This is a genomic window from Oceanospirillum maris DSM 6286 (assembly GCF_000422865.1).
GTDB classification, from domain to species: domain Bacteria; phylum Pseudomonadota; class Gammaproteobacteria; order Pseudomonadales; family Halomonadaceae; genus Oceanospirillum; species Oceanospirillum maris.
Map to the genome: position 1 here is coordinate 1 of NZ_KE383938.1, position 57,671 is coordinate 57,671.

A 57,671-nucleotide genomic window follows, 5' to 3' on the forward strand; every position below is an offset into this window, starting at 1 on the left:
CTCAGTACCCGTTGGTGATTAAATCGTGGCGGAGTAAATGGGAGAATCTGGCCGTTTACTTCAAGTACCCAGAGCAGGTGCGCAAAGCGATTTACACGACCAATGCGGTTGAGGCAGTACACCGCCAGTTCCGCAAACTGACCAAGACCAAGGGAGGCTTCGCCAATGAAAACGCGTTGCTCAAACTGCTGTACGCCGGTATGTTAAAAGCATCAGAAAAGTGGACGCATCCGGTGCAAAACTGGAATCTGACGCTATCGCAGCTGAGCATCCACTTCGAAGGACGGATCGACGGTTACGTAGATCTGTAAGCAATGGGTGACACAGAACTATGAACACCCTCATAGCACCACGCTGACTACGGGCAATACGCAACTGCTTGTACAAGCCATAAAGATCATGAATGGTGCTGATAAGATCAGAATGCTTCTCTTGAAAGATAGCCGCATCGGGATGATGCTCATCTTCAAGTAATGCGCCCACTTGGGTATAAGTCAGTCGAGCCTGGGATTGAATAACCGCTTCACAGAAACGGTAACGGCTGATCTCACCCTTGGCGCTAATGCTCATTTCACAAACCATCACGAGGCGATCAACATGAGGATTTAGAGAGCACAGACCGTTGGAGAGCAGTTCCGGTAGCATAGGAACCACTTGCCCAGGGAAGTACACAGAGTTACCACGACGATGGGCTTCATGATCCAACGGCGTATCCACACCAACATAGTGAGAAACATCCGCAATCGCCACAAACAGCTTCCAACTGCCCAAGCGTTTTTTCTCGCAGTAAACCGCATCATCAAAATCTTTAGCATCTTCGCCATCAATAGTAACGAAGGGCAGGTGACGCAGATCGACTCGATCCAGTTTATCGGCGTCTTGAACTTGATCCGACATATTGCGAATCTGCTCAAGCACTTCTTCTGGAAATTCATGGGGAATATTATGCTTGCGAATGGCGATATCAATTTCCATTCCCGGTGCCATCTCGTCGCCAAGCACTTCTTTAATAGCACCTTGCACATGGGCACGACGTGCAGGCTGCTGAGTGATAGCAACACTCACAATCTGACCGTCAAGTGCTCCTGCATCTTTGCCCGCGGGAATTAACACATCATGGTGCAGTTTTGGGTTATCTGGCTGTACATAGCCGATGCCATTACGCTCAATCTTGTAATGACCAACAATCTCTTTTGTGTTGTGCTGCAAGACTTCGACAACAGCGCCTTCTTTTCGTCCACGGCGGTCAACGCCCACAATTCGTGCTAAGGCATAATCACCGTGGTAAACCAATTTCATCTGGTGGTTTGATAGGAACAGATCTTCACCACCTTCATCAGGAACTAAAAAGCCGAATCCATCAGCGTGTGCATCAATGCGTCCTTTAACCAGTTGCATTTTAGAGATCAGGCCATAGGCCCCTTTACGGTTACTGAGTAACTGTCCGTCTCGTTCCATCGCTTTTAAACGACGGCGTAGTGCCTCTATATCATCATCGCTAGTTAGCCCCATACGCTCACAAAGCTGCATATGGGTCAGGGGTCGCCCGTAGTTTTCTAGCCATTCCATGATAAACTCGCGACTTGGCACGGGGTTATTATATTTGGTGGCTTCTCTGTCGGCATGGGGGTCCTGATTTACTGACCAACGTGTCATATCGTTTACCTTTTTTATCAATCTATATCTTCTTTTTTCGTCTATTTTTATGTATTCAACAAAGTAACATTGATTATACGGCATAGCGAAAGAATTTGCGTTTCAAGGCTTTTTTTGTGGCAAAATGTCTTGCGCAAACAAAATCCGCCCCTATAATATGCGCTCAGTTGTTCGGCCCAGGTGGTGGAATTGGTAGACACGCTAGCTTCAGGTGCTAGTGACCGTATGGTCGTGGAGGTTCAAGTCCTCTTCTGGGCACCAATATTTAGATCTAGTTTAGATAAAAAACGTTACAACTGATTGATATAAAGATTCAAAGCATTGAGCCCAGGTGGTGGAATTGGTAGACACGCTAGCTTCAGGTGCTAGTGGCCGTATGGTCGTGGAGGTTCAAGTCCTCTTCTGGGCACCATTTCAATGCAAATTCCTATACCCTCCCTTTTTTCACACCTTCTCCTTTTTCCATCTCCTATATCTTTTTTATATTCCATATAAAGCCCCAACCATCTTCTGCATAAATCCGTAGCATTTATTGATTAGTCGTATTTATTGATTAAACGAACGGCTAATAACGCGATGGTTTTCGTGCAACCTCCCATAGACGCCAACGCGGATCAATCTCTAAAGACTCCAGTTTAGCTTCTTCCTGATCATCCAATTCGCTAAAAAAGTTATAACCGGTAACCTCTTCTACTTTATCTACACTAACGACGAACGCATTTAAAGACTCATTGCCCTGCACCGTTTGAGGCATTAAAAAAGCCAGCATACTTTCAGCCTTGCCTTGTGTGTTAATTCCAACAAAGATCTTATAGAAGCCATCAGGAATTTCTACCCAGCTATCCAAGCGCTGAATATCTTGATCAAACACAGGGCCAGTGATAACAGCGACACGGGAAAACTGTTTGGTAAAATGATCCACCGCAGCCTCTTCTAATCGCTGCCAAATTTTACGGTTTAGATTTGGCTTTTGCGGCACGATATTGGTCATTAAAAAGGTTTCAACTTGGGCTTTTTTGCCATAAAGACGAGAGATTGCATAGTTGGGCGCCAAATGGCCTCGATCATAACCAGAACGGGTATAATCCTGATGCTTCACTCGCCAGACAGTACGCCAATCTTCACTAAACTGTCCGGGGCGCTTATAGCCTTGCTGCTTTTGTGCATCCGTTAGCTCTTGTAGCCAATAGGTTGACCACATAGGATTCAACCGCAGGTCAGAATAACCCACCATAAAACCATCATTACGCAACACACGATACCAATGTTGCCAGCCAGATTCCGTTCGCTCCGGCATCCCGCCATAGATAAAATTATTGCGACTATTTTGCTCAAGGTAATACCATGCGGTACTCCCTAAGATGGCGAGTATAAAAGCTAATACCACAGGAATTGCGCGCACACTGTATCCTTACAATAGGTGAGTTGTTATTTGGCCATGATTTTAACATGGCATCTCTAGAGTTTTGACGTAAGCAAGCAGAGTAAACATTTAATGCCACCTACACGCAAGATGCTTGAATTACCGCTAGCTTAGTGTGCCTAGAATGGTTACAGTCAATTTAAATTAATCAGCTTGCTGTTATAAAATGTCACTTATTAAATACGTCTTTAGCCTAATTTTATTGCTTTTTCTGCCTATCACTGCGCAGAACTCTTTTGGTGCCAATAGCTCTGAAGAATCTGACGATGCTTTGCAACATTTTCGTCTTTTGCTATCAGAACAGCTAGACCCTAATCGTGCGACCATTGAACGTGTATTTAACCCTATAGGCGAAGGACAATCGCTACTGGTACGTGCCTATGTTTCTGGGCCTCAGGAACTGGTTTATCGTCCACTGTTTGACGAAGCTGAAGATGGCAGCATTGTGTCAACCCACTCCGACAGCTTTATGATGCGTACACTCCCAGGAACTGAACTTAAAGAAGTGCTAATCAACTACGAAGAAGATAAAAAGCATTATGAACTTTTTTTCGGGAGATTCCATTACAGCGTGTCCCCAGATATGGATGATGTAAACCATATTTCCACCCGTGTTGAAGCCGCTCACTTTTTGACTCAAAACTTCCAAACACTCTTCATTGATCAACCCTCTGCAGCATTGGGTATTCGCTATTTATTTGACAAGCAAAGTCAACAAGGGACACCGGCTGTAATTCAGTTGAAAAAAGAATACAAGGACAGTTCAACAGGGGCGCTAATGGTGACCAGTGATGGGGAGATTCTGAATCAGTATCGATTTAAAATGTATCAATCGATTGATGTTGAGCCTGTTTACTTTATCGAACAATATCACCTAGATAAAACAGGTACCATTCGCTACTACATTCAGCCCGATGGACTGCAAAGCTACCACCTTGGTAAATCCGGTGAAGAAAAAGCTGGAGACTGGATTCCCCGTCAGCATATGCAAAAACCTCGATTGCTTCAGCCCTCAGCGACACCTTGAACCTCAATACCTAAAACTCTCGTTGTATAAGACTCATCGGCATAGACCTAGGGTTGGTATGCGACCTATGACCGCCTTTTTTTATCACCAAAAAAGAGTATTCTTAGGGCAAATATGATTTAAACCAATGTGAGATGCGATGGCTTCTGATTTGATGACCCGCATAGTTAAAAACCGTTAACAGACTTCACCCGTAAAGTCTGTTAATGACAATAGTAAAAAGCTTGATGATAAAAACCTAAGGTGAGTTTTATGAAAAAATTATTAGCTGTTGCTGGTATCGTTATGATGACTGCTTCTGGTGCGACAATGGCTGCAGGTGATGCGGCGGCAGGAAAGACAAAAGCAGCGGTATGTGCAGCATGTCATGGTGCAAATGGTATCAGCATGATTCCGATGTACCCTAATCTAGCCGGCCAAAAAGCTCAGTATATTGAAAATGCAATTAAAGCATATAAAGCAGGTCAGCGTGGCGGCCCCACTGCAATGCTTATGAATCCTCAAGCAGCAGCGTTGAGTGATCAAGATATTGCCGATTTGGCCGCATACTTTAGCTCGCTTTAAGTATTCTTAATATCTTTTAGTGTCAAAAAAGGCTCTCTTTTTCTTGAGGGTCTTTTTTTATTTTTGAGCTAATCTATCCCCTCTCCTCTTTTTATAAGCACGGCCATAACGACTATAAATACAGCCATGTCAATTATGCCAATATCATCTATTACCAATAGAAACTCTTCTATCAAAACCTACCACAACCTTTCGACTATTAAGAGCAGAAGGCATAGCTTAAAACAGCGCTATTAATTCCGACTAAATTACAGGGTCAATTTCTCACCAATACTTTATTTTTTTAAACAAAATGTAACAATTTAATCAATCAATCAATTGAACTAGCCTATTTATTCTTTGTCTTAACGTGCTAACTCAATATTAGAGAACTTCTGACCAAGCGAAAGCCGCAATAACATTGCACTGAATAGATACAGAAGCCGCCACTACTAATTATTTGCCATCTTGTATGGCTTAATTTCAGGATTGAATACGATGCTTGATTTTATTGCACTCTCACCATTTATGGAGATGACCGCACTCCTAGTGATGGCTGCATTTATTGGCTTTATAGGTCAGTTGCTACGCCAACCTCTGATCGTAAGCTTTATTACTGTAGGCTTATTAGCTGGCCCTTCAGTACTCGATATTGTTCACAACAAAGAACAGATTGAACTCCTTTCAGAACTTGGCATTGCCGTTCTGCTATTTTTGGTCGGTATAAAGCTCGATGTAAAGCTGATTCGATCTATTGGTAGCGTTTCCATTCTAACAGGCTTAGGCCAAGTTCTTTTTACCTCATTATTTGGCTATGGCATTGGTTTAGCGTTAGGTTTAAGTTCTTTAGAAAGCCTATACGTTGCCATCGCCTTAACATTTTCATCGACCATTATTATCGTCAAACTACTTTCTGATAAGCGGGAAATTGACGCGTTACATGGTCAAATAGCACTTGGCTTTCTTATCGTACAAGACTTAGTCGTTGTTTTAGCCATGATCATGTTAGCAACCATCGGCATAGGGTCTAGTTCAACAGGGGTCGGTCAAGAAGCAAGTATTATTCGTGTCGCCGCATCAGGTATTGGCTTGGTTGTTTTTGTTATTATTTTTGTACGCTACTTTGCCGATGCACTGACAGAACTACTGGCAAAAACCCCTGAATTATTGGTTATTTATGCCATTGCTCAAGCGGCATTCTTTGCAGCATTAGGCAGTTATGTTGGCTTAGGAATGGAAGTAGGCGGACTACTTGCCGGTATAGCACTAGCATCAACACCTTACAGAGAAACCATCGCGGCGCGCTTAGGCCCGCTAAGAGACTTTCTTTTACTCTTCTTCTTTATAGCCCTAGGGGCAACATTAGATCTATCACAGCTTGGCAATCATCTTACTGGAGCCTTTGTCTTCTCACTGTTTATTTTAGTCGGCAATCCATTAATCGTTTTGATTATTATGGGTATATTAGGCTACAAAAAACGCACAGGTTTTTTGGCGGGTTTAACCGTAGCCCAGATTAGTGAGTTCTCATTGATCTTTGTTGCGATGGGAATTAGCCTAGGCCATGTTGGGCAGGATGTTCTGGGACTGGTAACACTCGTAGGGATTATTACTATTGCCGCATCAACCTACATGATCACTTACTCGCATCAGCTTTATGATCTATTTGAGCCTGTTCTTGGTTTTTTCGAAAGAAAAGATACACCTCGAGAACTTAGCTACAACACAGACAGCGCCTCTGATACTTACCCTGTTATTATCTTTGGCTTAGGCCGTCTAGGCACGGCAACGGCTCAAATATTAAGAGAAAAGGGTATTGATGTTTTAGGTATTGATTTCAATCCAACAGCAGTTAAACGTTGGAAGGCTATAGAACTTAATGCCGAATACGGTGACGCAACAGATGCCGAGTTTATCAATGAGCTTCCCGTTCGATCAGCACAGTGGATTATTTCTACTATTCCCCAGCATGTCACTGGCTTAACGTCAGAAGACGCTCGAAAAACATTAGTACAGATTGCAAGAAGTACCGGCTTTACAGGCCAGATAGCGGCTATGTCACATAATGCTTATGATTCAGAAGAGCTAAAGCTAGCGGGTATTGATTTAACACTGGAACCTTATAAAGATGCCGCAGAAAGAACAACAGAAATAATAATGGAACAGCTAGCCATTAAAATGACAGCTAACAAAAAATAGGGGTAGCCTTGATATGCAACGTTTTAAAAAAATTCTGTACATCATTAGTCCAGAAATAGAGCGAACCCCTAATTCATTAATCAGGGCGCTGAATTTAGCCGAAAATAATGCCGCAAATATTACCGTTATATCTGTTTTTCAAGATATTAATGTACCAGATAAAAAAATTGCTTTAGATCAAATAAAAAAACGGATTGAAGCAAAAGTAGCCGAGATAAAAGCATCTCTAAATAATAAAACCGTAGTTGATTGTTTTGTACGTGAAGGAAAAATAACCGTTGAAGTGGTTCGTGCTGTTCTAGATCATGGCTATGACCTTGTTGTTAAAGAAGCTGAAAACCCCAGCTGGCTTGAACGTCTGCTGGGCAGTGAAGACATACATTTATTACGTAAGTGTCCCTGCCCAGTTTGGCTGTCAAAACCAGATGACAAAGGTAACTATCAAACCATTATGGCTGCGGTAGATTTTGATAGTGATGAAAACCCGAGCAGTCGAGCCTTAAACAACACGATAATGGATCTATCAAGCTCCCTATCCCTATCAGACTTTGCAAGCTTGCATCTGATTACGGTATACGACTCTCTGGAAGCTGGCGCGCTAAGTCTTTGGTCCAGCGAACCAGAGCAACTCAAACGTAACTTAGAGTTAGCTGAATATAAAAGAAAAAAACAGGCGATGGATCAACTGCTTGATGATATGAAAGCAAAGCTTGATCAAAAGAATTATGACTATATCGCTCCAATTACCCACTTGATACAGGGAGCACCTTCTCAACAGTTGCCTAAAATGGCTAAGCAGCTAAAGGCTGACTTGGTTGTAATGGGAACTCTTGGCAGAGCTGGTATTCGCGGTATCGTCATAGGCAATACGGCGGAGTCACTTTTATTAGAGTTAGACTGCTCTGTTCTGGCAATTAAGCCCGAAGGTTTTATTTCTCCTATCACTTTTTAGGTCGATAGTTTTACATTAATGAGAATCGTTAGCAAAATAGTCCTTTACCCACTAAACCAAAGTCGTACAATACAGCGTAACCCTTAAATCGGTCCAAGAGGCGACCCATGAATACGGCGATCCGCGTAAACCGACTTCCCAACAGTTGTCTGAACCATGACCATGAATACCATCAACTAGTTGTGGCTCTATCTGGCAAGGCTGAATTTGAAATAGAAGGCAATCAAGGCATCGTCACCCCGTGGCAAGGATGCCTGGTTCCTTCAGAGCACACGCACTATTACGAAGGTATTGGTGCGAATAACCACCTGATTATCGACCTTCCCCACCAGCACCCTTTATTGCAAAGTAGTGTGATTGATTTAAGCCGCCTATTTGATACTCCCGGTTATTTTAATATTGATAGCAATCTAAAACTGTTTCTTTCCTTTATGCTGAAAGAAGTCGCGCTATTCAATGATGACCCCGGCACGGCAGACTTCCTTGCCTTTGCCTTTTTACACCGACTGCACCAACGTATTTTCCAACAAGAAGCCCCATTAAAGCAGATTGATCGCGTAACGCTTAAGCTCGACTTGATTGACCGCTACATAGCTAACCATCTTGCGGAAAAAATCACCGTTTCCCAGCTAGCCGATGTTGCCTGTATGAGTGGGAGCCATTTTCATATTATGTTTCGCAATGTTGTCGGCATCACACCACATCAATACCTAATTCAAGCTAGGCTCAAGGAAGCAGCACGACTCTTACAGTGTTCTCAGTCAGCAGTTAATGATATTGCCGAACAAGTTGGATTTGCCAGTCAAAGCGCCTTAAGTAATGCATTTAAGCGGTGTTATCAACTAACGCCAGGCCAGTACAGAAATAAGCATTGATTGTTTTTTCATCTCAACTTCATAGTTTTTTGCAAAAAAACCACAGTTTTTTGCAAGAAGCCCCGCACTCATCACAATAGAGTGGCATTAGCGTGGGAATCTATACCTTCGCTTTGTGTCTTTTTTCTCATAAAACACACTGAGAAAGTACCATTTCCTAGGGTAGGAAATGGTTCAAATTAGGCAAAAATAGATGTAATCATCTACGCTCAGTAGATATTACAGACATTATGCCCTGTCATATCGAATTAAAAGACGGCTTGCCTTAATCAAATCCCGTTCTTTATCGAATGTGGCTGGTTGGGTTAAAACCTCCTGTTGAGAGGTTAGCGGAAACACCAGTCGGTGTGCCCATAAAAATAACTAGAGAGTCTGCACATAAAGGTAAACTACCATGGTAGAAACTAACGCGATTGTTGGATGGACCTTTGTGGTCTATATCGCCCTAATGCTGGGCATCGGTATCTATGCATACCGCAGAACACAGGATCTTTCTGATTACATTCTAGGTGGCCGCAGCTTAGGCCCTTGGCCTTCGGCACTATCTGCTGGTGCATCTGATATGAGTGGCTGGTTGCTACTCGGTCTGCCTGGTTATGCTCTAGCGGCAGGTTTTGAAGCCTTCTGGCTTGCTGGTGGCCTTCTTGTCGGTACATGGTTGAACTGGTTGATCGTTGCAGGTCGCCTACGCGTATACAGCCAATTGGCAAGCGATTCCTTAACGCTGCCGGAGTTCTTTGAGAAACGCTTCCGTGATAACTCTCACCTTCTGCGTATTATCTCTGCGTTCTTTATTCTTATGTTCTTCCTGTTCTATACCAGTTCTGGCCTAGTGGCAGGCGGTAAGCTCTTCGCAACCGTATTTGGTATGGACTACTTCACTGCGGTGCTGGTTGGTACTCTTGCTGTAATCACTTACACTTTCTTTGGTGGTTTCCTAGCGGTTTCTTGGACTGACTTGGTTCAAGGCTTAATGATGTGTGCGGCCTTGGTTATCGTTCCTGTCATCCTACTCGGTGAAACCGGTGGTATGTCCGGTACATTTGCTGCGATGGAAGCGAAAAACCCTGAATTCCTAACCATGTTTAGCGGCATGGATGGTGAGCCACTCACTGCAGTGGCCATTATCTCTTTGGTTGCTTGGGGTCTTGGTTACTTTGGTCAGCCTCATATCCTAGCGCGTTTCTCTGCGATCCGTAGCGAAGCTGATATCCCTGCAGCTCGTCGTATTGCAACGATCTGGACTGCAATCAGCCTGCTAGGTGCTTGCTTTGTAGGCTTTGGCGCTGTTAGCTATCTTGATGCAGGTCTGAGTGATGGCGAAACCGTATTTATGGTATTGGTTAACGCTCTATTCCACCCTGTTGTTGCCGGTATATTACTCGCAGCTATTCTAGCAGCGGTTATGTCGACTGCAGATTCTCAGCTTTTGGTGTGTTCTTCTGCACTAACGGAAGATTTCTACAAATCTCTATTCCGTAAAGATGCCTCTCAGAAAGAACTGGTTATGGTGGGTCGTATTGCTGTAGTTGCTATTGCGGCTATCGCTCTACTGCTTGCCCGTGACCCAGATTCCTCTGTATTAGGTTTGGTTTCTTACGCTTGGGCTGGTTTTGGTGCCGCATTTGGCCCAACCTTGATATTAGCGCTGTTCTGGAAGCGTATGACTCGTAACGGCGCTCTAGCGGGTATCATTGTAGGTGGTGTAACGGTTGTTATCTGGAAACAATTAACTGGTGGTATGTTCGACATCTACGAAATTGTACCGGGCTTCATTCTTGCTTGGATCGCTATCTATGCTGTCAGTTTGGTGACTCCTGAACCATCTAAAGAAATTCAGGATGAGTTTGAGCAAGTTGCGAACCGCTAGCCAGCTATTTAAGCCAATTCAAGTGCTCAAGCCGCACTTGAATGACGGTCAAACTGTTTGAAATAAGAGACCCTTTTTAGGGTCTCTTATCGTTTCAAATCTAATTAAAAAAGAGGCTTATAACCTCTGCTCTACCTCTCATTCCTCAATCTACAAACAAATACTAAAAACCCGAACCCTGAAGCACAAACCTTAAGATATCTGGGTTACAATATTGACAACCGCTTGTATTGTTTTATATCTGACAAGTCTGCACCTTGGGCTAGAACTCTGGAATTCTGCATGTCTTTAAAAGCTAACGCTCAGAAAGCATCTACAGCAAAAGGCCTTAAGCACTGGCACAAAGAGCTACTTAAAGTCTCTTTACCGGCACTTGCTAATACAGGTCAACAGCTGAAGAAACAACTTCAAAATCCTGATTGTTCTCTGCGGGATATTGAGGTTATTGTTGCAGAAGATCCGGTTCTTTCTTTCCAGTTGCTCACCCAAGCCAACCTGATTCGTACCACGCCTGAAAACGATGTGTTGTCGCTGCCCCATGCACTATCCTTGTTAGGGATGGATAAGCTTCAGCCTTTGTTGAAAAATATCAAATATATTCAATTTGATCCTAAGAAGGTTACCCATAACGCCTTCTTACAAGCACTGAATATCAGTCTGCACGCGGCGACTCAAGCATTCTATATTGCAGAGAAAAAGAACAGCGGTAGCGGTGAAGGACATTACTGGATCTCTTTACGCTTAAGCTCCGTTTTTTGGCTACTCTCTCTGGCATCACCAAAGACCTATCACGGGATTGAACAACGCGTGCTTACCGGTGAAAGTCGCCACATCGTAGAGAAAGAAATACTGGGCTGTACCACTCAAGAACTGACTCGATCAATGCTCAAGGATTGGCAGCTGAGTAAGTTTACTCAAGAGCACCTTAATAAACTGCTCAATCCGTCGCCAAAAATGCTGGCAACCCTTGCAGCATCAGCTTGGCAGGATGGTTTTGCACCCGAAATAAAGCGTGCGCAACATATTTTCCTGCAAACTCCTTGGGTTGCAGCCGTTTTTGCCCACTGGTTAGCGCTAAATACAGCAGTTAATTGGCAGACACCAAAAACAGACCGAATCGAGCGGATGATTTCAGTTTATCTGAACAGTCCTTTAAACGATGTCATCACTTTCTTACACCGAAATGCGGTGCACTGTTCCAAAGCGCATGTACTTGAAGGGGTTTGGTCGCCAGCGATAAAACTACTGCACCCCGCCTTAGAAAGGCGCTCAATTCAAGCGCCAACGGTTTTGGCAAAACCCGAGATACCATCGGCGGAGACTATCGCCAAAGCTAAACGCTATAAAGACTTGTCTAGCGATACTCGTAAACGGGCTGAATTAAGTAGTGCTAAGCATCCTGCAGCGCTAGAAAAAATAGCACTAGAAAAACCCGTGCAGAGAAAAGTAGTACAGGAAACAGTAGTACAGGAAAAAGTAGTACAGGAAAAAGAAAAAGCAGCAGAACCGATAAAGCAGGCGGCAGTCAGTACCACATTATTTAAGCTGTTTTATTTGCAAACAGTTAAACAGCAGCAGGTTTTTTCTATCCATCAAATAATGGATGGTGCAAGTCAGGTGCTTAACTTTGACCTGGGGTTAACACGCTGTATTCTCTTTATGAAATCAAAAAAAGAGGGTGCCGTGAAAGGTGTGTATGCCAAGGGATTCACTGACAATACACCCTTTGGTGAAATGGCATTATCTGCCGATAACCAACATCTCTTTGGTAAGCTATTAAGTAAGCAGGCGGCCCTTTGGGTAACCAAAGAGACACAGGCACGCTTTGTACCTCAACTGCCTAAAGGTCTGTGGTCTGCATTAGAGCAACCTGATGAATTTGTCTTATCCAGCATTCTATTGCGAGGGGATGTATCCGGTATCCTCTATGCCGACAATACAGGCAGCAATAAAAAATTAGATGCGTCTAGTTATGCCACGTTCCGTGGAATCGCCCAAGCGATCAGTCACGGTATGGGGACTCTTGCAGATTTGAAGCAAAAAGAGAAAAAGGAAAAAAAAGAGAAAGGGCGTAAATCACCGCCCATGGTTTAAGAAGGTGTACTCACTGCATGGGTTACCCCTGACGCCATAGCTACCAAAGCATCATGATCACTCATAGCCTCCCTCTTTGGCCTTTAACCAACGGATATTAATGGGTTAGTTCATCACACCTAAAAGTTCTTGTTTTAGACGAGGGTCTAATAAAACAGCACTTTGAGGCAACCACTCCTTGCGTAACATTAACTTGCGGATAAGCTCATTAGAGCTAATCGCTTGCCGCCAAGTTGGCCCTTTTACAGCATGATCCATACAAGGTTGAGCGTATTCATTGATATATTCCTGCCAAAATTCTGGTAAAAACCGACGTACCGGACGACCCGTTTCACTAGCAATATGCTCAGCCAAGGCGAAACCGCTCGCATCCAAATCACCAAAATGAATGTGCGGCACATACTGCGGCATCATTTTTATGATATGAATGGCTAAATCAGGATAATCCAAGGGTGCCCAAACCAGCATAAGATGATCAGGAATATCCATATCGGTAAACACAGATAAGTTTTCGACGGTCATAACCATATAAGGCTGCTCACCATCAACTTCCGTAAGCTCCATCACATCCCGCTCGGGAATCGCCGCATGGGACATAAGCTGCAAGATAGGCCCAAGTCGAATCGGTTTCATCATTTTACGAACAAGATGCATATCCGTTGTACCGCGAATGCGCAGTACCGCATCTTCACTAATACGGTATTTAGGCAGTAGGCTTTGTAATTCGCTTGAAATCTCAGCCTGCTCATCGCCGCCATACAAGGTATTAAAGCTTTTCTTATTAATCCACACCGGCAGATCAAAACGGGTATTAGTACGAACAAACTCAAGCCGCTTCATAAAAGCAGATCGCTCATCACCCTTAACCGACATACCGGAAAGCGCTAGTTCCTGCCATTTAGGCAACTGGTTATCTAGCATTTTAGGATACTGACTACGCCCTTTTGCCGTTAAACAATACTCTTTATCGTTACTGGTCTGCTTCAGCCATTCTCGTTCTAGCAGCCCATTTATCAGCGGCCAGGTATAAACATCACGCCGTATGCGTTCTGTTTTGAATAAAGCGATAGCGGCATCTCGTACAATCTGACTTTGCCAATCTACTGCTAATTCAGGCTGATCACTCATTGAAAACCTCTTCCTTACAGATATACGTTGAGAGGCATCATACCTAAAGGCGATTCACGGGAATAGCTCTTACCTGTGATCTAAGGTTTCCAATGGTATTTAAACGTGTTAAAGGCTAACGCTGTAACTGTTTTAACAAGTCATCGGCAATACGCTGATAGTGCCCTCTATCACCGGAAGCCCTCGCCACAAGCATCGCTCCTTGCAAGGATGCTAATAAAATTCGCGACTGAGACTGAAAGCTACCAGAAAACTGCAGCTCATCGGCGTGCTGGCCTTGCTCTAACGTCTGCCCTAGCCAGCGCTCTGTTTCACAGGTAAAGCGTTGCAGATGCTCTTTTGCAGCTTGAGGCAATGCCTCTATTTCGGCAGAGAACATAATAACAGGACAAAGCTTCTCTTTATCTTTGATAATTCGACTGTAAACCCGCGTTAGCTCTCGGATACGAGTCAAGCAACTGCTGTGCTTAGCATCTAACTGATGCAGTCGTTCAAGAAACTGATCGACGTAGCGAGCACAGAGGCTAACCGCAAGGTTCCCTTTAGAAGGAAAATGGTAGTGAATACTTGCTTTACGGATGTTCACTCGTTCAGCAATATCTTGGTAGCTAAAACCGTTATAGCCCTGCCGCTGAAGTAGATCCTGCGCAATGTCGAGGATACGCTCAGCGGTCGATGCATTATTATTTTTATTCATCTAAACCCTAATCATCTGCAAATATAAATGCTGCAGTTTATCTGTTTGTTATTAGCGGTGGGTGATCACATTACGTCGTAACGCGTCGAGCCATCTTTTTTATTGTTCATCCCTGCAACCTATTATTTTTATTAAGGGACGCAGGGTTCGCAATCTTAGCATTAATGGAATAGACGAATCATCTTACCGATAGGTATAAGTTTTCCGTGAAACAAAATAAAAACCTTCCACAGGGTAGGGTTTTACGTTTTACCACAGACCATCACACAAGTCGTATTTTCTTTTTGTCATACAATGATTATTCTGAACAACAATTACCCTGAAGTAAGGTTATCTTTACCCTGACCAGCAAAAAATGATTTATCCCGATAACGACAAAAATAAGGCTGCGGATGTTAGAAAACACTGACTACTTTAATCAAGTCATGATCATTTTGGGCGGCTCCGTGGTCTCTACGGCGCTTTTACGCCGCTTACGTCTTCCTCCTGTTCTTGGTTACCTGATGGTCGGTCTTTTAATTGGCCCTTATGCCCTGCAGCTAATACCCAAAACTAATGATCTGCATTTTTTATCAGAATTTGGCTTGGTGTTCTTACTGTTTTCTCTGGGGCTAGAATTTTCCCTGGGTAAAATGAACGCGCTGCGTAAAACGGTATTTGGATTGGGCAGTGCACAAGTTGTTTTATGCAGTCTATTTTTCTGGTCTATTTTGTATTTTCTGTTCGATTTCAGCTCTGAAACATCTTTGATCATTGCCGGTGCCTTGGGCTTGTCATCAACGGCCATTGTTACCCAAGAGCTAACCCGCTGGAACGAGCTTAATAGTAATCATGGCCATGCCGCCATTGGTATCTTGCTATTCCAAGACCTTGCCGCCGTCATTTTCCTAATTATGATTCCCGCTCTTGCGGGCACGAACGACAACAGTTTCTCTTTCGAGATCGGCCTAATTCTACTCAAAGGCCTTGTACTGTTTGCCGTCATGTTAACGGTGGGCAAGTGGCTAATGCCGTTTATTTTCCATGAGGTCAGTAAAACTCGATCAGAAGAATTATTCGTAATGACAGTGTTACTCGTCGTACTTACCGCCGCTTGGATCACCCATGCCTTTGGTTTATCAATGGCTTTAGGGGCTTTTCTTGCGGGGATGATGCTGGGCGAGAGCCATTTCAAACATCAAATTGAAGCGGATATTCGTCCGTTCAGGGATATTTTACTGGGACTTTTCTTTGTCACTGTTGGTATGGAGTTGAACTATCACATCCTAATCAGCAATATTCACTGGGTCATACTCGGTAGCCTAGGATTGGTTTTATCCAAAGCGGTGTTAATCGCTATTTTAGCGCACTTATTAGGCAAAGAACGTTCATCATCCATTCGTACCGGCTTGATACTCGCCCAGGGCGGTGAGTTTGGTTTTGCACTCTTAACGCTGGCACTAACTAATAATCTTTTGGAACCTCAAGTTGCCAGCCTAGTCGTTGCTATTATTGTTTTTTCTATTGCTACAACCCCGTTTTTGATTCGATACAACGCCCATATTTGCAAGTTGATCATGCCAAATAAGCCCCATGAAGAACCAAGCCCTCACAATTCGGATGAGCTTGCAGAGGCCACATCAGAGCTTAGTCGCCATATTATTATTTGTGGCTTTGGTCGTGTTGGGCAGACTGTCGCACGGTTTATGCGTAAAGAAAATTTACCCATTCTTGCTTTAGATAATGATTCTATTCGGATTCAAGAGGCGACTGGCGGTGGCGAAAATGCCTTCTTTGGCGACTCTTCTAGCCGAAATGTACTAGAGGCCGCAGGCCTGCACAGAGCCAGTTTAGTGGTTATTACCGTTAACGAGTACGAACAATCCCTCGGTATTCTAAGAAGCGTTAGAGCTTTAGATGACGACATTCCCGTGGTCGTTCGTACCAGTGACGATAGTCATTTAGAAGACTTGAAAAGAGAAGGTGCAACGGAAGTCATCCCAGAAGCATTAGAAGGCAGTTTAATGCTTGTGACCCATGTAATGACCCAGATGCAGATTCCATTTCGTCGAATTGCCAAAATGGTTCAAACCGCTCGGGAGCAACGTTATCAATTGCTTCATGGTTACTTCCATGGGCGACAATCACAGCTGCTAGACAAAGAGGGTAATCCACTTATACGTTTGCATCCTGTGAAAATTAGTGACGGCTGCTTTGCGGCGAATAAAACACTAAATGAGCTCAATTTTGATCATCGGCAAGTTAAGGTCCTACGGGTTAACCGTCAGGATCTCGATATTGAAAAGCCAGAGGCATCGTTCCGCTTAGAGAGCGGCGACACGCTTATTTTACAAGGTATGTCTGACCATATTGAACAAGCAGAAGCCCGCGTATACAGTGGGTAATAGCTTAAAGACTCACCAGAGTGCTAAAACTAGATGTCATCTATAGGGGTATGTCATGTTACTTCAAAATATTCAAAACTATTATGAAAAGTTAATCATTGAAGAGCTAACAGAGCGAGGCCTATTGCCTGATAACACCAAGCAAGACTACGTTGAAGATATCGCCTGTGTCGCGCTAAACAGCCTGCCGCCACAATATATTCGCTTTGAGGTTGATATGGGGTTCTTTATGGAAGATGAAGACCATTACGTGATGCATCAGCAGGTAAAAGAAGCCTTAGATGCCGCTATCGATTTTGTTAACCACCATAAAAATCATGAAGTGAAATAATTAAGAAGACCCAGTTTGATTCACCTTTAGCAAAGGAGCCAGCTTCGGTAAATGTATGCGTAGCGCGTTGGGCTGAACCTCAAACCGCAGACGACTACTGGAGACTGGCTCACCATCAATATTAAAGTTCATACTCTGCTCTGCTTCAATTTCAAGCCAAGGTACACGGCGGTGAATCATCTGCTGCTGCATCACCTCTCCCTTACCTAGCATAAAATACTGCAGGGTATTGGTGAGCGTCTGTTGATCGGTTTTTGGCAAAATATTCAGATCTAATAAACCATCATCCAATAAAGCATTAGGGCAAAGCTCGTGACCACCTCCGGCCTGTCGCCCATTACCCACACCTAGAACCATAAAGGCTCCTTGCCAATTAAAATCAGGGGCTGTCACCGAACCTTCCACCGCGCTAATACTGGTAAATTGACTCATACCTGTTAATAGATAAGCTAGGCTACCAAGGGCGCGCTTTAGTTCATCCGGTGTTGAGGTTGTAATTTGAGCACCAAAGCCACCAGAAGCCATATTCAGAAAATAGTGATGGTTCACCTTCGCGATATCGATCGGCACAGGGGCAATTTCTATTACCAGCATTAACGCTTCCAGAGGAGCCAAAGGAATGCGGCAGCTAGCTGCAAAATCATTGGCGGTGCCTAAGGGAATCACGCCAAGCGAAGGCATGGCTAATAACGGCTCTGCGGCCATTGAGCCATTCACAACATCATTGACGGTGCCGTCACCTCCCGCTGCAATAACCGTATCAACACCTAGTTGCCGAGCCTCATAGGCTAACCGACGGGCATCACCTTCCTCCCAAGTCACTCGCACATCAATTTTATAGCGATGATCTCGCAACAAACGCACCGCATCACGCAAAGCAACATTTTGTGCCTCTTTACCATGCAAAATAATACGGATGTGGTAGCGCAAATCATCTGTACTCATAATATTAGATCTCAATTTACCTTATCTAAAGGCTAGCGAATCAAGTGCTATCTGTGGAAAACATCTGCCCGAAGCTTTTTAGCATAACCCTGTGGATAAAGACTGAATAGGCTGGGGTTTTGCAGTGAGTATACTGTTATTTCCCATAAATGCATCGCACTTAACAGGTCAAGCTTCAGGTGAACAAACGTTTAGAAAAAAAGAAACACTGTATATAAAAACATAATAACAGTCTGTTTTATCTCACTTTTTCTACTATCAACGACCAAGTATCACTATTTGCGGTGACACCACAGAAATACGTAACACCTTGATACAGCTATTCACAGTAATGCGGTAAACAGCTGTGGATAATTATGGGACAACTCTTCTATCCCTAGGGTGTATCATGCTTACAAGGGACTGTTCAATTTTCAACCAATGCCGAACAAGAATAACACTCAATGAAGACCGTAGGCACTAGAGAATTATCGTCAAAAGCTTTAATCTCTCACTGCTCTAAAAGATCAGTATAAAGATCTGCATAACCAGAATATTCTTCGGCTTAGCTAAATAGGAAAACCTATGTCTGACATCACAACGCTTACCGACTTTCTCGATAAAACCGGCGCCCATCTTCGCGTTTTTGATATGGGTCGACGGGTATCTTTGGTGTCCGCTAATACGTTTTCTCGTTTTGAACAATGCGAGCTGCCTTACCCGCAACCTTATATGTATCGCGCTCGTTTAGGTCTTTTGTTTTGGTATCCTCAAGCCCCTGAGCAACACTTTATTTGGTTTCTACAGTTTCCGCTGGATGAGCAAGGTTTTATTATCCAAGCATCTCGTGATGAATTCCTAAAGCGCCTTTTAGAAACCATCGGCCAAAATGCAAAAGACCTGTCTGAACAAGAGAACGAACACGCACAAAATATCATGAAGGATAACCCTATCGCCTTCACCCCAGACCAAGAGCGTCTTGCTATCTTTAACGCTAAAGCCAAACTCGCACTCGGTCAGCCTGCGTCTCGTTTCCATGATCAAGCGGAAGAATACTTTACTGGGCAGCGTGAATTTGATGATTGGGAAGATGTCGGCTTGCAAGGCATTGCCGATTTCACCGTTCGTCTTGAAAAGCAGAACAACGCCGATGACGTAACGAAACATATCGCACAATTCCCAGATATTCCCTTTGGCGCTCTATGTCGCTGCCTTGAGAATGAGGTCATCAATCATAAATTGGCCTCGGCCATTTGTGATCGCGCCAATACGCTGACCACAGATCCAGAGGCCGACTGCTTAACCCTAGCCGCCGCTATTCGCGGTGTGAGTCATAGCCAGGCTAAGGGCCTTAGAGATAATTTAGTTGAGGCAGTGCTGAACAGCGTACACAGTGAAGATATTGAGATATTAACGGTGATTGCCGCTCGTGCATGGGAAACGTTAGAAAACCCAGCTCTGTTAAAAATCTATTTAGAGAAATTAGCGACCTGTTCCGCTGGCGAGCAAGCTTTTATCAACATTGTCCGAGACCTGATCTTTGTACCTGGGCTACGCACATTGATTATTGCTCAGTTCCGCGACCCTGAGCGCAGCGAGGCTTTAAGTAATGCTATTGGTGTTTTGATGGGCGAGCCATCTTAAAAAGTTCTATCGAGCACATAAAAAAGCCCCACTTTATTCCCTGGACATCTTACAGCGGAATTAAAGTGAGGCTTTTTTTATATCAGACTGCTAAAAAACCAATTTATAGCCATAGGCACTAAGATAAGCTTGTTCTGCCTCTAAGTCTGCCTGCGTTAGTGGATTTTCTTCCAGCCAATCTTTAGGAAAACTGAGTTTAATCTGTGAGCCATCTACTTTAATTTTGGCATTCAGATTGCCCTCATCAGGTCGACTATGATTTAAATTAACCGCCAAACGCAGCAAAATGGCCAAGTAAATCAAGGGCTGCTCCAACGCCTCTGGCTGCATACGAAACTCTGCCATAGGAAATTTCCGACGATGGCTTCGTACAAGTACCGCCAACATTGCTTGCTGCTGCTGAGAAAACCCTGAAAGATCAGAATGATTCAGTAAGTAAGCGCCATGCTTATGGAACTGGCTGTGGGAAATACCCAAGCCTATCTCATGCAATTGAGCGGCCCAACGGAGAATCTGTTTAAGCTCATCATGCTTTAAATTCCATCCAGATTTCACCTGTTCGAAGAGGTTTAAAGCCGTTTGACTCACTGCGGTCGCCTGTTGAGGATCGGCCCGATAACGCTCACTGAGGCTATTAACCGTTTGTTCTCGGATATCTTTATCAGAGAAACGGCCTAACAGATCGGACAGAATCCCTTCTCGAAGCGCCCCTTCGGTAAAAGTCATCTCTTGAATATCAAACAGCTCGAAAATAGCCTGCAAAATAGCCACTCCCGCAGGGAATACTTTAGCCCGGTCCGCCCTTAAGCCATCCAGCTGTACGCTATCTAAATCTTTAAATTTAAGCAGGGCTTTGCTCAATTTACCCAGAGCCTCTGGCGTTATCAGTCCATCGCTCCAGCCATTTTGAAGCAGAACTGCAGCGGTAGCCTTGATTGTTCCTGACGTGCCAACTGTTTGCTGCCAGCCTAAGTTCTTATACGGCTTAACAATATTAAGCAGCTCGTTCTTAGCCGCAAGCACTGCCTGTTGATAGCGTTTTGTTGTAATTTGGCCGTCAGGAAAAAAACGCTTACTGTAAACCACGCAGCCCATATGCAAACTTTCTAGCGCTTGAGGTTCAAAGCCATCACCAATAATAAACTCCGTGCTCCCCCCTCCAATATCCGCCACCAAGCGTCGGCCTTTAGCTGTTGCCAAAGAGTGGGCCGCCCCGACATAGATAAGACGGGCTTCTTCTCGACCACTAATAATCTCAAGAGGGTGTCCCAATACTTTTTGTGCTCGATTTAAAAAGCTACGGGTATTGTGGGCCGCTCTTAAGGCGTTAGTCCCCACAATACGGATATTATCTGGGTCGACCCCCGTTAAAAAAGGTGCAAAACGGCTCAGGCAATCTAGACCTCGCTGTTGTGCTTCTTCTGTAAGGTTGCTGTCTTGATCAAGACCTGCCGCAAGTTGAACTTTTTCCCCAAGCCGTTCAAGGGTTTGAATCTCACCCTGTACCGAGCGGGCCACCATCAAATGAAAGCTGTTGGAGCCAAGATCAATAGCAGCAAGCAAATTACTATCGATCTTGGAATCTGATGGGGTTGTTGCTGGCTTATCCATTTCGCTCATTATTATTAGCCTTTCCGTCACACTTAAAGTTCCCGTCATTATGGCACGATCATAAAAGTGTCACATGACGAATCCATGACAACACCTTGCTTTTATTTATTCTGAACCATTTTGCCGGACGCTCTATTAGCAATTACTGTTATTTATTAGCTTATGCTTAATTCCAACTTTTACCGTCGGGCATTCCGGTGCTATGATAGAGCTATTCATTAAAAGGTATTTAATCAGTGCTAGGTATTCCTATTTAGCCTACCCCTGACGTGAATCCTCTTATCATCTTTAATGCTCCCTGCGCCAAGCAGTTGAATTGAGCGATTATTTTTTGCCTCGGAGGCATGTAAATGAGCGAAAATATTGTAAATGTTAGCGATGCATCTTTTGACGACGATGTTCTTAAATCAGACGTGCCAGTATTGGTTGATTACTGGGCGGAATGGTGTGGTCCATGCAAAATGATTGCGCCTGTTCTTGAAGAAATTGCTCAAGAATATGCAGGTAAAATTAAGGTTTGCAAACTAAACATCGATGAAAACACTGAAGTTCCACCTAAGTTTGGTATTCGTGGTATTCCAACACTGATGCTATTCAAGAACGGCAATGTTGAAGCAACGAAAGTTGGTGCTTTGTCTAAGTCACAACTGGCAACCTTCCTTGATGGTAACCTTTAAGTGACCCATATATTGCGCAGGCGCACTTGTCTGTGCAATATATACCGGCAAATGCTGGTACATTCTCCTCATTGATGGTATGTTTCTCAACGTTGTGTGCAATCCGCATACCTTCTCCTTTTAAACGCTACCGGCAGCAACTTGCTGGTCAGTCCCAGTCTGATCGAAGCCATTCGCCAGAATTTATCCGTAAACCAAAACTCCTAACGACCCATGAATCTTACCGAATTAAAGCAAAAATCTGTCCCTGAATTGATCGACCTCGCCCAAGAAATGGGCGTTGATAACGTTGCTCGCTCACGCAAGCAAGATATTATTTTTGCCATCCTAAAACGTCACGCGAAAAGCGGTGAAGATATTTACGGTGATGGTGTTCTGGAGATTTTGCAGGATGGTTTCGGCTTCTTGCGTTCTGCAGATAGTTCTTACCTAGCTGGGCCGGATGACATTTATGTCTCCCCGAGCCAGATTCGCCGTTTCAATATGCGAAAAGGCGATCACATTGCCGGTAAGATTCGTCCACCTAAAGACGGTGAACGCTATTTTGCTTTGTTGAAAGTTAACGAAATTAACTTCGACAAACCAGAGAATTCAAAGCACAAAATCCTGTTCGAAAATTTAACACCACTGTTCCCCGATGATCGCTTGATCATGGAGATCGGTAACGGTTCGACAGAAGATCTTACCGCTCGGGTTATTGATCTCGTCGCCCCGATAGGTAAAGGCCAGCGTGGCTTGATTGTTTCGCCACCAAAAGCCGGTAAAACCTTGATGTTGCAGAACATTGCTTCTTCTATCACCCGTAACAACCCTGAATGCCACATGATCGTACTCTTGATTGATGAGCGTCCAGAGGAAGTAACCGAGATGACTCGCTCGGTTCGTGGTGAAGTTGTTGCATCAACGTTTGACGAACCACCAGCTCGTCACGTTCAAGTGGCTGAAATGGTGATCGAGCGTGCCAAGCGTCTCGTAGAGCATAAAAAAGATGTTGTTATTTTGCTGGATTCTATCACCCGTCTTGCCCGTGCTTACAACACCGTGATTCCATCCTCTGGTAAAGTACTTACCGGTGGTGTTGATGCCCACGCTCTTGAGAAGCCTAAGCGCTTTTTCGGTGCAGCTCGTAATATTGAGCACGGCGGCAGCCTGACCATTATCGCAACCGCCCTTGTGGATACCGGTTCGAAAATGGACGAAGTGATTTTCGAAGAATTTAAAGGTACCGGTAACATGGAACTGCATCTGGATCGTAAGATTGCAGAGAAACGTGTCTACCCAGCCATTAATATTCGCCGCTCTGGTACCCGTCGTGAAGATCTTCTAACCACTGAAGACGGCCTGCAACGCGTATGGATTTTGCGTAAATTACTGAATCCAATGGAAGACACAGGCGCTATCGAGTTTATGCTTGATCGCTTGAAAGACACCAAAACAAATGATGAGTTCTTTGAGGCGATGAAGCGCAAGTAACCTCAAGGCTTATCAGTACGGTACGAAATAAGGGTAAGCGATGGCTTGCCCTTTTTCACATCTAACGAAAAGCCTCAGTTACCGTATAACGCTCTCCGCTCTCTGGCGGCTTAGCACCGGTGGCTTCTTCTAATATTATTAGCCTAAGATTCATGGCATTAGGGGTGTTCTATGCGCTATAAAGACCTACGTGAATTTATTGATCAGTTAGAGGCGATGGGCGAGCTAAAGCGCATCTCTCAGCCCATTGATCCCGTGCTTGAAATGACCGAGATTTGTGACCGAACCCTGCGTCAAGAAGGCCCTGCACTGCTATTTGAAAACCCCATCGGCCATACCATGCCCGTACTGGGTAATTTATTTGGTACCCCACGCCGGGTTGCATTAGGCATGGGTGAAGATAGCGTCGAAGCCCTGCGTGATGTGGGTAAACTGCTGGCTTATCTGAAAGAACCAGAGCCGCCCAAAGGCTTTAAAGACGCCATAGAAAAACTACCCGTCTTCAGAAAAGTGCTTAACATGGGGCCAAAAAAAGTTCGCAACCCTGCCTGTCAGGAAATCGTACTTGAAGGTGATCATGTTGATCTTTACAAACTACCCATCCAAACTTGCTGGCCGGGCGATGCAGGCCCCTTAGTGACATGGCCTTTGGTCATCACTAAAGGCCCTCATAAAGAACGCCAAAACTTAGGCATCTACCGCCAACAGTTAATTGGTAAAAACAAGCTGATTATGCGCTGGCTATCCCATCGAGGTGGCGCACTGGATTTCCGTGAATGGCAACAGGCCTATCCGGGCAAACCTTTTCCTATCTCCGTTGCACTAGGTGCAGATCCCGCAACGATTTTAGGCGCAGTTACCCCCGTACCAGACACGTTATCAGAGTATGCCTTTGCTGGGCTTTTACGCGGTTCTAAAACAGAATTAGGTAAATGTATCGGTAATGACCTTCAGGTTCCAGCTAACGCTGAGATTATTTTAGAAGGCCATATCTACCCTGATGAGATGGCACCGGAAGGCCCCTTCGGCGACCATACCGGCTACTACAACGAAGTGGAAAAGTTTCCTGTTTTTACCGTTGAGCGCATCACTCATCGTAAAAATCCGATCTACCACAGCACCTATACCGGTCGACCACCGGATGAGCCTGCTGTATTGGGCGTGGCACTGAACGAAGTCTTTGTTCCCATTTTACAGAAACAATTCCCAGAAATTGTCGACTTCTATCTACCACCGGAGGGTTGTTCCTACCGGATGGCGATTGTCAGTATGAAAAAGCAATATCCGGGACATGCCAAACGGGTAATGATGGGCGTTTGGTCATTCCTTCGTCAGTTTATGTACACCAAATTTGTGATTGTCACCGATGACGATATTAATATTCGAGATTGGAAGGATGTGATTTGGGCGATCACCACGCGTATGGACCCTGCACGAGATACCACCATGATCGAAAACACCCCTATCGATTATCTTGATTTTGCCTCACCTATTCCCCGCTTAGGTTCTAAAATGGGAATGGATGCGACCAACAAGATGCCCGGTGAAACGGATCGAGAATGGGGAGAGCCAATCGAGATGGATCCAGCGGTTAAACAACGCGTGGATGATTTATGGGATGATTTAGGGATCTTCAAAGCACCTTAAATCTTAAATAAAGCACCTTAAAATAAAGTACCCTTGCTTCGGTTTCTTACCATACCAAACAAGAAACAGACAAAGGTACAGTGAACACCGCAAGGGTTTACTGAGCGAATAGACGAAACGCCGCAAGGATACTAACTCGGCATGACATCAAGAAAGCCCAGCTTCAACATTGACTGCAATCAGGGTCAGGCTCAACTGAGCATTTACCCTGAGCAGAATTTTCTAGAAGCGGCACAACAACAGGGATTTCGTCTGTTACGTGGCTGTAGAAATGGCGTCTGCGAAGTGTGTGAAACCACTTTGGTTCAAGGTGAAGTTTTTTACCGCACTTCCGTAGGCGAACAGATCGCAACGCCAGGAACCTCTTTTTTATTTTGTACTGCATATGCGCGAGAGCCAGCAGCGATAAAGCTGAACCGTGTTCTTGCGCCAGGAGACTATATTGTGAAGACATTGGCCTGTCAGATTGAATCAGTTGAGCTACTGGGTAGCTCTGATGTGTACCGCGTTGTGCTACAAGCACCTGCGGGTCAAGCATTGGATTACGCCGCCGGACAGTATTTAGAAATTATTTTACCCAACGGTGACCGTAACGCCTTTTCAATCGCTAATCGGCCTGACGGTCGACGCATTGAACTGCACATACAACACTTACCTGACCGCGACAACTCACGCTTACTGCTACAAAGTTTGCAAGAGCAAGGCACCATTCAAGTGGAGCTACCAAAAGGCGTCTGTACCCTAAAAGCAACGGGTACCGATAAAGCATTCTTTGTCGCCGCAGGCACCGGCTTCACTCAGATGAAAGCGCTGCTAGAAGAAGCCTTCGAGCAAGGCTCTACCCAACAGCTATACCTTTACTGGGGTGCGCGCCGTCTACGTGATTTGTATTTGGCAGAACTGCCGCAGCAGTGGCAGGAAGAATACGAAAACTTTCATTTTGTACCCGTCATTGGTGATCTGCTACCTGATGAGAAATGGAGTGGCCACGTCGGCATGTTGCACGACGCCATGATCAAAGACCATAGCAAGTTTGATGATGCCACAGTTTACGCCGGCGGCTCACCCAATATGGTTTACTCGGTTACCGATACGCTGATTCAATATGGCTTATCCGATGAATGTGTGTTCTCCGACGTTTTTGCCTACGCCCCAAGAAAATAAGAAGACACTTATGACAATACCTGCCACACAGACCAAGATAGCTCAACTTGCCCCAGTATTAATTACTGGCGGCGGACGACGCTTAGGTCGCCATGCGGCAGAAACACTGGCGGACTCCGGTCAGCCAGTGATTATCACCTACCGAACAGAGCGGCCTGAGCTTGACCTGCTTCGTGCAAAAGGCATCACCACGCTACAGGCCGACTTTACCGATGAAGCCCATATTCTGGATTTTATCCAGCGACTGAAAAACGCAACCTTATGCTTACGAGGCATTATTCACAATGCCTCAGACTGGCTGCCAGACCAGCAAGATTTAAAGAGTGCATCAGAAAATTTCCAACACTTATTTACCGTACACATGCTAGCGCCATTACTGATCAACCAAGCCTGTGAACCTTTGCTGCTAGCCTATCAAGGTCAGCGGGATATTATTCATATTAGCGATGCCGTTGTGCAAAAAGGCTCCAAAAAACACGGAGCCTACGTTGCAACCAAAGCCGGTTTAGAAAGCCTCACTCAATCTTTTGCCGCCCGTTTTGCCCCGAATATTAAGGTGAATGCTATCGCCCCTGCTCTTATTATGTTTCAACCCAATGACGATGCTGCTTATCGGGAAAAAGCGCTGAAGAAATCAGCCCTTCAAATCGAACCAGGGGCAGAAGTAATCACCCAAACCATCCAGTATATTATGGACAACCGCTATCTTACCGGTGTGATTTTGCCGGTAGAAGGTGGCCGATCTGTAATTTAGACCATCAAAAAACACGCTTTAGTCCTAAGGTTGCACTGGACAGATCGTCATATCTCCGTAAAATGCCTGTCACAGTTGACATAGATCAAGAAGCTCCATTCTAAAAATAAATGATTCTAATCATTAGAAAACAAGTCTCAGCGACCCATTTAATCAATCTGTGAGGATCTGAAATGTCTGATCATGACGAAAACTTCCGTGACGAAGCGGGCCTTATTTACGTAATCCCTGGTCTAGCTGTTCTGATTGGTATGAACTGCCTTCCAGCGACGATATTCTGGTCTCGTTACTTTTTCGGTTAATTTTGCTGAAAATCAGAATAAAAAAGACGGCCTGATGATTATCAGGCCGTCTTTTTATCCAACTGCGGACTATATGTTAGGGTTCACCAAAACACGGCCTTTGATCTTACCTTCCACCATATTTTGTGCATACGCAGGCAAAGCCTCAAGACCAACTTCCTCTGATACCTGATCCATAATCTCCTGCGGTAATTCTCTAGCAAGGCGCGCCCATGCCTGCACTCGACGCTCGTAAGGAATCATCACGCTGTCTACACCCAGTAGATCAACACCGCGCAGAATAAAAGGCATTACCGTTGTGTTCAGAGAAAAACTAGCGGCCAAACCCACCGTTGCAACGCGGCCATCATAGTTCATCTGAGATAGCACTTTTGCCAAGATATCACCACCAACAGTATCCACAGCACCAGCCCAGCGAGATTTATCCAATGGGCGCACTTTTTCTTCAAACTCACTACGTGGCAATACCTCTGAAGCACCCAGCTGTTTTAAATAGTCCACACTATCCGCTTTACCGCTAACGGCGACGACTTCAAAGCCGTTTTTAGCCAATAGGGCTACCACAAGACTACCAACACCACCCGTGGCACCTGTCACAAGAACAGGGCCCTGCTTAGGTTTTAGGCCACTTTCCTGCAAACGCATAACACACAGCATTGAGGTTAAACCCGCCGTGCCAATCGTCATCGCCTGCTTTGAACTTAAACCTTTATCCAGGGGCACCAACCACTTAGATTGCACTCGCATCTGCTGAGCATACCCACCCCAAAAGCGTTCACCAACGCTCCAACCGGTCAGTACAACCGCATCACCAACTTTGTAATCAGGGCTTGCCGATTCCGCTACTGTACCGGCCAGATCAATACCTGGCACCATAGGAAATTGATGCACAATTTTACCGGCGCCTGTTACCGCAAGAGCATCTTTGTAATTAAGCGAGCTGTAATCAATATTGACCAGCACATCACCTTCAGGAAGATCACTTGCCGCTAACTGGCGTACTTCTGCGATAGTTTTTTTATCTTCTTGTTCCAGAACTAGAGCTTTATTAGTGCTATTGACTTGACTCATGCTATTGACCCCTTATTTATGCGTTCTATGCGCTAGCATTAGAAATTAGAATGACATAGTAAATCCGTGCTTAATCAGACAGAGCGTGTTTAAACCGCCGCTGATACGTGTATTCTAGGGTAATAGCTAATTCTTCTATTTGTCAAACAAATAGAAGAATGATGCGTTAATCACGACACTTTGTTATTATGCTGAGTTCTATTTCAGACCCAATCTCTGAGGCTTGTTGTGAAAATCCAACCCCTGATGACTCAAAGCTTAGCCAAGCAAATTTCGGAACAACTGCACGAAGCTATTTTGTCTGGCGCGCTAAAAGCCGATGATCGTCTACCGACAGAAGATGAGCTGGCAGCCCGCTATCAAGTATCTCGGCCAACCATTCGCGAAGCATTAAAGAGGCTGGCGGCACAAAACTTGATCCGTTCACGCCGAGGGCCAACAGGGGGAACCTTTGTTAATCGCCCATCGCTGGAAGATGCCAGCAATAGCTTAACGGCTTCCGCTACATTGCTGGCAAGTATGGATCAGTTTAGCCTGTCTGAGATTGCTGATGCGCGACATGAATTAGAAAAAAGCTGTATCCGCCTAGCAGCACAGAATCCTGATAAATCTGCATTAGCTCAGCTACAGCAGGAGTTAGATCTCCAGCAAGATGATTCATTAACCGATGAAGAATTTTGCGCGTCAGATGTACGCTTTCATCGCGCCCTTGTCGACGCCTGTCAAAACGCAATGCTCCAGTTTCTAATGTACGCAGTGATAGAAGCCATGCAGCCTGTCACCAATATGGTGGTGTTTCGTTTTCGAGATCGCTTAGATGTGGTAGCTGTCCACCAGAGACTTTATCAAGCTATCGAAAAGAGTGATGTAGGCGCAGCCGAGGCCGCGTTGGATGAGTTGATGGTTTACCTTAAAGCACGGTTTCAGGCGGCTCAGGATTGGAAAGCATCACAATCCTAAAAGCCCATTCAATGCTAAAAACCGATAAAAAATAACCGTGCTACATCGGTTCTCGAACATTATCCAGTAGGCTTGGCAGTACTTTTTTCACGCGAATATCCTGCTGAAGTTCACGCATAAGATCAGGTATCCGATTAGCATCCAACTGAAAATAAGCACGATTGAGACGCTTAATTTGCACCGTTAGCGTCATATTATATTGCCGAGCAACTGCTTCGGCACTGCTATTGTCATTCAACACCAAACCTAATTCATCCAGCAGAACAGCATAGCGCTGCGTCGTTTGATTCCAAACGACGGGCCTACCTGCCACTCCCGATATCACCTGTGACTGAATACTGTAACGACCTTTTCGGCCCAGCTCCGTGCTTTGAGTGCTCTGCACGGTTCTTTGCTCACCTAGCAAATCAGTATCGTAGGCTTTAACCTGATCCAGGATTAAATAATGGCTATTTTCGATACGAATCTGCTTGCCTGTTTTCAAGCTAGCCGGTAGCTGATCCTGTTGGGATAATGGTTTTTTGCCGTTATATGCCGATGCTGTCTGCGGCATTAAAACCAACAGTCCAATAAGGATTAACTCTAATATACGCATTGTTATTCCTCTTATCCCTTTTTAATAGCTCAATGCTCTTAGTTTTTCACTTCTAACTCTTAGCGTCTAACTCTTAATTTTTAATACTTAATACCCATAAAACGTTGCGGACCAGTCATGTACAGCACCTGCGGCGTACTCATCATTATCGGTATCGTAAACGGTTAATATCCAGTCACCCGCACTATTTTCGCCATAAAAAGCTTGGCTTAACAAGGTAAATTCATAGCCTTCTATTTCACCAGAAAGTGCATTTCTAGGCGTCAGCATAACACTATCAGTACCACTTGGAGAGGTCAGTTGAACCATAAGATCTGCGGGATAAGGATGACTAATATTGAGCTTAAGCTGTACCGACTCAACCGTACTCATACCTGTAGGCGCTGAAAAATAATGCCTGAAAGGTTGCGCTATATCGTTCGGAATAGATCCAGAGGTTGTGTCAGATACTGTTTTTACTATCTGAGTCGGCAGGTTGATATGGTCAATCGCTCGATTGACGGCAGCATTTGCATTGATCCGACCAAAGCCATACCAATTATGATAGCTAAGACCTGCGCCATTGGTTTGCCAAGCAGGCTCTACGATCAAACTACCAATATTAACTGTATGGATTGATGCATCCACAATATCCGCTGTTCGTATCAAAATATCCCGAACATCTCGCCAACCTAAGCTTGGGTTAGCCTGTAAGATTAATGCGGCAACACCGGTTGCAATCGGTGTAGCTGCAGACGTACCGGTGAAATTACGGGTGTAACCTGCGTAGCCCGGAATATCCATCAACTTTGGATCGGTACTAGGCACCGCCAGATCAATATCCTTGGTCGTGACAAGACCTACACTGCCGATACTGTTGCGGCTTGCGCTACTCACATTGCTGTCGTTATTCCCATTCCCCCCCCCTGGCGCTGAAAATAAAATACTAGAGCCTGAAGAAGAATAATGGGCTCGAGCCCCGTCAGCACTGAGTGCGGCAACGACCATCATATAGGCAATATTATTATCTGGATCTAACGTGGCACTCTGGCAGGGTAAATCCGTTATATAATAATCACTATCACTGACATCACAGGCCGTATCGATAAAATAGTTACCTGCCGCTTTAAAGTAGAGCGCCCCTAAACCGCCTCGACCCAATTCAACCCCCTCCTGAGTAATACCGTTCAGGTTTACATCAAAATCAACAGGTGTACTTTTCGGTTGAAAACCAAAGCTTAGATTAAAAACATCAATGGCGGCATTGCGACTATTAGTTGCAGACAGAGAGGTTGCCCATGTTGCCGTTGTGATTTGTTCATCGGGAAGATCAAGAGTATTAAACCCTAGAATAGTACTCCCAGGAGCAACTCCAGTTATGCCTTGACCGTTATCTTTAATTGCGCCAATTAAGCCTGCCACAGCAGTTCCATGACCTCCTGTCGGCGTATCGCCAAACTGGCAAGAGTTCTGTAAATCAAGGTTCTCTTGAAGATCGGGATGGTTATAGTCGATGCTTGTATCCACTATCGCAATATTAACGCCTTGGCCGGTGATACTGCTCCATAATGATTCCGGTAGATTGATACCCTGCTTGATAGTGCTGTCAGCATTGGCTAGATGCCATTGCTGTTCACGCAAGGGGTCTGTTGAAGAATCTGTTTTTGATGCGTCTGTGTTTGAAGAGCCTGCCGTTGAAGAGTCTATTAACGAGTAGCGGACAGGGTTGCACGTCATAGCAACAGAAGTATAGCCGGATGCAGTATTATCTAGGTTCTCACCGCAGGCGACTAACAGAAGTAAGCCAGAAAAGAACAATGGCCGGTAAGAAAAGGGGGCCAATTTACGCATAATGAAAAGATTTCCTTTGGGTCACTGATCCATGAGATCTAAGCATAAGCTATTTATCACGGGGTATCATTTCATCGCGTATCAAAACTGCCCTATTGACGATTACTTTACTACTCGAACTGCCCAACAGATTGGCTCAACTCACCCATAATTCGATCCAATTGTTCAATATTGCTTTGAATCTGTCGTGTCTCATCGGTTAGCTGCAGCACTTGGCTACCAATCGTGCGAATCTCCTCCGCATAGCGAGTAAAGGTTGTTTGCTGTTGCTGTCCCATTCCTGATAACTGTACCATCTGCTGACTTAGCTGGCATGTATCCCGAATAATACCCTGAATCTGCCCTTGAGCAGCTTGGGCATGACCTTGCCCTACCTTGACCTCTTGGCTTCCCTCACGCATAGCCGCGATGGCAGACTCTGTGCCATCAACGATTAGCCGTATCTTGCTACTAATATCCTGCGTGGCATGGCGTGTGCGTTCAGCAAGGCTGCGGACTTCATCGGCGACAACAGCAAAACCTCGACCCTGCTCCCCCGCTCGGGCGGCCTCTATTGCTGCGTTCAAAGCCAATAAGTTAGTTTGCTCGGCAATGCCGTGAATCATCACCACAATAGAATCAACCTCGTTGCTACTTTGTTCTAACGCTTCTAGCCTTACAGCCGCATCGGCCATCACCTGTGTTGCATGGTTGAGTTTATCAACAGCCTCATTCATTACCGTTCCGCCTTCTGTAGCTTCTGTACCGGTTCGCTGAGCCGTTTGTGCGGCCTGTTCAGCCTCTCGTGCCTGCGAACAAACATCGGCTGCCATGGAATCTGCAGTCTCAACCATCCCATTGACCGCTTGATTCTGTTGCTGCATGGTTTGTGCAATACGTTGAGCACTGGACGTGACCTCTCGGCTAACATTTTCAGCCTGATGGATCGATGTCGTGACATGGGAAAGAATCTCTGCAATACGCTGTTCCCCTGATTCACTGGCTTGACGGGCGGTCTCTAGCTGAGCAAAACCCTGACTTTTGGCTTTATCAAAGGCCAGTGCCAACACAATAACAATTAAGCTCATTCCCATTAAAGATTTTGCTTGTTGAGTCGCAATCATCTGTTCAGGAATAGGCGATTCCGGCAGAACAATGCCCGTATTATGAATCAGCAGAAAAGTAGCCACCGTTGTTAAGCTAACCGCAGACCAGAAGTAACCGGAGCCTCGACCGGCAATAAAAATAGCCGCAAAAGGAATAGAAGCCATCCAGGGTGCGCTGCTAGACATAATTCCGCCATTAACGTAAAGCATCCAAACCACCATAGCGTACATACAGCTAATTGATGCCTCAGCCACCCAGCGCTCTTTACCGGTCAGCCGAAGCAGAACGGGGCCTATTAGCAATCCCGCACTGCCAATCAAAATCCCCCATCCCATAGCCGGATGATGATTCTTGAAATAGCTTATCGCAAAAATAGGCGCAATAACCCCTGCTAATAAGGCGACGGTAACAACCGTTCGCGCATGTATTAGTCGGTCTTGATCCTGTCTTACGCTGTCGGGAATAAACCCTTCAGTGAGTTGTGAAAGATTCATGGATACTCCGGTTTTTTATTGTTGTTTTTCTGCTCTATTTTTTTGTTTGCAGCTTTTTTCTTAGTCAATTGCAGTGTTGTTCTGTTGCCGTGTTGTTTTGTTCTCACCCTTTACTTCCCCCCCTAAAAGAGGGTCTTGCATTGTAAGGGCTATTGAATCTAAAACATACGTTTGAATGAATCAACCCTAAGACCAAGGTCGGAAAACAATCTTTATTTTGATTAATAGAAGGAATGCTGCGGGAGTGATTGATTTTAAAGACATAAAAAAGCCGGATACAGAATTGTTACTCTATTGTAATTCTCTATACCGGCTTTCATTTTTTGCGGAAGATTCAGATTCAGACAGGCATTAACTCACCCAGTATATAATCGCGTATAAACCCATAGCCGACATAACGATGGTGTAGGGCAGAGCCATAATAACCATTCGGCCATAGGAAAGACGAATAAGAGGCGCTATAGCCGACGTTAGCAGAAACAGAAAGGCCGCTTGTCCATTGGGAGTCGCTACGCTGGGCAAATTAGTACCGGTATTAACGGCTACCGCCAGCACATCAAAGTGTTCACGGGTTATTTCACCGGCATCTAGCGCCGCTTTTATTTCGGTAATATATACCGTCGCCACAAATACATTATCACTAATGGCAGATAGCAGTCCGTTAGCAATAAAGAGCATGGCAGGCTGCTGATGGGTATCAAGGCTTAGCACCATATGGATAAACGGCTGAAATAAATGCTGCTCATGAATAACCGCTACGATGGAGAAAAACACCACCAAAAGCGCGGTAAAAGGCAGCGCCTCTTCAAACGCATGGCCGATTTGATGCTCTTCTGTAATACCATTAAAAGCGGTTTGGATCACAATAATGGTTAAGCCAATTAAGCCGACTTCTGCCATATGAAAAGCCAAAGCAAAGATCAGAAAAACGGCGGTTAGCGCCTGAACTATCAGTGCAGATCGATCTCTTGCCGTTCGTTTCGCGGTTTGGTCTTTATCAAAATTCTCTAGAATCTGGCGCACAGAGTCTGGCAGTAACGCACCATAACCAAAGATTTTGCTCTTCTCTAGTAGCACGCAGGTGATAAGTCCAGTCACAAGAACCGGCATAGTGACCGGAGCCATGCGGACAAAGAACTCACCAAAGTTCCAACCAGCTACCTTAGCGATCAACAGGTTCTGCGGTTCGCCAACCAAGGTGCAAACCCCACCCAAGGCGGTTCCCACCGCCGCGTGCATCAATAAACTGCGAAGAAAGGCCCGAAACTGATCTAAGTCGCCTTGGTCTCGTACCGCCAAGCTACCGTCATTACCATAATCATGACCCTCACTTTGAAACGGTTTGCCTGAAGCAACCCGGTGGTATACCGAGTAAAAACCAACACCAATACTGATCACAACCGCAGTAACCGTTAGCGCATCCAAAAAAGCAGAGAGTAAACCGGCGGTAATACAAAACAGTAGCGCAAGCATCGGCTTAGAGCGCACACCCAGTAAGATCTTGGTGAAAGCAAACAGCAGCAACTGCTTCATAAAATAGATACCTGCCACCATAAACACCAGTAGCAAGATTACCTCCAGATTACCTTCAATTTCATGCATCACCGTTTCAGGTGACGCAAGACCTATGACAATCGCCTCAATTGCCAGCAAACCACCGGGTTGCAGTGGGTAGCATTTGAGGGCCATGGCCAAAGTGAAAATAAACTCAACGATTAAAAGCCAGCCCGTAAGAAAAGGGCCAACGCTTGGTAGAAAAAACAGGATAGGGTTAATAATTAAAAAGGCGAAAATAACTTTCTTATACCAAAGCGGTGAGCTGCCAAGGAAATTACGCAGAAAGCCTTGCGTGATGGTCTGAGCCATTTTTAATGGTCCTTTGATTGATTCAGTCGGAAAGGGTATTAACTCAAGATCAACATTATGATGTTGATATTGCTGCTGCGTCATCAGTGCTGAATAAATGAGTAGCGAGACGTTTAAACAAGCCAAAATATAGACAAGCCTAAACACAGGTGCCGTTATTATACATGGGGAAATCATACTCGGGGAAATCACAGACGGAGAATCCCCCATAGGGGAAACGCTTTAACATCCGTTAGTTAATATCGGACAACGAATATGGTCGAATGACGCTGCGGGTTCAAAAAGCGTATTATTCAGCGACCGCTAAAAAAGACGCTAGGAAAAAGAACATCATGAAGCCAAGCCATACCGGTTTTAAGCACCTGATTCACTCAACCCAATATTCTATGAAAGGGCTAAAAGCAGCCTTTGTTAATGAAGCCGCCTTTCGGCAAGAGATCGCCCTGTGCATTATTTTATTTCCAGCGGCATTTTTTCTAGGTCAAACTCTGGTTGAGCGCTTATTACTCATCGGCTGCTGCGTTCTCGTGCTGGTTGCAGAGTTAGTGAATTCCGCCATTGAAGCGGTGGTTGATCGAATTGGGCCAGAGCACCACGAATTGTCAGGTCGCGCTAAAGATATAGGCTCTGCCGCCGTGTTTGTGGCACTAGCTTTCGCCGGAGTTACTTGGGTTAGCTTTGTTGTTGCACGCTTAACAACATGATTTTCGGACAAGCATTGGCACAGACATCAATGCTTACTGCTCCAGTATTTCATTCGAACATTTGATTTCAATACCTATTACCGTTTTCACTTTGATATCGAGTCACTAAGGAAAAGCCATGACATTGCCCGTACCGCATCTACCCGCGCAATTAAAGGACACCGCAGACAAACAATGGCAGCGTTTACAGGATCGTTTAGAGCCGGATGTTTTTGTAGCGCTTCAAGCTCTGCCCCAGACGGAGAAGATTATTGTTTGCAGTGATTATGTGGTCGATAGCGCACTGCGTTTTCCACACCTACTTAGTGAGATGCTGGAAAAGGGCTGGTTCACCGAACCACTCAACGCAACGCAAATGCGCGATATCCTGCAAGAGAAACTTGCCACCTGCACAGTAGAGGCCGATCTACACCGAGCGCTACGCCAGTACCGCCGTCAGATGATGATGCGAATTATCTGGCGTGATTTTAGTTTTACGACCAATATGTGGCAGACCACAGCAGAGCTTAGTCACCTAGCAGATATCTGTGTCGATGAAGCTCTGAATTGGCTATACAACTTTTACACGCCTCAATGGGGAACCCCTTGCGATAAACAATCTCAGCCCCAGCGTATGTCGGTTATCGGCATGGGTAAACTAGGTGCCTGTGAGCTAAATTTATCCTCTGATATCGACCTAATGTTCTGCTTTCCCAAGCACGGCCAAACCCAAGGCGGTAAGCGCTCACTGGATAACCAAGATTTCTTTATTCGCCTTGGACAAAAGCTAATTGCCGCATTAGATGCCAATACCGCCGACGGTTTTGTTTTTCGGGTTGATATGCGTCTGCGCCCTTACGGACAGAGTGGTTCGTTAGCGTTAAGCCATAACGCCATGATCGAGTACTACCATGATCAAGGTCGAGAGTGGGAACGCTACGCCATGATCAAAGCCCGAATTATCGCCGGTGATATAGAGGGTGGGAACCAGCTTCTTGAGGAGCTTAGTTCCTTTGTTTATCGCAAATATGTCGACTTTAGCGTGATCGAATCCCTACGTGATATGAAAGCGATGATCAATCGAGAAGTACGCCGTAAAGGCCTGATCACCAACGTTAAACTTGGCCCTGGCGGCATCCGCGAAGTGGAGTTTATCACTCAGGTTTTTCAGTTGATTAGAGGGGGCCGCGACACGGAGTTACAAGAGCGCTCCATTCGTAAAGGCTTACCCATTATCAGCGGATTGGGCTTACTGCCACAGAAAATCACCGATGAGCTACTGGACGCTTATTTATTTCTGCGTAATGCCGAACACGCGCTACAGGGTGTTGCTGATCAACAAACCCAAACCTTACCGGACGATGATTTCCCTCGCCTGCGTATGGCGTACATCATGAATTTTGATAACTGGCAGGATTTTGAAGCTCGCTTAGAGCAAGAACGCGCCAAAGTAAGTAAGCACTTCGATAATGTGATTGCCGCCCCTGAAGATGAAGAGCATGGTGACAACCCTAAAAATACGGAGCTTGGGGCCCTTTGGAACGGAGAGTATGAAGTAGAGGCCGGTGCTCGACTACTAGAAGATCAGGGCTATGAGCGAGCGGAAGAAACTTATACTCGATTGGATCGCCTACGCACCAGCCGTATCGTTCAAGGGCTTCAGCGTGAAGGCCGCCAGCGGCTGGATGCCTTTATGCCTCAGTTGCTGCAAGCGGTGGCGGAAAATGCAGCACCTTCTCGCACATTCGAACGCACCCTAATTTTGGTTGAAGCCGTACTACGAAGAAGTGCTTACTTTGTGCTCTTACTGGAAAACCCCGCAGCGCTAAAACAACTGGTTAAGCTCTGCTCTGCCAGCCCTTGGATTGCGGAACACCTCGCCAAAACGCCAATTTTGCTGGATGAATTACTGAACCCTTCCACACTGTATACCCCTGCAGACCTTGATCTTCTGCGTGATGACCTGCGCCAGCAGATGTTACGCCTGCCAGAGGAAGACGAAGAAGCCCAGATGGAAGCTTTACGCTACTTTAAGCGTGCCCATGTGCTGCGCGTGGCGGCCTCAGATATCAATCAAACCCGTCATCTTATGAAGGTAAGTGACTACTTAACCTTTATCGCCGAAGCCGTATTGGAATATGTACTCCAGATGGCCTGGAAAACCCTAACCGAAAAATATGGCTTACCGATTAAAGAAGATGGCAGCCACTGTGATCCCTCTTTTGTAATTATCGGTTACGGCAAAATGGGTGGGATTGAACTGGGTTATGGCTCCGACTTGGATTTGGTTTTTTTGCATGACGCCGACTCCCAAGGTGTCACCGATACCAATAATATTGACGGTAAGCGCAGTATTGATAATGGTGTATTTTTTACTCGCTTAGGCCAACGAATTATTCATATTCTAAACACCCTAACCCCGTCAGGTCAGCTTTATGAAGTGGATATGCGCCTGCGGCCATCGGGTAATTCTGGCTTATTGGTTAGCTCGGTTAAAGCCTTTAAAGACTATCAGCTGAAAGAAGCCTGGACATGGGAAAAACAAGCTCTTGTGCGCGCCCGTGTTGTTGCGGGCTGCCCAGTTGTTGCGAAGAAATTTGAGCAAGTGCGCGCAGAGATCCTAACCGAGGCCCGCGATCCGCAAAAACTGCAAGAAGATGTGGTCTCCATGCGGATCAAAATGCGGGATAATTTGGGGTCTAAGCCCGATGCCACAGGTGACCGTAAAACGTTCCAGCTAAAACAAGATGCCGGTGGCATGGTCGATATTGAATTTATCGCCCAGTATTTTGTTCTAAGGTATAGCACCCAGTTTCCAGAGCTATTGCAGTGGACAGATAATATGCGCATTCTGGAAACAGTGGAGCAGGTAGGATTGCTCAGCAAAAAAGATGTAGCCCAGCTCAGCGAGGCTTACCTGATTTATCGTCAGGCCGCCCATGATGCCTCGATGCAGAAAGTTTCCAGCGAAGTGCCTGCCGATCAATTTATTGAGCAACGCACCGCCGTTAGCCATATTTGGCAAATGCTTTTAGGGCACAAGAGTCAATAGGCTCAATGACTTACAACAAGCACCGATAGGCTTTTATGGGAAGCAGTAAAACAGCCTCTTGTAAAAGCCATCATACGGGTTAACATGCCTTAACCTCATTGGAAGAAGTAACCGTCATGAAAATGCTGCTCATTGCCGACGATCAACCGGATGCACTTCTGGATCTACAGTGCGTGATTCAACGTTTGATCCGAAAACATCGAGAATGCCGCATTAGCTTAATGGCCCCTCAAGGTTTACATGCCTTGGCTCGCCGTTTAAAGGGTTTGGATGACCTTTTGATGCTGCCAGAGGCCAATGCCCCAACAAAGCTCTACTGGATTGCCGGTCGCCAACTAGAAGAATGGCAGCAAGAATTTATTCCCTTCGACCAAGCCTTAGTGTTTACTCGCCGCTGGAAACCCGCATTAATACCTTGGATGGCCGGTATACCCAGACGTAGTGGCCGCTTAGGTAACGCACGTTTTATGCTGATCAATGATGCCCGCTGGATGAACACTCGCCAGCACCCCGACCGTAAAAGCCAGTATCTTACGTTAGCGGATGATCATGGTGAAATGCCCGATGAAGTGCTTCTACCCCAGCTTTTTGCTGATCGGAATAATGGTCTTAGTCTTGTCAAACAGCACTATCTCGATAAAGAACGCCCCGCGGTGGCCTTCTGCCCAGGAGGAAAATTAACCGACCCACAACGTTGGCCCGTTGAGCGCTGGACATCATTAGCGGCACAATTGATTGATCAAGGCTGGCAAGTCTGGCTGATTGCACCAGCGACGGAACAATCTCTATGCGAAGCGATCTGCATGGGACTTGATCGAGAACGTCAAATGGAAATTGCCAATCTTTCTGGCCGCCTTGCATGGGATGATAAAATTGATCTTATGGCCCTCAGTCGGGCAGTTTTATCCCAAGAAACCCTCTACAGCCGGTTGACCAAAGCACTCAACCATCCGTTAGTGGTGATTAAAGGCGCTGGGGGATTACAGGAATATTTGCCGACCAACTTTGACCATCAAAGCCATCAGTTAAGCATTCAACCCCAAGAGAATAAGCGCCAAGCAGCTAATGCGTTAAAAAATAGAAGCTCACAAAACAGCGCACCAGCCCAGTACGTCAATAGCGACCGTCACTGCCAGCCTTGCCAATATGATACTTGCCGCCACAATACCGGCGAAGATACCGACCCTTGCATCCATGATCTAAGCGTTGAGCGGGTTCGCTCTGCTTTGCTAAGCATGGTGCCGATGCAGGCCGTTGATTAGCCTATTTACTGTTTACTAGCTCCTAGTTCTTATCGAAAAGGATGTTTGCTGTGCAGGCCGATATAACGGCGCTTATTGCGCCTCTTCTGACTGATAGTATCAGTAGTACCGAACTTCTCTTTCTGATCCTGACCAGCGCTGTCACTTCTTTTATTACAGCGGCGATGGGGATCGGTGGCGGTGTCTTGCTTCTTGCTATTATGGCAACGATTTTACCGCCATTAGCGCTTATCCCCATTCACGGTATGGTGCAGTTAGGCTCTAATGCTAACCGTATGCTAATGATGTGGTCTCATATCCACTGGCCGATGGTGCTGCACTTTTTTCTTGGGGCAATAGTTGGGGCGTTAGTAGCCTCTCAGGTGCTGGTACAGCTTCCCGTAGACTGGATCAGCCGTGCAGTGGCACTCTTTATTCTTTATATGGTTTGGGGGCCAAAACCTAAAAAGCGGGCTATAGCCGGTTATAAAACGGTTTTTGCAGGGGCAATTACCACCTTAATCACCATGTTTGTCGGTGCAACAGGGCCATTAGTCGCCGCGTTTATCCACAGAATGGATCGCGACAAACTGTCCACAGCCGCAACCTTTTCAGCCAGTATGTCCTTTCAACATTTTACAAAAGCGGTTGTTTTTGGCGCGGTAGGTTTTAGCTTCTCACCTTGGATTATTCCCATTCTATTAATGGTAATCGCAGGGTCGCTTGGTACGTGGCTGGGGTTAAAACTCTTAAATCGTATTCCGGCAACGTACTTCAAACAAAGCTTTGCCATTATTGTGACTCTACTGGCGCTTCGCCTTTTATGGCAAAGCTTCGTTTAATAGTGTTGATGTGCTTTAACGTTTTTTAATGAGGTTGGCGATGTCTGATTTAATAACGGCTCTTACTTACGCAGCCATAGCGGCGATTGCGATTCCATTAGGGGGCTTTTTAGCGCGGATTGAACGTTTCCAAAACAAGTGGTTAGAAAGCGAGCTTAAGCATTCCGTGATCGCTTACGGCGCAGGGGTATTACTGGCGGCGGTGGCACTGGTTCTGGTGCCAGAAGGTCAAAAAGCCCTATCACCACTTTGGGTTTCTTTGGCCGTATTAAGTGGCGGCCTTATGTTTATGCTGGCAGATGTCTACCTAACCCGCAGCGGAGGCTCGACAGCGCAGTTATTGGCGATGCTGTTAGACTTTACCCCCGAGGCGATGGCCCTTGGGGCAGCCTTGGCCATAGGCGGAACTAACGGCCTCTTGCTCGCGTTATTAATGGCGTTGCAGAACTTACCGGAAGGTTTCAATGCTTACCGAGAAATGGTGGCCCTTAGACCCCATCAAGGACGAAAAATTTTGCTTTTCTTCCTTCTACTTGTTCCTATCGGCCCGTTATCCGCATGGGTAGGTTTTGTTTGGCTGTCAGAGCACGAATCGATTTTAGGTTTTATTATGCTGTGGGCCACAGGGGGAATTTTATATCTCACCTTCCAAGATATTGCGCCCCAAGTACGCCTGGAAAAAGATTGGTGGCCACCAATGGCTGCAGTGGGAGGTTTTTTAACCGGCCTGCTAGGACAGCAATTACTTGTTATAGTTTAATCCAAAATCGCTTTAATTTAAGCGCCAAAATCGCTTTAATCTAAAGTATAAAGACTGTCTGGCCTAATCGATAAGATCACTCTATCCTACGTCTTACATTCACACTATCCTAAGCCCTTAATTCAGATTATAAACATCTTTAAAGGGCTTATTACTCAGAGTTTGAGGGCTGATTAATTGTTCCCCTTTGATACACCTTAAAGCTGAGTATTATAGTGCGTTAATCTCAAACCTATAATTTAAGAACTCTGTCGATAACGGCTGGGGGCATTCCCTATGCCTGAAACAGAGACTTATTAAAGATGCTCATGGATAAGCAGAGGCTCAATTGCATGAAGAAATACCTTAACCGAACGTTGGTGCTTAGCATTTTATTACCACTATCTAGTACATTATTTTTTGGTGCTGCTAGTGTTAATGCCGCTGATAAGCCTCAAGCACCCGCTATGCCGGTGGAAGCCCAAATTGTTAAAGCAGAAACCCTAGAGCGGTCGGTTGAAGTCGTTGGCTCTCTATCCGCAAACGAGTCTGTTTCTATCAGCCCTGAAGTTTCTGGCCGTATTGCCAACATTCTGTTCCGCGAAGGTCAGGTTGTTGAAGCCGGTAAACCTCTATTTAAGCTGGATGATTCTATTCAACGCGCTGAGCTAAAACAGGCCGAAGCCAGTAGCGGTCTAAGCAAAATCGAATACAAACGTGCCACCGAGCTATTAAACAGCAATGCCGGTAGCGTTAATACCCGTGATAGTGCATTGGCAAAACTACGTATCGACCAAGCCGGTGTTGCACTGGCAGAAGAGCGTTTAGCTAAGATGGGGCTTAACGCACCATTCCAAGGCCTAGTCGGTCTACGTGAAGTTAGCGTTGGTGAATACGTAACCCCAGGTCAGCCATTGGTTAGCCTGATTGCTATTGATCCGATGCGGGTTGAGTTTCGTGTGCCGGAAGTTTACCTCACCAGTTTAGCTGTCGGCCAAAGCATTGATGTCACAATGGACTCCATTCCTGGTGAGCACTTTCTAGGTACGGTTTTTGCCGTATCACCGGAAGTGGATGTCAACGGTCGTAGTGTTAAAGTTGTCGCGAGTTTACCTAATGCCGACGGCACATTGCGCCCTGGCCTATTTGCCCGTGTAAACCTAAAGCTTGAAACCATTAAAGATACAATCATGCTGCAAGAAGAAGCGATTGTACTGCAGGGTAATGCCCAGCTGGTTTATATTCTTGAGGATGGCAAAGTCAATATTAAGCCTGTTACTACCGGTATTCGTGAACGAGGCCGTGTGCAGATTATTCAAGGTGTTAAGGCTGGTGATATTGTTGTCACTGCAGGTCAGATGAAACTCCGCCCAGGGTCTGCTGCTATGCCTATTAACTTACAAGCTGCGAAACCTCAGTCTGAATAAGGCCATAAGCCCGTTTGCTAACGGCTAATTAAGGAGCATTACCGGCATGGTATTGTCAGAAATTTCGATTAAACGACCGGTATTCGCAACGGTGATGAGCCTGTTGCTATTACTGGTTGGTATTATTTCCTACGACCGCCTATCCGTGCGCGAGTACCCGAATATTGATGTCCCGACCGTTTCTGTTGTGACCACTTATTCGGGCGCTAACGCCAGTATTATTGAGTCACAGGTGACAAACGTACTGGAAGATTCCTTATCCGGTATTGAAGGCATCGACTTTATGACCTCGTCATCAAGCACTGGCGAAAGTAAGATCACCATTAACTTCAAGTTAGACCGAGACGCTGACAATGCGGCCTCAGACGTACGTGACCGTGTTGGTCGTGTACGGGGTGTTCTGCCAGATGATATGGACGAGCCTATTGTCGCTAAAGTTGAGGCTAACGCTCAGCCGATTATGTATTTGGCATTTTCCAGTCCAAATCATACACCGCTTGAAATGACCGACTTTGCAGATCGGTTAGTGAAAGATCGTCTGCAAACCGCCCCAGGGGTTGCAGAAATTCGCATCTTCGGTGAACGTCGTTACGCCATGCGTGTATGGTTAGATAAAGCTCGCATGGCTGCCTTTGGTGTTACCGCTAAAGATATTGAAAATGCGGTACGCAGCCAAAACCTTGAAGCCCCTTCTGGCACGATAAAATCCACCAATGTTGAGTTTACGCTGCTAGCCAAAACGGATTTACAAACCCCAGAAGAATTTGAACAAGTTATTCTAAGAGATAACGACGGCTACTTGGTACGTCTAAAAGATGTTGCCAAGGTTCGTATTGATGCTGAAAATGATCGCGGTACGGTTCGGTTTAACGGACAAACTGCCGTAGCGATGGGTGTTGTTAAACAATCGGTTGCAAACCCTCTGGATGTATCCGGCAGCATTCGTACCATGATCCCTGAAATCGAATCGATTCTGCCAGAAGGCATGAAAGTAAACGTTGCCTATGATTCATCGATCTTTATTGACCGCTCAATTCAGGCCGTTTTCACGACCATTATTGAAGCCGTTGCTCTCGTTATTCTAGTTATTTTCCTCTTCCTGCGTTCATTCCGTGCAACACTGATTCCATTAGTGACAATTCCCGTGTCATTAATCGGTGCTTTTGCCTTTATGTACATTTTGGACTATTCCATCAATACCCTGACCCTCTTGGCGATGGTGATGGCAATTGGTCTAGTGGTCGATGACGCTATCGTCATGTTGGAGAACATCTATCGCCATATTGAAAATGGCATGGAGCCGATTCAAGCGGCCTTTAAAGGCTCTAAAGAGATTGGCTTTGCTATTATCGCAATGACCATCACGTTAGCTGCAGTATTTGCGCCTATCGCCTTCACCGAAGGTCGTACCGGTAAGCTTTTTGCCGAGTTTGCCCTTACGTTGGCCGGTGCGGTATTGGTATCAGGGTTTGTGGCATTAACGCTATCGCCAATGATGTGTTCGCGCATTCTTAAGCATGAAAATCATGGCAAGTTTTATCTATTAGGTGAAAAACTTCTCGACGGTTTATCCAATGCTTATCGCCGATCGCTGAAATGGACCATGAAAGCTCGCCCTGTCATGTTACTTATCAGCCTTGGCTGTTTCGTTGGCCTTTATGCCACATTTACCACGCTCAATAACGAGTTATCTCCGGTAGAAGACCGAGGTACTATTATCGGTTTCGGTATCGGCCCAGAAGGCTCCACAACTGAGTTCCTAGACAAGTACAGCCGTCAAATTGAAGGTGTATTCTCTGATGTGCCTGAAATTGAACGTTACTTTGTTATCACAGGCTTATTCCCCTCTGAAAACAATGTGATCTCTTTTGCCGGTTTAAAAGACTGGGAAGAGCGTTCTCGCAGCGCACAAGAAGTTGCTGGAACCATTAGTGGGCCAATGTACGCTGGAATCACCGGTATTATGTCATTCCCAATCACACCAGCATCTTTAGGTCAAAGCCCTATAGCACGTCCTGTGGAGATGGTGGTTCAATCCAACGCCAGCTTCGATGAGCTACAAAGGCTGATTAGTGCGGTAATGGGTAAGGTTTATGCGAGTGGTAAGCTGGCCAACCCGGATGTGGATCTAAAGCTTAACAAGCCTCAGATCAACCTGCATATCAACCGAGATAAAGCCGCTTCTATTGGTGTTGCCGTATCAGATATCACCAGTACACTGGAAACCTTGCTAGGTGGCCGTACGATTAGCCGCTATAACCAAGACAATGAGCAGTATGATGTGATTGCCAAGGTAGCTGATGTTGATCGTGCGACACCATCGTCATTATCGGCTATCTATGTGCGCTCAAGCTCAGGTCAAATGATTCAGCTATCGAATCTTGTCACCTTAGAAGAGACCGTCGCACCTAAAGAATTGAATCACTTTAATAAACTACGCTCTGCAACCATTAAAGCCAGTTTAATGCCAGGCTTAACCCAAGGTGCTGCCATCGAATGGCTACGGGTTACGGTTGAAGAAACCGCTCAAGAATTAGGTATTCAGGGTATCCAGATCGATTACAGCGGCCAAGCCCGTGAGTTTATCGAGACCGGTGACTCCTTGGGTATAACCTTTGTTCTGGCACTAGGTTTCATCTACCTTGTCCTTGCGGCACAGTTTGAAAGCTTCCGCTCACCGATGGTGATTATGCTAACGGTACCTCTGGCAATTTTTGGTGCGCTTCTAACCATGAAAATGACTGGCGGCACCTTAAACGTATACAGCCAGATTGGTTTGATTACTTTGATCGGCCTAATCACGAAGCACGGCATCTTGATGACCGAGTTTGCTAACCAACTTCGTGAGGAAGGTAAAGAGAAGTTCGAGGCCATCGTAGAAGCCAGTGTAATGCGTTTGCGGCCTATTCTTATGACCACAGGCGCGATGGTACTCGGTAATATTCCTTTAGCGCTATCAACCGGTGCAGGGGCAGAAAGCCGTCAAGCTATTGGCTGGGTTATTGTCGGTGGCTTAACCTTTGGCACGATACTAACGCTTTACGTGGTACCAACGGTTTATACCTACATTGTTCAAAAGCTGCCTCATATGCCAGAGCCTGATTACGACTCATAGGGTTTTGAGCATCAAGCTAAAATACGATGATTAAGAACCGATCCATATGGATCGGTTTTTTTCTTTTATTTCAATCAGTTAAGTTTTTAGACTTACTTTATGTAACAATAAGTAATTAATATAGGTATATATGTGTCTTTTTGATACTGCATTTTTCATAAAGATGCGCTATAAAAGGAACTTACCTTGCTAATTTAATCAGGTATTCTATTACTCAGGTATTCATTACAAATAGTGATAAAAGCCTTCGAGCCTCTTAAGTTTGGCTTTGCACTGTTTTATAGGAAAGGCAATACAAAGGTAAATACATGAATAAAACAGTCCTAGTTGTAGACGACAGCCGCGTCTCTCGTATGATGTTAAGCAAGGTGATTGCATCCATTGATGCCAGCTGGAAAGTAATTGAAGCCGAGGACGGACAACAAGCCGTTGATAAAGCCTTAGCAGAGACTCCTGACCTGATTGTTATGGATATTAATATGCCGGTTATGGATGGTTTTCAGGCCATTGAGATTCTTCGTCCTAAATTACCGAATACGACGATGATCCTACTATCTGCTAATATCCAATCCTCTAGTCAAGCTCGGGCAGAAGAGCTGAGTGTTCACTTTATTGCTAAACCTGTAACACCTGCCGTGGCAGTAAAAGCACTTTCTCTATGGAGCCAAGAAAATGAATAAGCTTACCGTGGAGTCAAACAAATGAACGAACTCACTGCCCTTGAGTTAGACGCCCTTGCTGAAATTTTTAATATCAGTGTTGGCCGATCAGCTTCGGCTCTGAGTGAACTTACCCAAGAACCGGTAGCAATGAGCGTGCCTGTTGTTCACGTTATGCCTATTCAACGGGTTATTGAAATCTTGTCTCCAAGTATCGGCTCCGAACGCCTCACCTGTGTCAGCCAGCTGTTTAGCGGTAGCTTCTCCGGTGAAGCGATGTTGATGTTCCCAGAGAACTCAAGCTTAGAAATTGTTCGTCTTATGCTCGGTAGCCAAGTTCCTATCGAACAAATTAGTGAGATTGAACAAGACGCCCTAAGCGAAATTGGTAATATTATTCTTAATGCCTGCTTCTCAACCATCGCCGATATGCTTGAAGATACGTTCTCCTGTGATCTACCAAAGCTGAATGTTGCGCCCATTAGCGAGATTTTAGAAAAACCTGAAGGTGAATCTGTACTCTTTATACAAATCCAACTGGCACTAGAAAGCCGCAGCCTTGAAGGCTACCTTGCCTTTATTATGGGCAGTGAGTCAGAAGCTAATTTACAACAAGCACTTAGAAGTTTTCTAACCGGTGTTCAAAGTTAACCTTTAGTGTTTTCGGGGATTTTTCGTCACTATGCAGCTTTTCGAACAAGCATTAGGGGTTTTGCAGTCTGGAGTTATGATTCTGGATGGCAACTATCGTATTCATTTTATCAATCAATGGTTGAACAAAGCCTTTGATAGCACGCCCGATCTTCAGGGTGAACAGCTTTTTAATAGCTACCCTGAGCTTGAAGGAAAACGAATCCATCAAGCCATTGAGCAAGCCATTAAAGTTGGCTTACCCTCATTGCTCTCTCCTGGCCTAAATCGCTCGCCGCTACCGCTTTATCGTGGAGAAGGAGCCAATAGAGAACGCTTCCCACAATCAATACGCGTCCAGCCAATGCAAGTGGACAGCCAGCGTTTTTGTGTCGTGGAAGTACAAGATGTTAGCTCTATGATTCGTCGCGAAGCCTTGTTAAATCAACAGGCTGAAAAACTGAATCAGATGGCATTAACCGATGAGTTAACCGGAATCAATAATCGCCGTCACTTCAATATGTTATTAGAAAAAGAATTACGACGCTCCAACCTTCAAGGAACACCTCTAAGCTTGGTGCTTTTTGATATCGACTTTTTCAAACAATACAACGACCACTTTGGTCATCCCGCCGGTGACAAATGTCTTATCGCCATTGCGGACTACCTAAAACATCAACTGTCCTCCTACGGCTACCAAGTCGCTCGATATGGCGGAGAAGAATTTTGCATTATTCTACCGGAACAGGATGTAGAGGTTGCACGGCATTTAGCTGAACGCTGTAGAGAAGAGGTTGAGCAATTACAAATTCAACACCCGAGCAGCCAAGTTGCCCAAGTGGTTACCGCAAGTTTTGGAATTGCGTCTAAAAGCGGAAAACAATCTGAGACACAAACCAGCCTGATTTTACGGGCGGATAACGCACTTTATCGCGCAAAACTAGCAGGACGAAACCGAGTGATTGCGTCAGAGCGCTTAGATGAAGCCTAGTGATGTATGATGAGAAAAACCCTACGCAGTGGATAATCTAAATAGGCTACCACTATCAGCGTAAGGTCTTTTTTATGAGTTTAACTTTTGTGTATTAATTTCAAACAAACGAGCCAAAGCCCACGCTTTCACGTAGCAGTTTGATACGTTGACTGGCTTCTTCACGGGCTTTTTCCGCGCCTTTCTGCATCACGCCTTCTACGTAGCCCATATCGCCCATCAGCTCTTCGTACTTGCTGCGTGGCTCTTTTAAGTGGTCGTTTACCAGTTCAAACAGTGAATTTTTCATATCACCCCAGCCGATGCCGTTTTCGTACTGCTGTCGCATATCGGCAATCTGACTTGCATCGGCAAAGGCTGACCAGATTTGGAAGAGCGTACAACCTTCGGTATCTTTCGGCTCACCGGGTTCTAGGGAGTTAGTTTTGATTTTACGAATCAGCTTAAGCAGCTTTTTCTCAGGTACAAACAGAGGAATCGTATTGTTGTAGCTTTTGCTCATCTTGCGACCATCAAGACCACTAAGAACCGCAACACTTTCTTCGATACGCGCTTCCGGTAATTTAAAGAACTGGCTTTTATAAATATGATTAAAACGCAGGGCAATATCGCGAGCCATTTCGATATGTTGAATCTGATCACGGCCCACGGGAACATCCGTGGCGTTAAACATCAGAATATCCGCAGCCATTAGCACAGGGTAGCTAAATAGCCCCATCGTAATGCCTTTATCAGGATCAGCACCGGCACCTTCTGATTCGTTATCCTGCACCGCTGCTTTATAAGCATGGGCACGGTTCATCAAACCCTTAGCGCAAACACAGGTCAGAAGCCAAGTCAGTTCGGTAATTTCAGAGATATCGGACTGACGATAAAAAACAGAGTTATCCGTATCCAGCCCTAGAGCAAGCCAAGTAGCGGCGATCTCGCGACGGGATTCCTGTACACGCTTAGGATCATGGCATTTGATCAAGGCGTGCAGGTCAGCCAGGAAGTAGAAGGATTCATTGTTCGGATCGCGGCTCGCTTCAATAGCAGGGCGAATCGCACCAACATAGTTACCTAAGTGTGGCGTGCCTGTGGTGGTGATGCCGGTTAAAACTCTACGTTTTTCCATATCGGATCTGTCTTCTGATTCAGTGAAGGTGTTTGATAGACAGCCTGCAAGCAAGCGACCTATCATCTATGTAAACGCTATTCTAATCGTTCCTTCAGCGAGTTTAAACGCTGGCCAAGCCCTTAATCTACAGCTCTACACTCACAGCTGCAGCGGCACGCTTGGCTTTTTCAATAGCCGCGTCAATGCTGTTTTCCAACGCTAGGGCAACACCCATACGGCGCTCGCCTTTGACTTCTGGCTTGCCGAACAGTCTCAGCTGGGTATCCGGTTCAGCCAGAGCCGCACCTAGATTACCAAAACTGGCCTGTTCAGAATCACCTTCCACCAAAATAACCGCTGAAGCGGCTGGGCCAAATTGACGGATTGAAGGAATGGGGAGCCCTAAGATCGCCCGAGTATGAAGAGCAAACTCTGAAAGATCTTGAGAGATCAAGGTCACCATACCGGTATCATGGGGGCGTGGAGAGACTTCGCTAAAGTAAACATTATCGCCTTTAACGAACAGCTCGACACCAAATAAACCTCGGCCACCAAGGGCGTCCGTTACCGCCTTACCGATGCGTTGCGCTTCTGCTAGGGCAGCATCAGACATCGCTTGAGGCTGCCAAGATTCGCGGTAGTCTCCCTTTTCCTGTCGATGGCCGATAGGTGCACAGAATGAAGTACCTCCTTCATGGCGCACTGTTAGCAAAGTGATCTCATAATCGAAATCGACAAAACCCTCGACAATCACTTTACCAGCCCCTGCTCGCCCACCTGCCTGAGCATAATCCCAAGCAGCATCAACATCGGAGGAGGTACGTACCAAGCTTTGTCCCTTACCGGAACTGGACATAATCGGTTTGACTACACAGGGCGTACCCACTTCGGCAATGGCAGACAGGTATTCATCTTTGCTGGCGGCAAATTTATAAGGTGAGGTGCTAAGGCCAAGTTCTTCAGCGGCTAGCCTGCGGATACCTTCACGATTCATGGTCAGCTGTGTGGCCCGCGCGGTAGGTACAACGGTAAAGCCTTCTTGCTCCAGCTCTGCTAACGTATCGGTGGCGATCGCTTCAATTTCTGGCACGATAAGATGCGGTTTTTCTAATTCTATAACCTGACGCAAAGCATCGCCATCGAGCATTGAGATCACATGGCTGCGATGGGCGACTTGCATTGCTGGAGCATTCTCGTAGCGATCAACAGCAATCACTTCGCAGCCTAAACGTTGCAGCTCAATAACCACTTCTTTACCTAGCTCACCGGAGCCACACATTAAAACACGAGTAGCTGTAGAACTTAGGGGCGTACCGATACGAGTCATAATCAGATCCTTAAAAGAAAGCAACCTGCCTAGCTTTTAAACACCAGGCAGCATCAGATCTGACAATTGTAAGGAAAAAAGGAGAGGTTTGCAGAGCTTAAGTGCTTTGACTGAGCTAAAAAGCTTTGGTTTCAAAGCAGGCGTTCAGTTTCAAAGCCAAAGAACGTTTGGTTTTCCGAACAACAAGCCTCTATCAGATAAAGGCTTGATCTAAGCTTGCACGGCGCTGGCAGCTATTGAGTACCTGTCGCTTTTGTTCATTGGAATAGGTACTCCAGAGACGAATCTCATTACCATCACGATAACAACCGATGCAAAAACCTTCATCATTGAGTGCACAGATATTTGAGCATGGAGACAGGACCATTGTTGCCGCACATTTATCTGTACCGGCTTGCTTCGGATCGAAAACCTCCGGTTTAGTGGACTGAGGTTCAAATTCTTTTTGACTCACAAAAACTCCAAATCAAGCCTTAAGGTATTTAAACCCAAGGCTTGTCTATCAACGTAAAGGATTGAACTCAAAGAATTACCTTAATGACGGGAAGGTAATCTCCTCGATGATGCCTACGTTCTATCGACAAAAAAACGCTACAGGTTTTCTCGGAGCTTAAGTTGTTTGTGATACTTAGCACCGTTATCGACATAGTGTTGCGCGCTTGATTCTAACATACGGTATTGAGCCTCTGTGATTTGTCGCTTAATAACCGCAGGGGCACCCACCACTAATGAGCCATCAGGAATCACCATCCCTTCCTTAACAACCGATCCAGCGCCAATTATGCAGTATTTGCCTACTTTCGCACCATTCAAAACCACTGCATTCATACCAATTAAGCTGTAATCGCCAATTTCACAGCCGTGCAACATCACTTTATGGCCTATCGTTACGCCTTTACCCAGTGTTAAAGGGGTGTCATCGTCCACATGAAGCACAGAACCATCTTGTACATTGCTTTGATCGCCAATCGTAACCCTGTCGTTATCTGCCCGTATCGTAACATTGAACCAAATACTTGCCTGATGGCCTATCTTAATATCACCAATTAAATCGGCACTTGGGGCGATAAAAAACGTATCCGATGCAAATTCAATGCTTTTGTTACCAAGGTCATAAATCATCATTTTTTCCTCTGTTTTGTTATTTTTATGGTTATGGAAATAGCCTAATATCAATGTCTTCAGTTAATCAATAATACGACGATGCTTACTCGGCTCAAGATGGCGCAAAGGGCTACCTTGAGCAGGCACGTGAGTTAGCGAAAAATCGGCTCCCAAACCGGTTTTAAATAAATCCACCAACATCATGGCAGACAAGCCCCAAATAACAAATTCGTCATAATGATAACAAGGCACATAAATAGCCTGCTGTTCCACCGGAATAACGTCCGTATGGTGGCGCTGGTCTTTTAAGAAAAAGCGAAGCGGTACGCGAAAAATAGCATCAAGCTCATCTTCATTGGCCGTTAGCTCAATATGTTCCGACACAATGCCAACCCACGGCGTTACACGTACGCCCATATGGGAAACAACTTGATTAAGCTTGCCAATAACCTCCACTTCGTCAGGCGGCATCGCCACCTCTTCTTCACTCTCCCGTAGGGCGGTGTGTTTTAAATTACGATCGGTTTTATCTTTCATTCCACCCGGAAAAGCCACTTGACCAGAATGGCTGGAAAGGTGGGATGCTCGACGAGTCAGAATAATATGAGGATCTATTGGATTATCCGTCAAAGCGATTAGAACCGCAGCATCAGGGTGTGCGCCCTTAATTCTTGCGGGGGTAAAATTAGCCAGTTTTTGACGCAATAGCGCTAGATAATCGATAGATTCCTCAAGAAAATGACCGGCTGAGTTTAAGTCAGGATAATTAAAATTTTCTGCATTCACAGTACGTATACCTATTACCTAAGATTTTTTTACTATAGTAAAAAATCTTTATACTTGGAAAAAGTTGGCCCTAGTCAACCTTGAGTTTCTGCCGTATTCTGTGAAGAAAGCTTCGGTAATGGCCAGTGCTATTGATAATACAATTCTATTCCTAGCGCCTTCATCTTGTAATACCTTGATCAACCCGCAGCACCTTGATCAAGAGGCTAAGAATAACCTGCATTGAATATGCCCTGCCCCAGCCGCCGTTAAAACCAGACAGCACCAGAAGTAGAAGGACAGCTTTTAGGATGAATTTTTGTAGCGAATGCGGTGAAAAAGTTCGGGTAGGCGTTCCAGAGGATGACAACCGTCCTCGTCATATCTGCGATGCCTGCGATACGATCCACTACCATAACCCCAAAATTGTTGCTGGGACGGTTCCTGTTTACGGTGATAAAGTGTTGCTTTGTAAGCGTGCTATTGAACCACGTATTGGCTATTGGACACTGCCCGCAGGCTTTATGGAAAATGAAGAAACGACTGCAGAGGCTGCCGCCCGTGAAACATGGGAAGAGGCTCAGGCCAAAGTTGATATTAGCCATCTATACGTGCTGATTGATACCACCGTTATCAGCCAAGTCTACATGATGTTTCTAGCAAATATGCCGACGGCAGAGTTCGGCGCTGGCCCTGAAAGTTTGGAGGTAGAATTGTTCGCAGAAGAGGATATTCCTTGGGGCGAGCTGGCTTTCCCTACCATCGAAAAAACCTTGCGCCTTTATTTTGAAGATCGTAAAAAAGGCCACTTTCCAATGCATCAATGCGATGTTAACAAAGAAGATCGTGACCGTTTTTATGCCGCGATTGAAAATTCTCAATCCAGCCAGACAAACAAAACTTAAGCCTAAAAATCATCTACTAAGCGGATAACTTCATAAGCTGGCTCTTCGTAAGGGTGCGCCAGCTTCATCGCCGCTACAGCTCGTTTAATGAGCTTGTCATCACAGATCAGCTCCACTCGATATTCTTCAACCTTTTCAATATAACCTTTTGTGCCTAAATGAGGATGACTCCCCTCTAAAGGGCGAAACTGTCCCTGTCCTTTAACCTGCCAACAACAGTGATCATAATGACCGAGATGGCCGGCTCCCGTTTCAAATACAGCGGTTTTAACCGGCTCTAGGTGCGACTCTGGCACAAAAAAAGCAAATTTATACATAATCTTATCCTTTCTTAAGATGACAGCCTTTATGCCAAAATGGGACTTTATAAAATGAACCTTTATAAAATAGCCCCTTACAATCCAGCATGGCCTTCCTCAGGATGGGGAATCGAAAGCGCGCGCCGACTCTTAAAGAACCGCTCCTCCCCCGTCACCGGATCAGTAAACGCTAAAGTATAGGCCAGAAGCTGTAAGGGCGCGCTGTAATCATCGTGCTCTGGCTCTGGTTGCACCTCGGGATACCAAGGGTCATTTTCAATAGGTATCCCCATTGAGGCAAGATGCAGGCGTAGCTGATGCTGACGGCCCGTATGCGGCTTCATTTCGTAAAGCCCCCATGCAGCACCGCCTTCTTCAGAACAGTCAGCAGTAAGAAGCAGATCAATAGCCGTTTCACTATTGGCCTCTCCTTCCGCTTCTTTCATGGTGAAAAAATAATCCCCTTTCACCATCAGGCTACGATGCACTCTCGGTAGTGTCAGCTCAGGATTAATCGGTGCCACAGCACGGTAAGTTTTCTGTACGTTGCGCTGCTGAAAAAGCGTCTGATAAGCGCCGCGGTGCTCAGGCTGTTTACAGAGCAAAACTAAGCCTGCGGTTTCACGATCGAGCCGATGGGCCGGTACTAAATCAGGTAGATTTAACCGATTACGTAGCCGTATTAACAGGGTTTCTTTTAGATGTCGGCCAGAGGGAATCGTTGATAACCAATGCGGTTTATCGGCAATAACAATAAAGTCATCTTGGAAAATAATCGTTTCTTCAAACGGCACCCGCTGCTCATTCGGCACGTCTCGGTAGTACCAGATTTTAGCACCAGCAATAAACAAAGCTTCTTCGTTTAAGGGCTGTCCATCATTGGCCACTAAGTCCCCCCGGGTTAATCGTTCTTTCAGCATGTCTGGCTCAATATGAGGAAAACGATACTGTAAGTAACTGAGTAAATTAGGCCAGCGCCCCTTAGGATGCTGCTCATCACAGGGTAAAATAAGATAGCTAGGCGGCACTCCATCTCGGTAAGGCAAAGGTGAGCTTTTAGAAGTCGAGCGCTGCTTTTTTCTGGCCATGGGAGTTCCGGTTTGTCAAAGAGAGATAATTACGAAAAAACTGCAGCCGGATTGTAGGTGATTATTGCCCTTAGGTCATGGCCGAAAAGAAGTGCTGTTCGCTAAAAGCTATAGGCGAAGCCATTAGCAATGCTCACAAATAGAGCCGTATCCATATTCTAAAGCAATACGTTAAGACCGGTCTAAAGTCGGAATAAAAGCAATTCGATAAACCCTTACTAAAAGTCATGGAATAATCCTTTACTATAACCCATATTAATCATATAGATACTGAACTATTTTCTTATTAAACTAGCAAATATCAGCTATTCTGCTATTTTATTTTTTTCCACTTTATAACGATAACAATTAACCTATGGCGGTCATCAATGTCATAATTAATTCTCCTGCCATAATGCTAAAGGGTCACACCTGATTTATTGACTTGATAAATATAAAAATGATTAATATCAACAACATAAACAAGAAAATAAAACCAACTATCCCAAAAAATCTTAAGAAGAGTATACCCGTTTGAATCTAGCAGACTTAACTGTACAAACAGATATTATTCAGCAAAACATTATGCTGTGGTGGTTACTGGGCTTTAGCGTTTTAATCAGTGCTGCTTTAACGGCATCGTTATTGCGTCTTCGCTATGCTTATCGTTTACATAATAATTTGCGTTTTAAGGCTGAAAAAGACAAAAAACGACTAGAAGAGAACCATCAGCTACTACGTTTACTGATTGATCAGCTTCCTCAATTTATTGCTGCTAAAGATAAAGAAGGTCGCTATATTGAATGTAATCAGAGCTATCTAGATTTTCTCGGCGTGTCTCGACAAGATGTGATTGGGCACCAGACTGGCGACCTATTCGAAAGCCAGATCCACCAGTCATTAACAGAACAAGATGGCCTAGTTCTTCGCTCTGGCAGTAAACGCTCTCAAGCCCGCTGGATGACGCATACTTCCGGTGAAAACTGCTTGATTAGAACCCAGAAGCTACCACTCTTATCTTTCAATAAAGAACTGCAAGGCATTCTGACGATTAGCGAAGATATTACCGCTCAAAACCAACAGGATAAGATCGATAAGCATCGAAACTTTATTCTTGAGCAGTTAGCGCAGGGAGAACCTCTCGATGATATTTTACTGGCCTTAGTCACCTTCACCGAAGAGCTTTACCCCGGCCTTCTGTGCTCGATTTTACTGATTGATGAAAAGACTGAGACGCTACAGTTAGGTGCAGCCCCTAGCCTACCAGATTTTTATAATGTGGCTATCCACGGGCTATCAATAGGTGATGGTATAGGCTCTTGCGGCACAGCCGCATTCACGGGACGACCTGTGATTATTTCTAATATTAGTTGTCACCCTTTTTGGCAAGATTTTACTCAACTTGCGGCTAAAGCAGGCCTAGAAGCATGCTGGTCAATGCCGATAAAAAACAGCCATAACAAGGTGTTAGGCACATTTGCTATTTACTACCGCCATCAGGCAGAGCCATCTGCAAACCAAATGGAATTGATGATTGTTAACGCCCATCTTGCGGCGATTGCCATTGAATCCTCTCAGATGGATCAACAACTTTCAATGCTTTCCCAAGCCATCGAATACTCGGCCAGTTTTGTTGTTATTAGTGATGATACAAAGGTAATCGAATACGCCAACAAGAGTTTATTCGACGCGACAGGCTACAGCAGCCAAGAACTTAAAGGGCAGCCTTTCACTATTTTCACTCCAGAAGATGATCGTGAAGAGCTGGATCATTTGATACGCAAAGTCCTTCAGAACGGTGAAGTTTGGCGAGGCGAACGGCAATTTCAACATCGTAATGGCGAACTATTTTGGGTGATGAGTTCCATTGCGCCTATTCGCAACACTCTTGATGAAGTAACACACTTAATCTGTGTGGGTGAAGATATTACCGCACTAAAACAAGAGCAAGAATATATGGAGCTGCTCGCCTTTTATGATCCACTAACAGGCCTAGCAAATCGTCGACTCTTTAAAGATCAGCTGGATCTTGCCATTAAACAATGTAAGCGCCAAAAACAAACATTGGCACTACTGTATTTAGATTTGGATCGTTTTAAAGCGGTTAACGATGAATACGGGCATGAGGTTGGCGACGAACTGCTCAAAGAAGTCGCAAGACGACTCCAGAAGACACTCCGTGAAAGTGATGTTATTGCACGCATTGGGGGTGATGAGTTCAATATCCTTTTACCTGATATTATTGATGGTCAAACGGCAGAAAATGTAGCCAACAAGATACTAGAAAGCGTTGTTCAGCCCTTTAAAACAGACGATATTGAACTAACCGTTTCAGCCAGTATTGGCCTAACGCTCTACCCCGATGATGCCGTTGATACAAAGCAGCTGATCAAAAATGCTGACGTAGCGATGTATCGCAGTAAAGAGCGAGGGCGTAATCAAAGTTTGC

47 protein-coding genes, 2 tRNA genes and 1 pseudogene (1 of these 50 running past the window's edge) are annotated in these 57,671 nt (G+C 45.3%); 32 read left to right on the top strand and 18 right to left on the bottom strand.

Going from position 1 to position 57,671, the window contains the following annotated elements; genetic code table 11:
• A partial coding sequence (locus G517_RS20575; protein WP_169447921.1) for a transposase occupies positions 1-311 on the top strand: 311 nt, incomplete at its 5' end.
• 85 nt (positions 312-396) lie between these two features.
• On the opposite strand, the pseudogene G517_RS21155 reads toward G517_RS20575, so the two are convergent.
• Positions 397-1,740, bottom strand: a pseudogene (locus G517_RS21155) (ribonuclease R family protein); the annotation flags it as partial.
• A 90-nt stretch (positions 1,741-1,830) separates the two neighbouring features.
• Here G517_RS21155 and G517_RS0115890 point away from each other — a divergent pair.
• Together G517_RS0115890 and G517_RS0115895 are read left to right on the top strand one after the other, a co-directional pair.
• Positions 1,831-1,917 (top strand) — tRNA-Leu (locus G517_RS0115890).
• Between the two features lie 64 nt (positions 1,918-1,981).
• Positions 1,982-2,068: transfer RNA gene (locus G517_RS0115895), tRNA-Leu, on the top strand.
• Positions 2,069-2,221: 153 nt separating this feature from the next.
• Here the strand turns inward: G517_RS0115895 and G517_RS0115900 are convergent.
• Entirely contained in the window at positions 2,222-3,058 is an 837-nt protein-coding gene (locus G517_RS0115900; RefSeq protein ID WP_028305223.1) for a DNA/RNA non-specific endonuclease, read from the bottom strand.
• 187 nt (positions 3,059-3,245) lie between these two features.
• On the opposite strand from G517_RS0115900, the gene G517_RS0115905 reads away from it, so the two are divergent.
• The 7 genes from G517_RS0115905 (at position 3,246) to G517_RS0115940 (ending at position 12,639) form a co-directional block, all read left to right on the top strand.
• Positions 3,246-4,106: a hypothetical protein gene (locus G517_RS0115905; RefSeq protein WP_028305224.1), complete on the top strand. Its 861-nt coding sequence runs from the start codon at positions 3,246-3,248 to the stop codon at positions 4,104-4,106.
• A 252-nt stretch (positions 4,107-4,358) separates the two neighbouring features.
• On the top strand, positions 4,359-4,670 hold the full coding sequence (locus G517_RS0115910) for a c-type cytochrome (protein WP_028305225.1): 312 nt from the start codon (positions 4,359-4,361) through the stop codon (positions 4,668-4,670).
• Positions 4,671-5,147: 477 nt separating this feature from the next.
• Positions 5,148-6,848: a cation:proton antiporter gene (locus tag G517_RS0115920; RefSeq protein ID WP_028305226.1), complete on the top strand. Its 1,701-nt coding sequence runs from the start codon at positions 5,148-5,150 to the stop codon at positions 6,846-6,848.
• Positions 6,849-6,861: 13 nt separating this feature from the next.
• Positions 6,862-7,800: a universal stress protein gene (locus tag G517_RS0115925; RefSeq protein WP_028305227.1), complete on the top strand. Its 939-nt coding sequence runs from the start codon at positions 6,862-6,864 to the stop codon at positions 7,798-7,800.
• Between the two features lie 107 nt (positions 7,801-7,907).
• The gene (locus tag G517_RS0115930) at positions 7,908-8,675 is read left to right on the top strand and encodes an AraC family transcriptional regulator (protein WP_028305228.1); all 768 of its coding nucleotides are present in this window, start codon (positions 7,908-7,910) and stop codon (positions 8,673-8,675) included.
• Between the two features lie 394 nt (positions 8,676-9,069).
• Entirely contained in the window at positions 9,070-10,545 is a 1,476-nt protein-coding gene (gene putP / locus G517_RS0115935; RefSeq protein WP_028305229.1) for a sodium/proline symporter PutP, read from the top strand.
• Between the two features lie 282 nt (positions 10,546-10,827).
• A complete protein-coding gene (locus G517_RS0115940; RefSeq protein ID WP_028305230.1) occupies positions 10,828-12,639 on the top strand; it encodes an HDOD domain-containing protein in 1,812 nt (603 codons plus the stop codon).
• 105 nt (positions 12,640-12,744) lie between these two features.
• Here G517_RS0115940 and G517_RS0115945 read toward each other — a convergent pair whose 3' ends face one another.
• Positions 12,745-13,767, bottom strand: coding sequence for a hypothetical protein (locus tag G517_RS0115945; RefSeq protein ID WP_028305231.1), 1,023 nt, complete (start codon positions 13,765-13,767; stop codon positions 12,745-12,747).
• 115 nt (positions 13,768-13,882) lie between these two features.
• Positions 13,883-14,464 (bottom strand): TetR/AcrR family transcriptional regulator, encoded by a 582-nt coding sequence (locus G517_RS20325; protein WP_051206506.1) that lies wholly within the window; start codon positions 14,462-14,464, stop codon positions 13,883-13,885.
• Positions 14,465-14,856: 392 nt separating this feature from the next.
• On the opposite strand from G517_RS20325, the gene G517_RS0115955 reads away from it, so the two are divergent.
• Both G517_RS0115955 and G517_RS0115960 read left to right on the top strand, forming a co-directional pair.
• Entirely contained in the window at positions 14,857-16,848 is a 1,992-nt protein-coding gene (locus G517_RS0115955) for a monovalent cation:proton antiporter family protein (protein ID WP_028305232.1), read from the top strand.
• 55 nt (positions 16,849-16,903) lie between these two features.
• On the top strand, positions 16,904-17,179 hold the full coding sequence (locus G517_RS0115960) for a late competence development ComFB family protein (RefSeq protein WP_028305233.1): 276 nt from the start codon (positions 16,904-16,906) through the stop codon (positions 17,177-17,179).
• Here the strand turns inward: G517_RS0115960 and yegS are convergent, their stop codons facing one another.
• Positions 17,180-18,124, bottom strand: coding sequence for a lipid kinase YegS (gene yegS, locus G517_RS0115965; protein WP_028305234.1), 945 nt, complete (start codon positions 18,122-18,124; stop codon positions 17,180-17,182).
• Positions 18,125-18,688: 564 nt separating this feature from the next.
• Between yegS and G517_RS0115970 the strand changes: the two genes are divergently transcribed.
• Positions 18,689-19,747, top strand: coding sequence for a DUF3549 family protein (locus G517_RS0115970; protein WP_028305235.1), 1,059 nt, complete (start codon positions 18,689-18,691; stop codon positions 19,745-19,747).
• Positions 19,748-19,837: 90 nt separating this feature from the next.
• Here the strand turns inward: G517_RS0115970 and ppx are convergent, their stop codons facing one another.
• Positions 19,838-21,367 carry an exopolyphosphatase gene (gene ppx / locus G517_RS0115975; protein WP_245543275.1) on the bottom strand — a complete coding sequence of 510 codons (1,530 nt, stop codon included), beginning with the start codon at positions 21,365-21,367 and terminating at the stop codon, positions 19,838-19,840.
• Positions 21,368-21,708: 341 nt separating this feature from the next.
• Between ppx and trxA the strand changes: the two genes are divergently transcribed.
• From trxA to G517_RS21275, 6 genes are all read left to right on the top strand, one after another.
• A complete protein-coding gene (trxA, locus tag G517_RS0115980) occupies positions 21,709-22,035 on the top strand; it encodes a thioredoxin TrxA (RefSeq protein WP_028305237.1) in 327 nt (108 codons plus the stop codon).
• A gap of 213 nt (positions 22,036-22,248) precedes the next feature.
• Positions 22,249-23,508 (top strand): transcription termination factor Rho, encoded by a 1,260-nt coding sequence (rho, locus tag G517_RS0115985; RefSeq protein ID WP_028305238.1) that lies wholly within the window; start codon positions 22,249-22,251, stop codon positions 23,506-23,508.
• 171 nt (positions 23,509-23,679) lie between these two features.
• A complete protein-coding gene (gene ubiD / locus G517_RS0115990) occupies positions 23,680-25,155 on the top strand; it encodes a 4-hydroxy-3-polyprenylbenzoate decarboxylase (RefSeq protein WP_028305239.1) in 1,476 nt (491 codons plus the stop codon).
• A gap of 141 nt (positions 25,156-25,296) precedes the next feature.
• On the top strand, positions 25,297-26,319 hold the full coding sequence (locus tag G517_RS19610; RefSeq protein ID WP_051206507.1) for a 2Fe-2S iron-sulfur cluster-binding protein: 1,023 nt from the start codon (positions 25,297-25,299) through the stop codon (positions 26,317-26,319).
• Between the two features lie 10 nt (positions 26,320-26,329).
• On the top strand, positions 26,330-27,073 hold the full coding sequence (gene folM, locus G517_RS0116000) for a dihydromonapterin reductase (RefSeq protein WP_051206508.1): 744 nt from the start codon (positions 26,330-26,332) through the stop codon (positions 27,071-27,073).
• Between the two features lie 173 nt (positions 27,074-27,246).
• A complete protein-coding gene (locus G517_RS21275) occupies positions 27,247-27,375 on the top strand; it encodes a hypothetical protein (RefSeq protein ID WP_281167533.1) in 129 nt (42 codons plus the stop codon).
• 69 nt (positions 27,376-27,444) lie between these two features.
• Here G517_RS21275 and acuI read toward each other — a convergent pair whose 3' ends face one another.
• Positions 27,445-28,446 carry an acrylyl-CoA reductase (NADPH) gene (gene acuI / locus G517_RS0116010; protein WP_028305241.1) on the bottom strand — a complete coding sequence of 334 codons (1,002 nt, stop codon included), beginning with the start codon at positions 28,444-28,446 and terminating at the stop codon, positions 27,445-27,447.
• Between the two features lie 228 nt (positions 28,447-28,674).
• Between acuI and G517_RS0116015 the strand changes: the two genes are divergently transcribed.
• Positions 28,675-29,406 carry a FadR/GntR family transcriptional regulator gene (locus G517_RS0116015; RefSeq protein ID WP_028305242.1) on the top strand — a complete coding sequence of 244 codons (732 nt, stop codon included), beginning with the start codon at positions 28,675-28,677 and terminating at the stop codon, positions 29,404-29,406.
• Between the two features lie 40 nt (positions 29,407-29,446).
• Here G517_RS0116015 and G517_RS0116020 read toward each other — a convergent pair whose 3' ends face one another.
• From G517_RS0116020 to nhaB, 4 genes are all read right to left on the bottom strand, one after another.
• Positions 29,447-30,001 (bottom strand): hypothetical protein, encoded by a 555-nt coding sequence (locus G517_RS0116020; protein ID WP_028305243.1) that lies wholly within the window; start codon positions 29,999-30,001, stop codon positions 29,447-29,449.
• 87 nt (positions 30,002-30,088) lie between these two features.
• Positions 30,089-31,831, bottom strand: coding sequence for a S8 family serine peptidase (locus tag G517_RS0116025; protein WP_028305244.1), 1,743 nt, complete (start codon positions 31,829-31,831; stop codon positions 30,089-30,091).
• Between the two features lie 110 nt (positions 31,832-31,941).
• Positions 31,942-33,411 carry a methyl-accepting chemotaxis protein gene (locus G517_RS0116030; RefSeq protein ID WP_028305245.1) on the bottom strand — a complete coding sequence of 490 codons (1,470 nt, stop codon included), beginning with the start codon at positions 33,409-33,411 and terminating at the stop codon, positions 31,942-31,944.
• Positions 33,412-33,762: 351 nt separating this feature from the next.
• Positions 33,763-35,277 (bottom strand): sodium/proton antiporter NhaB, encoded by a 1,515-nt coding sequence (gene nhaB, locus G517_RS0116035; protein WP_028305246.1) that lies wholly within the window; start codon positions 35,275-35,277, stop codon positions 33,763-33,765.
• 332 nt (positions 35,278-35,609) lie between these two features.
• Here nhaB and G517_RS0116040 point away from each other — a divergent pair, with 332 nt between their 5' ends.
• The 10 genes from G517_RS0116040 (at position 35,610) to G517_RS0116085 (ending at position 48,656) form a co-directional block, all read left to right on the top strand.
• Positions 35,610-35,981, top strand: a complete 372-nt coding sequence (locus G517_RS0116040; RefSeq protein WP_028305247.1) for a diacylglycerol kinase — start codon at positions 35,610-35,612, stop codon at positions 35,979-35,981.
• A 118-nt stretch (positions 35,982-36,099) separates the two neighbouring features.
• Positions 36,100-39,012: a bifunctional [glutamate--ammonia ligase]-adenylyl-L-tyrosine phosphorylase/[glutamate--ammonia-ligase] adenylyltransferase gene (gene glnE / locus G517_RS0116045; protein WP_028305248.1), complete on the top strand. Its 2,913-nt coding sequence runs from the start codon at positions 36,100-36,102 to the stop codon at positions 39,010-39,012.
• 116 nt (positions 39,013-39,128) lie between these two features.
• Positions 39,129-40,274, top strand: a complete 1,146-nt coding sequence (gene waaF, locus G517_RS0116050; RefSeq protein WP_028305249.1) for a lipopolysaccharide heptosyltransferase II — start codon at positions 39,129-39,131, stop codon at positions 40,272-40,274.
• 50 nt (positions 40,275-40,324) lie between these two features.
• Positions 40,325-41,095, top strand: a complete 771-nt coding sequence (locus tag G517_RS0116055; protein WP_245543276.1) for a sulfite exporter TauE/SafE family protein — start codon at positions 40,325-40,327, stop codon at positions 41,093-41,095.
• 40 nt (positions 41,096-41,135) lie between these two features.
• A complete protein-coding gene (locus G517_RS0116060) occupies positions 41,136-41,855 on the top strand; it encodes a ZIP family metal transporter (RefSeq protein ID WP_028305251.1) in 720 nt (239 codons plus the stop codon).
• 332 nt (positions 41,856-42,187) lie between these two features.
• A complete protein-coding gene (locus G517_RS19615) occupies positions 42,188-43,261 on the top strand; it encodes an efflux RND transporter periplasmic adaptor subunit (protein ID WP_051206510.1) in 1,074 nt (357 codons plus the stop codon).
• 46 nt (positions 43,262-43,307) lie between these two features.
• The gene (locus G517_RS0116070; RefSeq protein ID WP_028305252.1) at positions 43,308-46,376 is read left to right on the top strand and encodes an efflux RND transporter permease subunit; all 3,069 of its coding nucleotides are present in this window, start codon (positions 43,308-43,310) and stop codon (positions 46,374-46,376) included.
• Positions 46,377-46,684: 308 nt separating this feature from the next.
• A complete protein-coding gene (locus tag G517_RS0116075) occupies positions 46,685-47,056 on the top strand; it encodes a response regulator (RefSeq protein WP_028305253.1) in 372 nt (123 codons plus the stop codon).
• Positions 47,057-47,077: 21 nt separating this feature from the next.
• A complete protein-coding gene (locus G517_RS0116080) occupies positions 47,078-47,686 on the top strand; it encodes a chemotaxis protein CheC (protein WP_028305254.1) in 609 nt (202 codons plus the stop codon).
• 31 nt (positions 47,687-47,717) lie between these two features.
• The gene (locus G517_RS0116085; protein ID WP_028305255.1) at positions 47,718-48,656 is read left to right on the top strand and encodes a sensor domain-containing diguanylate cyclase; all 939 of its coding nucleotides are present in this window, start codon (positions 47,718-47,720) and stop codon (positions 48,654-48,656) included.
• A 100-nt stretch (positions 48,657-48,756) separates the two neighbouring features.
• Here the strand turns inward: G517_RS0116085 and G517_RS0116090 are convergent, their stop codons facing one another.
• The 5 genes from G517_RS0116090 to G517_RS19625 form a co-directional block, all read right to left on the bottom strand.
• Positions 48,757-49,773 (bottom strand): tryptophan--tRNA ligase, encoded by a 1,017-nt coding sequence (locus G517_RS0116090; RefSeq protein WP_028305256.1) that lies wholly within the window; start codon positions 49,771-49,773, stop codon positions 48,757-48,759.
• A 127-nt stretch (positions 49,774-49,900) separates the two neighbouring features.
• Complete coding sequence (gene purT / locus G517_RS0116095) at positions 49,901-51,082, bottom strand: formate-dependent phosphoribosylglycinamide formyltransferase (protein ID WP_028305257.1); 1,182 nt, start codon at positions 51,080-51,082, stop codon at positions 49,901-49,903.
• 193 nt (positions 51,083-51,275) lie between these two features.
• Positions 51,276-51,536 (bottom strand): DUF1289 domain-containing protein, encoded by a 261-nt coding sequence (locus G517_RS19620; protein WP_036591910.1) that lies wholly within the window; start codon positions 51,534-51,536, stop codon positions 51,276-51,278.
• 137 nt (positions 51,537-51,673) lie between these two features.
• Entirely contained in the window at positions 51,674-52,207 is a 534-nt protein-coding gene (locus G517_RS0116110; protein ID WP_425413780.1) for a gamma carbonic anhydrase family protein, read from the bottom strand.
• Positions 52,208-52,267: 60 nt separating this feature from the next.
• Complete coding sequence (locus tag G517_RS19625; RefSeq protein ID WP_245543277.1) at positions 52,268-52,972, bottom strand: CoA pyrophosphatase; 705 nt, start codon at positions 52,970-52,972, stop codon at positions 52,268-52,270.
• A 290-nt stretch (positions 52,973-53,262) separates the two neighbouring features.
• On the opposite strand from G517_RS19625, the gene G517_RS19630 reads away from it, so the two are divergent.
• A complete protein-coding gene (locus G517_RS19630; RefSeq protein WP_051206511.1) occupies positions 53,263-53,856 on the top strand; it encodes an NUDIX hydrolase in 594 nt (197 codons plus the stop codon).
• 2 nt (positions 53,857-53,858) lie between these two features.
• On the opposite strand, the gene G517_RS0116130 is transcribed toward G517_RS19630, so the two are convergent.
• Together G517_RS0116130 and G517_RS0116135 are read right to left on the bottom strand one after the other, a co-directional pair.
• Complete coding sequence (locus G517_RS0116130) at positions 53,859-54,173, bottom strand: YqfO family protein (RefSeq protein ID WP_028305259.1); 315 nt, start codon at positions 54,171-54,173, stop codon at positions 53,859-53,861.
• 77 nt (positions 54,174-54,250) lie between these two features.
• Complete coding sequence (locus tag G517_RS0116135; RefSeq protein ID WP_028305260.1) at positions 54,251-55,243, bottom strand: pseudouridine synthase; 993 nt, start codon at positions 55,241-55,243, stop codon at positions 54,251-54,253.
• Positions 55,244-55,756: 513 nt separating this feature from the next.
• Here G517_RS0116135 and G517_RS19635 point away from each other — a divergent pair.
• Positions 55,757-57,671, top strand: the 5' portion of a protein-coding gene (locus G517_RS19635; protein WP_051206512.1) for a diguanylate cyclase domain-containing protein. 17 nt of this gene lie beyond the right edge of the window; only the first 1,915 of its 1,932 coding nucleotides appear in the window; it begins with the start codon at positions 55,757-55,759; its stop codon lies off the right edge, out of view.

What these genes read in the sequence shown, in the direction of transcription:
- G517_RS0115905 (WP_028305224.1), top strand. Translation starts at nt 3,246, where the DNA reads ATGTCACTTATTAAATACGTCTTTAGCCTAATTTTATTGCTTTTTCTG.
- G517_RS0115910 (WP_028305225.1), top strand. Translation starts at nt 4,359, where the DNA reads ATGAAAAAATTATTAGCTGTTGCTGGTATCGTTATGATGACTGCTTCT.
- G517_RS0115920 (WP_028305226.1), top strand. Translation starts at nt 5,148, where the DNA reads ATGCTTGATTTTATTGCACTCTCACCATTTATGGAGATGACCGCACTC.
- G517_RS0115925 (WP_028305227.1), top strand. Translation starts at nt 6,862, where the DNA reads ATGCAACGTTTTAAAAAAATTCTGTACATCATTAGTCCAGAAATAGAG.
- G517_RS0115930 (WP_028305228.1), top strand. Translation starts at nt 7,908, where the DNA reads ATGAATACGGCGATCCGCGTAAACCGACTTCCCAACAGTTGTCTGAAC.
- putP (WP_028305229.1), top strand. Translation starts at nt 9,070, where the DNA reads ATGGTAGAAACTAACGCGATTGTTGGATGGACCTTTGTGGTCTATATC.
- G517_RS0115940 (WP_028305230.1), top strand. Translation starts at nt 10,828, where the DNA reads ATGTCTTTAAAAGCTAACGCTCAGAAAGCATCTACAGCAAAAGGCCTT.
- G517_RS0115945 (WP_028305231.1), bottom strand. Translation starts at nt 13,767, where the DNA reads ATGAGTGATCAGCCTGAATTAGCAGTAGATTGGCAAAGTCAGATTGTA.
- G517_RS20325 (WP_051206506.1), bottom strand. Translation starts at nt 14,464, where the DNA reads ATGAATAAAAATAATAATGCATCGACCGCTGAGCGTATCCTCGACATT.
- G517_RS0115955 (WP_028305232.1), top strand. Translation starts at nt 14,857, where the DNA reads ATGTTAGAAAACACTGACTACTTTAATCAAGTCATGATCATTTTGGGC.
- G517_RS0115960 (WP_028305233.1), top strand. Translation starts at nt 16,904, where the DNA reads ATGTTACTTCAAAATATTCAAAACTATTATGAAAAGTTAATCATTGAA.
- yegS (WP_028305234.1), bottom strand. Translation starts at nt 18,124, where the DNA reads ATGAGTACAGATGATTTGCGCTACCACATCCGTATTATTTTGCATGGT.
- G517_RS0115970 (WP_028305235.1), top strand. Translation starts at nt 18,689, where the DNA reads ATGTCTGACATCACAACGCTTACCGACTTTCTCGATAAAACCGGCGCC.
- ppx (WP_245543275.1), bottom strand. Translation starts at nt 21,367, where the DNA reads ATGAGCGAAATGGATAAGCCAGCAACAACCCCATCAGATTCCAAGATC.
- trxA (WP_028305237.1), top strand. Translation starts at nt 21,709, where the DNA reads ATGAGCGAAAATATTGTAAATGTTAGCGATGCATCTTTTGACGACGAT.
- rho (WP_028305238.1), top strand. Translation starts at nt 22,249, where the DNA reads ATGAATCTTACCGAATTAAAGCAAAAATCTGTCCCTGAATTGATCGAC.
- ubiD (WP_028305239.1), top strand. Translation starts at nt 23,680, where the DNA reads ATGCGCTATAAAGACCTACGTGAATTTATTGATCAGTTAGAGGCGATG.
- G517_RS19610 (WP_051206507.1), top strand. Translation starts at nt 25,297, where the DNA reads ATGACATCAAGAAAGCCCAGCTTCAACATTGACTGCAATCAGGGTCAG.
- folM (WP_051206508.1), top strand. Translation starts at nt 26,330, where the DNA reads ATGACAATACCTGCCACACAGACCAAGATAGCTCAACTTGCCCCAGTA.
- G517_RS21275 (WP_281167533.1), top strand. Translation starts at nt 27,247, where the DNA reads ATGTCTGATCATGACGAAAACTTCCGTGACGAAGCGGGCCTTATTTAC.
- acuI (WP_028305241.1), bottom strand. Translation starts at nt 28,446, where the DNA reads ATGAGTCAAGTCAATAGCACTAATAAAGCTCTAGTTCTGGAACAAGAA.
- G517_RS0116020 (WP_028305243.1), bottom strand. Translation starts at nt 30,001, where the DNA reads ATGCGTATATTAGAGTTAATCCTTATTGGACTGTTGGTTTTAATGCCG.
- G517_RS0116025 (WP_028305244.1), bottom strand. Translation starts at nt 31,831, where the DNA reads ATGCGTAAATTGGCCCCCTTTTCTTACCGGCCATTGTTCTTTTCTGGC.
- G517_RS0116030 (WP_028305245.1), bottom strand. Translation starts at nt 33,411, where the DNA reads ATGAATCTTTCACAACTCACTGAAGGGTTTATTCCCGACAGCGTAAGA.
- nhaB (WP_028305246.1), bottom strand. Translation starts at nt 35,277, where the DNA reads ATGGCTCAGACCATCACGCAAGGCTTTCTGCGTAATTTCCTTGGCAGC.
- G517_RS0116040 (WP_028305247.1), top strand. Translation starts at nt 35,610, where the DNA reads ATGAAGCCAAGCCATACCGGTTTTAAGCACCTGATTCACTCAACCCAA.
- glnE (WP_028305248.1), top strand. Translation starts at nt 36,100, where the DNA reads ATGACATTGCCCGTACCGCATCTACCCGCGCAATTAAAGGACACCGCA.
- waaF (WP_028305249.1), top strand. Translation starts at nt 39,129, where the DNA reads ATGAAAATGCTGCTCATTGCCGACGATCAACCGGATGCACTTCTGGAT.
- G517_RS0116060 (WP_028305251.1), top strand. Translation starts at nt 41,136, where the DNA reads ATGTCTGATTTAATAACGGCTCTTACTTACGCAGCCATAGCGGCGATT.
- G517_RS19615 (WP_051206510.1), top strand. Translation starts at nt 42,188, where the DNA reads ATGAAGAAATACCTTAACCGAACGTTGGTGCTTAGCATTTTATTACCA.
- G517_RS0116070 (WP_028305252.1), top strand. Translation starts at nt 43,308, where the DNA reads ATGGTATTGTCAGAAATTTCGATTAAACGACCGGTATTCGCAACGGTG.
- G517_RS0116075 (WP_028305253.1), top strand. Translation starts at nt 46,685, where the DNA reads ATGAATAAAACAGTCCTAGTTGTAGACGACAGCCGCGTCTCTCGTATG.
- G517_RS0116080 (WP_028305254.1), top strand. Translation starts at nt 47,078, where the DNA reads ATGAACGAACTCACTGCCCTTGAGTTAGACGCCCTTGCTGAAATTTTT.
- G517_RS0116085 (WP_028305255.1), top strand. Translation starts at nt 47,718, where the DNA reads ATGCAGCTTTTCGAACAAGCATTAGGGGTTTTGCAGTCTGGAGTTATG.
- G517_RS0116090 (WP_028305256.1), bottom strand. Translation starts at nt 49,773, where the DNA reads ATGGAAAAACGTAGAGTTTTAACCGGCATCACCACCACAGGCACGCCA.
- purT (WP_028305257.1), bottom strand. Translation starts at nt 51,082, where the DNA reads ATGACTCGTATCGGTACGCCCCTAAGTTCTACAGCTACTCGTGTTTTA.
- G517_RS0116110 (WP_425413780.1), bottom strand. Translation starts at nt 52,207, where the DNA reads ATGATGATTTATGACCTTGGTAACAAAAGCATTGAATTTGCATCGGAT.
- G517_RS19630 (WP_051206511.1), top strand. Translation starts at nt 53,263, where the DNA reads ATGAATTTTTGTAGCGAATGCGGTGAAAAAGTTCGGGTAGGCGTTCCA.
- G517_RS0116130 (WP_028305259.1), bottom strand. Translation starts at nt 54,173, where the DNA reads ATGTATAAATTTGCTTTTTTTGTGCCAGAGTCGCACCTAGAGCCGGTT.
- G517_RS0116135 (WP_028305260.1), bottom strand. Translation starts at nt 55,243, where the DNA reads ATGGCCAGAAAAAAGCAGCGCTCGACTTCTAAAAGCTCACCTTTGCCT.